This window comes from Klebsiella sp. X1-16S-Nf21 (genome assembly GCF_002837615.1).
Classification (GTDB): domain Bacteria; phylum Pseudomonadota; class Gammaproteobacteria; order Enterobacterales; family Enterobacteriaceae; genus Klebsiella; species Klebsiella variicola.
The window spans coordinates 116,636-171,963 of sequence record NZ_PJDK01000001.1 but is presented as its reverse complement, the minus strand read 5'-3'; the positions used below and the strand labels follow the sequence as shown (position 1 = coordinate 171,963).

Sequence of the window (55,328 nt, the reverse complement as noted above, 5' to 3'; positions counted from 1 at the left end):
ACCACTATCGAACGCTGGGTCGGCGTGGAAACGGAAGGAAAATATACCCAGGGGATGACGGTGGTCGATTACTACCATCTGACCGGCAATCGGCCCAATACTACCCTGATGCTGGATGTCGACCGTGAAGCCTTTGTCGATCTGCTCGCCCAGCGGTTAGCTTTTTACGCCTGACACGCCTCCCATGCCCCTTTTCCCTCACGGGAAAAGGGGCAGAGTAAGTTGGATCCGCCGGACTAGTCGTCCGCCGCGACGCGGATCACCACTTTACCGAAGTTCTCACCTTTCAACAGGCCGATCAGCGCCTGCGGCGCCTGCTCCAGACCGTCGATCAGCTGTTCGCGATATTTAATTTTCCCCTCTTGCACCCAGCGCCCCATCTGCTGCTGGAATTCCGCGATCCGATGCCCGTAATCCTGGCCGATAATAAAGCCCTGCATCCGGATGCGCTTCTTGAGGATGGTCGCCATCAGCAGCGGCAGACGATCCGGTCCGTCTGGCAAACCGGTGGCGTTATAGCCGCTTACCAGCCCGCAGACCGGTACCCGCGCTGCGGTATTCAGCAGCGGCAGCACCGCGTCAAAAACCTTGCCGCCGACGTTTTCGTAGTAAACGTCAATGCCCTGCGGGCAGGCCTGGGCCAGCTGTTCGGCAAAATCATCCGCACGATGGTCAAGGCAGACATCAAAGCCTAACGTCTCAACCGCATACCGACACTTCTCCGCGCCTCCAGCGATGCCGACGGTGCGGCAGCCCTTAATTTTGCCGATCTGTCCGACCGTGGCGCCAACCGGCCCGGTCGCCGCAGCGACCACCAGCGTTTCGCCCGCCTTCGGCTGGCCGATGTCCAGCAATCCCATGTAGGCGGTGAAGCCCGGCATCCCCAGAACTCCCAGCGACCATGACGGGTGTTGCGGGTCGTCACCCAGCTTCACCAGTCCGTTGCCGTCGGAGAGTTCATAATCCTGCCAGCCGCTGTAGCCCAGCACCCAGTCGCCGGGTTGATAATCGGCATGATTTGAGGTGACTACGCGACTCACGGTCCCTCCCACCATCACCGCGCCAATGGCCACCGGTGGCGAATAAGAAGGCGCGTCGCTCATGCGCCCGCGCATATAGGGATCGAGCGATAAAAAAACGGTACGCAGCAGAACCTGCCCCGGCCCCGGCGTCGGCACCTCGCTCTCTTCCAGGCGGAAATTCTCTGCCGTCGGTTCACCATGGGGGCGGGAAGCCAGTACCCAGCGGCGATGGCGTTGCGGTTGATCTGTCATAGCAAACTCCTCTTGTTAGCAGACAGTACTGAGGCTAGCTGCTTTATGCGCAACGTGCTTTACCATTAAGAGCCGGATGGCGATTGATTAAGGCGAACCACCAGATAGACGCAGGTCTCCGCGGATTCATTGATAAAGCGACAATCGTTGGGCGGGCCAAGCTCCAGACAATCCCCCTTCTGCATCTCATGACGGGTAGTCCCTTCGACAAACACCAGCTCGCCCTGCTGCAGCCAGATCAGCTGGCGGGCGAGCGCATAGGAAGAGGCCGGCATGGGCACATCGCTGCCGGGCGGCAGCTCAATCTGCACCAGATCTATCGGCAGATCGCTGCGCGGCGAGACGTGGCGGCGGAGATAGTGGCTTTGCGGGTCGTGCCACACCGGCTGGCTGGCAAAGCGCAGCAGCTTACCCTCCTGCATTTCCGCCCGGGCGATCAGCGTCGACATACTGATGCCGAAGGCGCCGGAAAGACGGCCCAGCATCGAGGCCGTCGGGCTGCTTTCGCCGCGCTCGATTTTATGGATCATCGCCCGCGAGGCGCCAGCCCGTTCGGCGAGGTCGTTCAGCGACCAACCGCGGGACTCACGCTCGATGCGGATGCGCGCACTGATGCGCTGATTGAGGTTGTCTTCTATAGTATTCATAACGTAATACTATAGTGTGCACCCACCCATTACACAACTGCTCGTCGGGCCGCGTGCTTACCGGGTCATCCGTAAAAATTATGCGGAAAACGGATGACAGCGCGATGTTCATTATTGTAATAATATCGTACTACTATAGTGTACAAAAAACTGAGGTTTGCTATGTCCATCCGCCCTGCCATTAAAGACGACTGTGCAGCGATCGCCGAAATCTATAACCACGCCGTCGTGCATACCGCCGCCATCTGGAATGATAAAACCGTGGATACCGACAACCGTATCGCGTGGTTTGAAGCCCGCCAGCTGGCCGGCTTTCCGGTGCTGGTGAACGAGGAAAACGGCGTCATCACCGGCTATTCCTCGTTTGGCGACTGGCGCGCGTTTGACGGTTTCCGCCACACCGTGGAGCATTCGGTGTACGTTCACCCCGATCATCAGGGGAAAGGGCTGGGTCGCAAACTGCTGGTTGCGCTGATCGCCGAAGCGCGTCGGCTGAATAAACATGTGATGGTCGCCGGTATTGAATCGCAGAACCACGCTTCGCTGCATCTGCATGAAACGCTGGGCTTTATCACCACCGGGCAGATGCCGCAGGTAGGAACCAAATTTGGTCGCTGGCTGGATCTCACCTTTATGCAGCTGCAGCTGGATGAGCGTCAGGCCCCGGACGGCAAGGCATGAATGCGTCGCTCACCCTCGCCTGTCTGGTTGCCGCCGGCGTTGGTCTCGTGGTGCAGAATACCCTGATGGTGCGCATCACCCAGTCGGCGTCGACGATCCTTATCGCCATGCTGCTCAATTCGCTGGTGGGGATCGTTATTTTCGTGACGATGTTACTGCTGCGCCAGGGCGTCGCCGGCTTTCAGGAGCTGGCCCTGAGCGTGAAGTGGTGGACGCTGATCCCCGGCCTGCTGGGGTCCTTTTTCGTCTTCGCCAGCATCAGCGGCTATCAGACCGTGGGCGCGGCCACCACCATTGCGGTACTGGTCGCCAGCCAGCTGGTTGGCGGGTTGATCATGGATTTAGTTCGCGCCCACGGCGTGCCGGTACGGGCGCTGATCGGGCCGGTATGCGGCGCGGTGATGCTGGTGGTGGGCGCCTGGCTGGTGGCCAGGCGCCAGTTCTGAGCGCATCTTCAGAGGATCGCGCCGCCTTTCGTCAACTGCTCGCGGCGCGCGTCCTGCTCTTCCTGATGCTGTCGCCCATGGTGGGCGATGGCGGTGCGCAGGCGCTGCTGCTGGGTATAGCGTTCCTCACGACTGAGTTGTGGATCATCGCTCAGGGCGATCAGCAGCTCATTCATATGAGTGATAACGCCCTCGGCAAGGGTGTCATCGACTTTGACGATAACCTCATCCAGATGTGCCATCCGGTTCTCCTTTCGCTTAATTCAGCTTCGCTTAATTCAGCTTCGCTTTGGAAAAATCGCTCCCCATCATGCTCACGCGGTAGCCGCTGACGTTGCTACGGGTGGCATAGAAGGTCTTGCCGGTCGCCAGGGTGATCCACGGCGCCTGCTGGTAGAAGATCTCTTGCGCCTGTTCATAGAGTTTGGCACGCGCCTGCGGATCGCTCACCAGCAGCGCTTTCTTCACCAGCGCGTCATAGGACTTATCGCACCAGCGAGCGGCGTTGGAGCCGGTCTGGATATTATCACAGCTGAGCAGCGTGCCGGCAAAGTTGTCCGGGTCGCCGTTGTCCGACATCCAGCCATACAGGGCGCTGTCGTGCTCCCCTTTGCGCATACCGGCAAGGTATTCGCCCCATTCGTAGCTGACAATCTTCGCTTTGACGCCCACTTTAGCCCAGTCGTTTTGGATCATTTCGGCGATCCGCTTCGAGTTCGGGTTGTACGGACGCTGGACCGGCATCGACCACAGGGTCACTTCCGCTCCTTGCTCCAGACCCGCCTGCTTGAGCAGCGCTTTGGCTTTCTGCGGATCGTAGTCATAGTCCGGGAGATCTTTCTTATACCCGAGCATCGTCGACGGGATCGGTGATTTCGCCACGCTGCCGGAATCGAGGAATACCGCCTTGACGATCGCCTGCTTGTCGGTGGCATAGTTTAATGCCTGGCGCACCAGCACATTATCAAACGGTTTTTTCTCCGTGTTGAACGCCAGATAGCCGACGTTCAGCGCCTCAACCGCATGCAGCGCCAGATCTTTATTGCCCTTAATCACCGGGAACTGAACCGGCGAAGGCGCAGGAATAATCTGGCACTCGTTGGTCTGCAGTTTCGCCAGACGGGTCTCGACGTTCGGCGTAATGGAGAAGATCAGGTGCTTAGTCGGCACCTCGCCTTCCCAGTAGTGGGGGTTGGCGATATAGCGGATTTGGGAATCCACTTTATACTGCTGCAGGGCATACGGCCCGGTACCGACAGGCCAGTTATCAACATTCTCCGGCGTCCCTTTCTTCAGCATCGCCTCGCCATACTCCGCCGACAGAATAGAGGCGAAGTCCATGCCCCAGTCGGCAAGAAACGCCGCGTTCGGCTCGTTAAGCACGAACTGGACGTGATAGTCATCGACCTTTTTCACCGACTTAATCAACTTATCGAGGCCCACGTCGTGGAAGTACTCATAGTTCCCCTGCGACACTTTGTGATAGGGATGCTGAGGATCCATCTGGCGCAGCACGGAAAACAGGACGTCGTCGGCGTTAAAATCGCGGGTTGGTTTGAAGAATTTGTTGCTGTTGAACTTCACCCCCTGACGCAGAGTAAAGGTCCAGGTTTTGCCATCCTCAGAGACGTGCCACTCGGTGGCCAGCGACGGGATCGGCGTGTTCTTCACCGGGTCAAAGGTGACCAGGCGGTTATACAGCACCTGCGAGCTGGCGACGAACGACGGGCCGGAGCTGGCGATTTGCGGATTAAAGGACTCCGGAGAGGCTTCTGAGCAGTAGACCAGTGTGTCATTGCCTGCGGCCCAGGCGGCGCCGGCCGGCAGCAGTGCGCTCAGCAGCAGCGCCAGCGTGGTTTTCCCTGTAGACATGGTTATAAGTCCTGATTATTGATTATAAGAACCGTAATATCAGCACAGGCGCCCGCCCCCGGCAAATAATCAATGGCTATCACCTTATGCAAATCACGCTGAAATCGCTGGTTTAATCGGCGTAGCGCTGTTTTTTACGCCAGCAAGTGTCGGGATGTTGTGAGCCACACATAATTCCTGCAAAAAAATGTGCGATAACCGCCCTGCTCACGCTCACTGTCAGTAGTGCCCGGTACACTGGGGGAACCGCAGAACAAGAGGTTTCCACCATGACAATCACCTGCAATCTGTACATTGACGGCCAGTGGCACGATGCCGAAGGCCGCCGCACCTTTACCCGACGCCACCCGGCCCACGACGACGTCGCCTCGGTGGCTGCGGCCGCCAGTCTCGCCGACGGCAAACGCTGCGTCGAAGCCGCGGCCAAAGCCTTCCCGCTGTGGCGTGATACCTCTCCGGCGGAACGACGCCGTTTACTGCTCGACGCGGCGGAACATATGCTGTTGCGGGAGGCTAAATTTATCGCCGCCATGGCGGCGGAGACCGGCGCGACCGCGCACTGGGCCGGCTTTAACGTTCATCTGGCGGCCGATATCCTGCGCGAAGCGGCGGCGCTGACCACCCAAATTGAAGGGCAAATTATTCCTTCCAACGTGCCGGGCAACCTGGCGATGGGCGTCCGCCAGGGGGCGGGGGTGGTACTGGGCATGGCGCCGTGGAACGCACCGCTGATTCTGGCTACCCGGGCGCTGGCAACGCCGCTGGCCTGCGGCAACGCAGTGATCCTCAAGGGCGCGGAGCTGTCGCCGGCCACTCAGGGACTGATTATCGACGCCCTTGACGCGGCGGGCTTCCCACCGGGGGTGGTGAACTATCTTACCTGTGCGCCTGAAGATGCGCCGGCGCTGGTGGAATCGCTGATCGCCCACCCGGCGGTGCGGCGCGTTAACTTTACCGGCTCCACGCCGGTGGGGCGGATTATCGCCCGCACCTGCGGGCAATATCTTAAACCGGCGGTGCTCGAGCTCGGCGGTAAAGCGCCGCTGCTGGTGCTGGACGATGCTGATATCGAGCAAGCGGCGGCGGGCGCGGTTTTTGGCGCCTTCGCCAACGCCGGCCAGATCTGCATGTCCACCGAGCGCATTATTGTCGACAACGCCGTAGCGGAGGTGTTTATCCCGCTGCTGGCCAGGCGCGCCGCCGCCCTGCCCGCCAGCCTGACGGGGCCGGTGGTTGATATGAACACCATCACCCGCTGCAACGCCTTAATCGACGATGCGTTAGCCAAAGGCGCTCGCCTGCTAACCGGTGGTAAAGCCAGCGATACCCACATGGCGCCGACCTTGCTGGACGGCGTGACCCGCGAGATGCGGCTGTGGAACGAAGAGTCCTTCGGCCCGGTAAAAGCGATTATTCGGGTTAAGAATGAAGAAGAGGCGCTGACGGTGGCCAACGACAGTGAATACGGTCTTTCCGCTGCGGTCTACAGCCGCGACAGCGCCAGAGCGTGGAACGTGGCGCAACGTCTGCAAACGGGCATTTGCCATATCAATGGCCCAACGGTGCATGATGAAGCGCAAATGCCGTTTGGCGGCTGCAAAGCCTCGGGCTATGGCCGCTTTGGGGGTCGGGCCGGCATCGCGGAATTCACCGAGCTGCGCTGGATAACACTCCAGACCCAGCCCCGCGAACTCCCTTTCTGAGCCGGTATTCTTTTAACCCTGGCTGGCAATGATCTGCGCCAGCCCTTGCGGATTCTCCCACGCCATCGAGTGCCCCCCGCGGGGCACAATCCCGACCGGGATCCCTTGCGCCTCAGCCAGGTCAATATCGGCATAAGGCAGGGAGAGCTCACCGACGATGAGCCTTTTTTGACAGTGCAGCTGGCAGAGCTGAGTAAACCAGGGGGTATCGCTGCCACGCATCAGGCTGCTGGCGGCCCGCCAGACGGCCCAGGGCGCGCTGTTTTGCAAACAGCCAGCCCATGGCGAGCGCTCCTCAGCCAGCATTCTGGCATAGCCTTCGGCAATAAAGGCCGCCTCTGTCTGCGCCGCAATGCGCCTGCTGTACTCACCGCCGCCGGCAAACAGATTGGGTTCAGAGACCAGCAGCGTGGTCACGCGCTCGCCCAACAGCCTCGCCGCTTCGATGGCGATGCTTCCTCCCATGCTATGACCGAACAGCGCGAAGCGCTGCAGGCGCAGATGGTTAAGTAGCTGCTCCACGACTTGCGCCTGAATATGTATGTTGTAACTAAAGTCGTGCGGTTTATCGCTGTAGCCGAAGCCTGGCAGATCGATGAGTATTTTACGCCGTCCGTTCAGCGCAGGATCGCTGGCGACGCGGGGATAATCGTAGGATGACGCGCAGCCGAGACCGTGGATAAACACCACCGGGAGGCCATCTCCCGGAAGATCGAGCCAACGCAGCGTGGCGCCTGCGACGGAAGAAAAGAAACCGTTCACCTGTATGCCTCCATGATAAAATTACTGGTTTTTTATACAGTAACCTTACCCTTTCCGCCACCCTTTTCTGCCGTCCGGCATCTGGGGTTAAAACAGCGAGACGAGCAGCGCCATCGGGAAGCTGAACGGCCAGGTGGCGCCGATCAACAGGGCCGCCAGCAGGCGGATCACCCGGCTCTCTTTGGTCAAAAACCAGCTAATCACAGCGCATATCACGCCCATAATGGCGTAAAACACCAGCATTTTTTGATATAACGTCATTCTTACTCTTCCTTCCCTGAGGGGCGTTCCATGGTGGGATGATTATCTGCCATGACGTCGTGATTCAGAGATACCTGTATAACAAATTCTGAAACGGGCTGAATATTGAGAATAAAGCCTGATTCGTCTTAATCCGATAGCGCAACCGCAGGCGCCGTACTATACCTTTATGGACTTACTCATTAAGGTGGCGTTATGGATGTCTCCAGCAAAACCGTCATTCTGATTAATGTCTGCGCCGCGTGCGTACTTATCAGCCTGCTGTCCGTGAGATTTGGCTGGTTTTAATGATTTTACTCAGCAACGAAACCTAAAAAAGCAGCCCCCAGGGGCTGCTTTTTTACGCGCGAACACGGGCGATATTATAAAGGTTATAAGCGACAGGTGCTGCCTGGCCTGCCGCAATAACCTTATTAAGCTCCGGGTTATAGTGCGGCAGAAAATTCATCTGTTCGCTATCCCATTCGGCGGCAGCGCAGACGGCCTGCCCCACTCCCGCGTTCTCACAGCCCTGAATGCGTTTTGCCGGGGCGTTACCATAGCTCAGCGTCACAGCGCCGATAGCCAGCAGAATAAAAGCCAAAATTTTCACAACGACATCAACGTTAAAACCTAATATGCGCTAAATGATCGCATGAGCAGCGACGGAAAGTCAAACCCGGGAGCACCCGCAACCCGCCTGCAGCCCGCATTTTGGCCGGACTCACGGAATATTTAATATTCAGAACAAATATCATGCAATAACAGCAAATATTAAATCCTTATTTATAGTCGTGAAATAATTTCGGTTCAGGGCAATTCCATTGGTCTGATAAAGATAATATGTCCCCGTTCTCAGGGGGAAAAGATTGTCGCCGCATTCACCAAAAATGCGATATTCCGCGCAGGGCCTCCATCTTAATACGATAAAAGGCCGCTACAAGCCGTTGTTACATAACCCCTTCATTGTGGATCTCGCGGTTAATCGCCAAAAATAGCGCTAAATGACAACAAATATCATTTGCCTTCCATTCAGATAATACTTACATTCATAACTATTAGTAATGTTTTGGCGCCAGGGCGCTTTTTATATTTCGAGGTGGATATGTCCGGAATCATCACGCTGGTCATCGCGCTGATCCTGCTGGTCGCGGCGGTGTATAATCTTATTTCCTATATTCGTGACCGTCGTAGCGCCAGTTTACCGAGCAAAAAAACCAAGCGCTGAATGGCGGCCAGACGATGCGTTTCCTGATGGTCATTCGGTCTTCATCCCGCGATGCGGCGGGCATAAAAAAGCCCCTGCCAACAGGCAGAGGCCAGTATACGGTCGCGAACCGCGACGCTGTCGCCTCACCCGCCGGGCGCGACGCGCCCAGGGTGACTGGCGGACCCCATCCGGCGCTTATCTCCGGCACTCACATTGGCTTAGCTCTTGAAGGGGCATCAGAATAATCTCATATCCCCCTCGCAGAGTTTTGACAATTTTTGCCATTGTGACTATTAGCGAACTAACACAACCGTCGCGCAATCATCGCCAGCCACTAAAGGGTCAATGCTTTAGCCATGCTTAACCATGACATGGCGGACCACCGTGTAATCCTCAAGGCCATACATCGACATGTCCTTTCCGTAGCCCGACAGTTTCTGGCCGCCGTGCGGCATTTCGCTCACCAGCATAAAGTGGGTGTTGACCCAGGTGCAGCCATACTGCAGCCTGGCACTAAGCCGGTGGGCACGGCCTACATCTTTCGTCCATACTGAGGACGCCAGACCATACTGGGAATCATTCGCCCAGCTCAGGGCCTGCGCTTCATCGCTGAAAGGCGTCACACTGACCACCGGGCCAAACACTTCGCGCTGCACAATGGCGTCTTCCTGCCGGGCGCCGGCAAGCAGCGTCGGCTGGAAGTAATAGCCCGCGCCGTCAGCCCGGCGACCGCCGGTGACCACCTTAATATGCGGTAGTGCCTTTGCGGCTTCCACTGCGGCACTAACCCTTTCAAGATGCGCCAGCGAGCTCAGCGGTCCCAGCTCGGTAGAGGCATCCTCTGGCGCACCCATTTTCAGGCTGGCCACCGCCGCCCCAAGTTTCTCCACCAGTTGGTCGTAAATACCCTGCTGAGCGTAGATCCGGCAGGCAGCCGTGCAGTCCTGGCCGGCGTTATAAAAGCCGAAGGTTCGTACCCCGTCGACTACCGCATCGATATCCGCGTCGTCAAAAACAATGACCGGCGCCTTGCCGCCCAGCTCCATGTGGGTGCGTTTGATCGACGAGGCGGTATGGCTGATGATATGGGCGCCGGTGGCAATCGACCCGGTCAGCGACACCATTCGCACTTTGGCATGCGAGGTCAGCGGGTCGCCTACCGTTTTGCCGCGGCCAAACAGCACGTTGATCACCCCTTCGGGGAAGATATCTTTTGCCAGCTCCGCCAGCTTCAGCGCCGTCAGGGGGGTGATCTCCGAGGGTTTTATCACCACACAATTGCCTGCCGCCAGCGCCGGTGCCAGCTTCCAGGCCGCCATCATCAGGGGATAGTTCCACGGAGCAATAGAAGCCACCACGCCCACCGGGTCGCGGCGGATCATTGAGGTATGCCCTTCGAGATACTCTCCGGCGGCCATTCCCGGCAGGCAGCGGGCGGCGCCGGCGAAGAAGCGGAAGACGTCCGCAATGGCCGGCATCTCATCGTTAATCACGCAGTGCAACGGCTTGCCGCAGTTCAGCGACTCCAGCTGCGCCAGGGTCTCCGCCTGCGCCGCGATGGCGTCCGCCAGCTTCAGCAAACATTCCGAGCGCGTTTTCGGCGTTGTCTGGCTCCAGGCATCGAACGCCCGATCCGCCGCCTCAACGGCGGCATCGACCTGGGCCGCTGTCGCTTCGGCAATCTCCAGGATCACATCGCCGGTCGCAGGGTTGTATACCGGCACCTTTTCGCCTTCACCTGCCACTAACTTACCGTTTATCAAAAGGTTGTGTTGCATAGCATTATCCTGTTTCATGGTTTTATTTCCCGTTTCCGGCGTCGTTATCGCCGTCGCGGGTGAGCCACCAGGCCCCTAAGATTGGTATCGTCGTTACCAGCATCACCAACAGCGCGACAACGTTGGTGACGGGCACATCGCGCGGCCGCCCCAGCTGATTCAGTAACCACAGCGGCAATGTTCGCTCATGCCCCGCGGTAAAAGTGGTGACGATAATTTCATCAAACGACAGGGCGAAGGCCAGCATTCCCCCCGCCAGCAGCGCCGATCCCAGATTGGGCAACACCACGTAGCGAAAGGTCTGCCAGCCGGTCGCGCCCAGGTCCATCGAGGCTTCCACCAGGTTCCACGAGGTCCGACGAAAGCGGGCAATGACGTTGTTAAAGACCACCACCACACAAAAGGTCGCGTGCCCCACCACAATGGTCAGTAGCCCCGGCTCGAGACCGACGGCTTTAAACGCCGTCAGCAGCGCCAGGCCGGTAATGATCCCCGGCAGGGCGATCGGTAACAGCAGCAGTAGCGATACCGCATTCTTACCAAAAAAAGTGCTGCGCCACAGGGCACCTGCAGCCAGCGTGCCAAGTACTAAGGCAATGGCCGTCGACAGGGCGGCAATTTTAAGTGACAACGTCACGGATTCGAGAATATCGCTACGCCCTGCTGCCTCGCTAAACCAGCGTAGCGTCAGCCCCTGCGGCGGAAAGCTGAAGGCCGCATCCTCCGTATTAAAAGCATAGATGGCAATGATCAGCAGCGGGAAGTGGAGGAACACCACGCCGCCCCAGGTCGCCAGTTGCAGATACCAGGGTGCGCGTTCAGAGTGCATCGAAGGCTCCCAGACGTTTCACGAACGCCAGATAAAGGGCAATCAGCACGATCGGCACGAGGGTGAACGCCGCCGCCATCGGCATATTGCCTATCGCCCCCTGCTGCGAGTAGACCATGTTGCCGATAAAGTACCCCGGCGGCCCGACCAGCTGCGGCACGATAAAGTCGCCCAGCGTCAGCGAGAAGGTGAAAATCGATCCGGCGGCAATACCAGGGATAGCCAGCGGCAGAACCACATAGCGGAAGGTCTGTCGTGGCCCGGCGCCAAGATCGGCCGACGCCTGCAGCAAGGAGCCCGGAATGCGCTCCAGCGCCGCCTGCACCGGCAGGATCATAAACGGCAGCCAGATGTAGACGAACACCAGAAAGCGTCCCAGCCCGGAGGTGGACAAGGTGTTGCCGCCGATCGCCGGGACGGTCAGAAGCGCATTCAGCGCCCCTTCCAGTCCAAGATGGCTCAGAAACCACTGCGCCACACCATCTTTGGCCAGCAGCAGTACCCACGCGTAGGCTTTGACGATATAGCTGGCCCACATCGGCAGCATCACCGCGATATAAAAGAAAGCCTTCATTTTGCCGCTGGTATAGCGAGCCATGTACCAGGCCATCGGCAGCGCCAGCATGGCGCTGGCGAGCGTCACACTCAGGGCCATTACCAGGGTACGGACAATAATGTCGTAATTGGCGGGATTGAACAGCGCCCGCAGGTTGGCCAGCGTAAAGTCGCTGGTCACCGACATGGTGAAGTCGTCAAAGGTATAAATACTCTGCCACAGCAGGGTCAGGAGCGATCCCAGATAGACGATACCAAACCACATCAGCGGCCCGAGCAGCAGTAAAAACAGGCCCAATGCTGGCCGACGCCAGAAGATCCCGGATACGCGCCCGGCCTGCGCAGGAATCATCGCCATGGTCATCTCAGCCTCCGCTTTCCAGCGGGGTCATCGCCGACCGCGACCATGACGCCAGCACCGTTTGCCCCATTCGCGGGGCGCTGGCTGCCGCCGCGCCATCGATATTCGCCTGGCTGACCAGCAGCTTGTCCCCCTCCGCCAGCCTGAGCTCAATCCGCGTCGCCGCCCCCTGATACTGTACCGCCTGCACTACGCCCTGAACCTGAACCTCGCCGCCGCCCTGCAGGCGAACATGCTCCGGACGCAGCGACCAGCTACCCGGCATGCCGCACAATCGCCGGGCCGCCTCGGCTTCAAAAACGTTGGCGGTGCCGACAAAGCCAGCGACAAACGCGGTCTTCGGATGCAGATAGAGATCCTGCGGCGCATCCACCTGTTCGATGCGCCCATTGTTAAACACCGCCACGCGGTCTGACATCGACAACGCTTCGCTCTGGTCGTGGGTCACGAAGATAAAAGTTATCCCCAGCGACTGCTGCAGCTTTTTCAGCTCCACCTGCATCTGCTCGCGCAGCTTCAAATCCAGCGCACCCAGCGGCTCATCGAGCAGCAGCACCCGCGGCTGGTTCACCAGCGCCCGGGCAATAGCGACCCGCTGCCGCTGGCCGCCGGAGAGCTGAGAAGGCTTACGATGATGAGCAAAGCCAAGGGCCACCTTTTCCAGCGCTTCCTGGGCGCGGGCATGGCGCGCTTTCTTCGCCATGCCTTTGACCATCAGGCCGTAGGCGACGTTGTCGAGGATCGACATATGGGGAAACAGCGCATAGTCCTGGAACACCGTATTCACATCCCGCTGCCAGGGCGGCAGTTCGCTGGCCGGCTGACCGAAAATACGAATGGTGCCGCCGGAGAGCTGCTCGAAACCGGCAATCAGCCGCAGGCAGGTGGTCTTGCCCGAGCCGGATGGCCCCAGCATCGAGAAAAATTCCCCATCGCGAATGCCTATGCTAACCCCATCTACGGCCCGCACATCGCCGTACAGGCGCGATACATTCTGAAACTCGACCGCGTACGTCATTGTCTGCCTCCCGTCCTTAGCGGCCGCCCATTATCGCAATATAGTCCTGAGTCCATCTGCTGTAGGGTACGTATTTCCCGCCTTCGGCAACCGGCGTTTTCCAGAAATGGATCCGGGTAAACTGGTCATAGCCGTTGGTTTCACAGCCTTTGTCACCGAGCAGCGCGCTGGCTTTACACCCCTCTGGCACCACCGGGAGCGAGCCGAACCACGCCGCCACATCGCCCTGCACCTTCGGCGTGAGCGACCAGTTCATCCATTTGTAGGCGCAGACCGGATGCTTCGCTTCGCTGTGCAACATGGTGGTATCCGCCCAGCCGGTCACCCCCTCCTTCGGAAACACGGTGGCGATGGGCTGGCCTTCAGCCTTCAGGCCGTTGGCCTGATAGGGCCACGAGCTGGAGGCGGCCACCCCTTCATTTTTGAAGTCGTTCATCTGCACGGTGGCGTCATGCCAGTAGCGATGGATCAGCGGCTGCTGGTCGCGCAGTACTTTCAGCACCGCGTTATACTGGGTTTCGGTCAGTTGATAGGGATCTTCGATCCCCAGCTGCGGCTGGGTGGCTTTGACAAACAGCGCGGCGTCAGCGATATAGATCGGGCCATCATAGGCCTGCACGCGTCCCTGATTGGTTTTGCCGTCCGGCAGGTTCTGTTTAACGAAGACCACGCTCCAGCTGTCCGGCGGCGTCGGGAATACGCGGGTGTTGTACATCAGCAGGTTCGGCCCCCACTGATACGGCGTGCCGTAGGCTTTACCGCCGACGTTAAACCATGCCCCTTGCGCAATGCGTGGGTCGAGGGTGCGCCAGCCGGCAATCAGCGCGGTGTTAATCGGCTGAACGCGTTTGCCCATGATCAGACGCAGCGAGGCATCGCCCGACGCGGTCACCAGATCGTAGCCCCCCTTGGCCATCAGGCTGACCATCTCGTCAGAGGTAGCGGCGGTTTTGACATTAACCTGACACCCGGTCTCTTTTTCAAACTGGGTGACCCAGTCGTACTGCTTGTCAGTCTGGCCGCGTTCGATATACCCCGGCCAGGCAATAATATCGAGCCGCCCTTCCGGTTTATCCAGCGAGGCGAGTGGCTCCGCCGCCTGCACGGTCAAACAGGCCATACTCAGCACATAAAGGCTGCAACGGGCAAATTTTTTGCTCATCAGGTGTTACTCCTGTCACAAGGTAATTAGCGGCAGCCGTGCCGTAAAAATATCTCCTGAAATAAGGGTAGTCAGCGGATTAACGCCCCCTGGGGAATTTATTCAGGTTGTGACCCGGGACGCATTACGCAAAAATCGCCAACACAAGCAGGACTTTATGGATTATAGACAACGAGTTAGAGAAAAAGGAGGGGTATGCGTATTTCCTATGATGAGCGCCGGTAAAATAATGACCGGCCTCAATAAAAACTCACCCGCGTTTATTTTTGTCGAGAGTTTATGGCGACGGAAAATAGCCTGAGTCGTCAGGTAAGCTGCTCACGAATAAGTTCACCCAACCGCCTCACCCCCTGCTCTTCGCGTTCCCCCCAGCCCCAGGCGGTATTAAAACGGAAAAATGAGGTCCAGCTGGCGGAGGTGGAGAACATTTTTCCTGGGGCAATGCTGATGTGCGAGGCCAGCGCCCGGGCGCTTAGCTCACTGGCGTCGGCCCCTTCCGGCAGTTCAATCCACAGAAAGTAGCCGCTGTCGCTGTGGTGGACGATAACCTCCGGCGGCAGATGGCGCAGCAGCGCCTGCCAGGCCAGCTGTTTACGCTCCGCCAGCTGGCGGCGCAAACGGCGCAGGTGGGCGTCATAGCGCTTGGTGGACAGATAATCCACCAGGGCTAGCTGCATCGGCGAGCTGGTGGAGAGCGTACTCATCAGCTGCAGTTGCTGGATCCGCCGCGCCTGTTTGCCGGCCGCCACCCAGCCGATACGAAACCCGGGCACCAGACATTTTGAAAACGAGCTGCAGTGCAGCGTCATATCCTGATGGTCCCAGTATTTCGCTGGTAACGGTTTCTCGCGACCAAAGTAAAGCTCGCTGTAGACATCATCTTCTATCAGCATCACGTTATAGCGCGCCAGCAGCGCCACCAGCGCCGCTTTTTTTTCGGGGCTAAGGGTGAAGCCGAGCGGGTTCTGCCCGTTGGTCATTAACCAGCAGGCCTTGACCGGGTAATTTTGCAGGGCCGCTTCCAGCGCCGTCAGGTCAATGCCCTCTTTGACGTCGGTCGCCACCGACAGCGCCTTCAGGCGCAGCCTCTCCAGCGCCTGCAGGGCGCCGTAGAAACAGGGGTTTTCCACCACCACCCAGTCGCCCGGCTCGGTCACTGCCTGCAGACTGAGGTTAAGCGCCTCCAGCGCCCCGGCGGTAATCACGATCTCGTCCGGCGAGATGTTCATCCCCTGCAGGGCATAGCGTCGGGCAATGGCGTGCCGCAACTCCGCATTGCCCGGCGGCAGGTTCTCAATGACGCTCATGGCGGTGGCGGTTTTGCTCACCTGCGCCAGCGAGCGGTTAAGCTGCTGCAGCGGGAAGAGACGCGGGTCCGGAAAGGCCGAGGCAAAGGGCAGCATCGACGCCTGGCGGCTGGCCTGTAGCACCTCAAAGATATAGGTATTGATATCGACAGCTTCATCGCGGGTCACCTGGGCAGGCGGCGCCGGCTGTCTAAGCTTCACCGGCTGAGGGGCGACATAATAACCCGACTGCGGACGGGCGACGATGCGCCCCTGGCTTTCCAGCAGCTGATAGGCATGGCTGACGGTCATAAAGCTCATGCCGCTGCTGATCACCTGCTCGCGCAGCGACGGCAGCCGATCGCCAGGCAACCAGACGCCAAGCGCGATCTGTTCGGTCAGCTGTTGCGCCAGCTGTTGATACTTTTTCATTGCGGCCGTCCCCGTACGATAACCTCCCATTATCATATATCAGTTATAAAAAAATCATAGTTTGCTGTAACTGTTATATCTGCAGCGGCAGTCGCGTCCCGTCATAGCACGGGATAGGTTTAAAATATCACCACCCAGAATAGTGAGATTAACGCAAACCAGAAGATAATCATCACGCCGAGCGTAATGCACAAACTCTGTAATCCTTTTTCAGACATGGGCATTCCTTTTTATTTATTCCCGAGCGCATACAGTACAAATTACCCACGGAGTCGACAATTTATTATTATTTAATTTACGATTAACCCGCTCAGCGTTTTTACTTATTCTCATACTAATGCGTGAGAATAAATGACGCTAAAACTCGTTGTGCATTATCGCAAGAATTAATACAGCACCGTGTGATATTCGGGATATATTATTCCGGCCAGAAACAGTGCCGTGCCGGCGGCCGAGTCCGCCGATCAACCGCACCCGGGATAACGGCCAAATCTCCGCTGGTCTGTTGGTTAAGCGACCCACCCCATCGGTATTTATTCGTACCGGCCGATGATCTGGACGCGAGGTGAAAAATCATAACAGAGGCCAACTGTTATGATAAAAAATGGCGCGACTGCCTCTGCCCCCCAGCCACCACCCTGCCTAAAATTGCGCTGAATCAATTTTGTAGTGGAGTCCTGCATGTTCGGTCTTGATGCATTCCATCTTGCGCGAATTCAATTCGCCTTTACGGTCTCATTTCATATTATCTTTCCCGCCATTACTATTGGGCTGGCCAGCTACCTGGCGGTACTCGAAGGTCTGTGGCTAAAAAGCAAAAATCCCACCTGGCGCTCGCTGTACCACTTCTGGTCGAAAATCTTCGCCGTCAACTTCGGCATGGGGGTGGTTTCCGGGCTGGTGATGGCCTATCAGTTCGGCACCAACTGGAGCGGTTTCTCTCAGTTCGCGGGGAGCATTACCGGCCCCCTGCTGACCTATGAAGTCCTGACAGCGTTCTTTCTGGAAGCGGGCTTTCTCGGGGTGATGCTCTTCGGCTGGAACCGGGTAGGGCCGGGGCTGCATTTTTTCGCCACCTGCATGGTGGCGCTGGGCACCATCATCTCGACCTTCTGGATCCTCGCCTCCAACAGCTGGATGCAGACCCCGCAGGGGTTTGAGATCGTTGACGGCCAGGTGGTGCCCGTCGACTGGCTGGCAGTGATCTTTAACCCGTCGTTCCCCTACCGCTTACTGCATATGACAGTGGCGGCGTTTCTCAGTAGCGCGCTGTTTGTCGGCGCCTCGGCGGCCTGGCATCTGCTGCGCGGCAATCAGTCGCCGGCGATCCGTAAGATGTTCTCGATGGCGCTCTGGATGACGCTGCTGGTTGCCCCCGTCCAGGCGCTGATCGGCGATATGCATGGTCTGAATACCCTGAAACACCAGCCGGCGAAAATAGCCGCCATTGAGGGCCACTGGGAAAACCCGCCGGGCGAGGCAACGCCGTTGCTGCTGTTTGGCTGGCCTGATATGGCGCAGGAGCGCACCCGCTACGGGCTTGAGATCCCGGCCCTGGGCAGCCTGATCCTCACCCACAGCCTTGATAAACAGGTGCCGGCCTTGAAGGAGTTCGCTCCTGAGGATCGCCCGAACGCTACCGTGGTGTTCTGGTCGTTTCGCCTGATGGCCGGTCTTGGCATGCTAATGCTCCTGCTCGGCGTACTGGCCCTGTGGCTGCGTCGCGGCGGCCGACTGTACCATTCCCGGCCATTTCTGCGCTTTGCGCTATGGATGGGCCCTTCAGGACTGATTGCTATTCTCGCCGGCTGGGTGACCACCGAAGTGGGCCGTCAGCCATGGGTGGTGTATGGCGTTCAGCGCACTGCTGACGCCGTTTCCGCCCACGGTGACCTGCATATGTCGGTCAGTTTATTGACCTTTATCGTGGTCTACAGCGCCGTCTTCGGCGTCGGCTACAGCTATATGCTGCGCCTGATCCGCAAGGGGCCGCAGGAGGTGCAGCCCGCGACAACCGGTACGCCAGCCCGCCCGCTGTCCGCCGCCACTGAAGGTTATCTGCAGAAGGAGTCCCGCTAATGGGTATCGAATTATCGGTGATTTGGTTCGTGATTATCGTCTTTGCCACGCTGATGTACATTGTCATGGATGGCTTTGATCTGGGCATCGGGATGCTGTTCGGCACAGTACGGGGCAGCACCGAGCGCGACGTAATGGTCAACAGCGTCGCCCCGGTGTGGGATGGCAATGAGACCTGGCTGGTACTGGGCGGCGCTGGTCTGTTTGGCGCTTTTCCCCTCGCCTACGCGGTGATAATCGACGCCCTGTCGATCCCCCTGACCCTGATGCTGATCGGCCTGATTTTTCGCGGCGTCGCCTTTGAGTTTCGCTTCCAGGCCACGCCGTCGCACCGGCCATTCTGGGACCGTGCCTTTTTTGGCGGTTCCCTGCTGGCGACCTTCAGCCAGGGCGTGGTGGTCGGGGCGGTGATCAACGGTTTCCCGGTCAGCGGCCGTAGCTTCAGCGGCGGCATGTTTGACTGGCTGACCCCGTTCAGCCTGTTTTGCGGACTCGGGCTGTGCGTGGCCTATGCGCTGCTCGGCGCCACCTGGCTGGTGATGAAAAGCGAAGGCGCGCTGCAGCAGCGGATGCGAAGCGCATCGCGGCAGCTGCTGGTTGCCCTGCTGGCGGTGTTTGCCGTCATCAGCCTGTGGACTCCGCTGGCGCACCCGGCAATTGCCGCCCGCTGGTTCAGCCTGCCGAATCTCTATTTCCTGCTGCCGGTGCCGCTGCTGGTGATCCTCATCAGCGGCTGGCTGTGGCGTACGCTGCATCAGCGCGACCGCCATGTTTCGCCCTTCACGCTGACGCTGGGCCTGGTCTTTCTCGGCTTTAGCGGACTGGGGATCAGCATCTGGCCGCATATTATCCCGCCGGCCATCACGCTGTGGCAGGCTGCCGCTCCCCCGCAAAGCCAGGGCTTTATGCTGGTGGGCGCACTGCTGATTATTCCGGTCATTCTTGGCTACACCTGCTGGAGCTATTACGTGTTCCGCGGCAAAGTTCAGCCCGGGGAGGGATATCACTGATGCATACTGCCTGGCCTAAACGTCTGCTGTGGCTGATCGCGCTCTGGGGAGGCAGCGTACTGACGCTGGCCGCCATCAGCCTGCTGTTTCGCCTGCTGATGACCGCCGCAGGGCTAAAAGTCTGAGTGGGATGCAGAGAAGTCCGAAAAGGGATTTCTCCATCTTATCTTCACTTTTGCCTGATGAAATACGGCGATACATCAGAAGAAAGGATATTGCTATGAAGAAGTTAGCTTTACTGTCCGCCGTGATGACGCTGGGAATATCGTCATGGGCGTTCGCTGCCGACAACCCGCCACCGCCGCCAGAAAAAGGCGCGCAGCATCAGGGTAAACCGCTGGCGAAAAACGGCCAACACGATGGTAAGCAAGCGCAACACAACGGCAAGCAGCCACAACGAGATGGCAAACAGCCGCAGCGTGACGGCAAGCAGCCGCAGCATGGTGGCAAGCAGCCGCAGCGTGATGGCAAGCAGCCGCAGCATGACGGCAAGCAGCCGCAGCATGACGGCAAGCAGCCGCCAAAAGGCGGCGAGCACAGCGGGAAACCGCTGCCGCCAAAAGCATAACCCCTCAGGCCTGGCCTTCTGCGCCAGGCTTTTTTTCACCTTCTTTCAGCTGACATTGACAAACTCTTGCCCTTCTTTGAGAAGCCGAGAAAAAAACCTGCACAACGCCTGGCATAGTAAGCCCACCCCATTGATTCGCAGAGTAAAGGTATGTTGAGGAGAAGCATGAGCGCGCTGCTGTTGCTGTGCGCGCTGTTTTCAGGACATCTGCTGGCCCACCGCCAGGGGCACGATTACTTTCCGGTGCAGAGCCTCGAACAGCAGCTGCTGCACGAGGCGGACAGCGACGAGCTTCGCAGCCAGTGCGAGGAGGCCGCCGCCGATCTGAACGAGCATCACCGCTGGCAGGATGCCCGCAAACCGCGGGCGCCGCATTGCCCGTAGCGTCGCGCTGGATCAGGCTCCTTTGCGCTTCGGCAGGGTCTTCATCAGCTCATCCGGGCTGACGGAGGCGACGATGCTCCCGGGAAGCGGCATTTTGAGGATGTGGTTTTTAATCTTCCCGACGACATGCATTTCGCACGGGCGACAGTCAAACTTCAGGGTCAGCACTTCATCGCCGTGGATCAGCTGCATCGGCGTGGCTTTCCAGCTCTTGATGGAGCCTTTCGCCTGTTTCGGACAAAGATTAAACGCAAACCGCAGGCAGTGTTTGGTGATCATCACCGGCACATCGCCCTTCTCTTCGTGCGCTTCATAGGCGGCGTCAATCAGCTGCACGCCATAGCGCTGGTAAAAGGCCCGCGCCTTATGGTTATAGACGTTGGCGAGGAAGGAGAGATGGGTCTCCGGATAGACCGGCGGCGGTACGGAGACCGGCTTGCGGGTGCCGCGTTGCCAGGCGTTGAGGCGCGCTTCGTCCAGCATTTCAGCCGTTTCACGACGCAGCTGGTTGAGCAGGCTGTTGGGGACAAACAGCGGCGGCAGGTTGACCTGCACGTCGCGTGGGTAGTAAATGGTCTGCCCCAGTTTTGTGACGCCGTCACGCAAATTGGCCAGCGCTTTTTCTGCCTGATTGGCTTCGGCGAACGCTCCGTCGAGAGTATGGGTCACGCTGACGCCATCTTCACAGGTCATGGTCAGAACCAGCTGTTCCTGCCAGCCGCTCAGCGTAACGTCCACGGCGATGCGGCGTTCGCTGGAAGTCTTCAGAAGCGCCTGCTGCCAGTTGTGATCGAGGTTACGGTTGAGCGCCTGGTGCGGACGCGCTTTGTGCAGATCCGCCGGCATCTCGTTCGGCCACACCCGATAGCGATTTTCGCCGGTTTTCTCCACCGTATTGGCACGGAAGCCCACCACTTCACGCTTGATCATCACGTTAAGGCCATCGCCGTTGGTTAACGGTTCGCTCACTTCGACATCAAGATGGTCTTTCCCCACCTTCAAGACTTCGCCCACCGGCAGCCCGATAAATTTCGGCGAATCAAACGCGCCGATATCGCCTTTGCGGGCATTGACGAAGTAGTCGGTACTGCCGCGATGGAAGGTTTTATCGGTAGAGGGAATGAAGAAGTGCTCGGTGCGCCCTGCCGAGGCGCGCGCCAGATCGCCGCGGTCTTCGATAATGGCATCCAGCATTTGACGGTAGTGCGCAGTGATGTTTTTCACATAACTCATGTCTTTGTAACGGCCTTCAATTTTGAAGGAACGTACCCCGGCGTCGATCAGCGCCGCCAGGTTGGCGGTCTGATCGTTGTCCTTCATCGACAGGAGATGTTTTTCATAGGCCACCACCCGCCCCTGATCGTCTTTCAGGGTATACGGCAGGCGGCAAGCCTGCGAGCAGTCGCCCCGGTTGGCGCTACGTCCGGTCTGGGCGTGCGAAATGTTGCACTACCCGGAATAGGCCACGCACAGCGCGCCATGAATAAAGAATTCAATGGTGGCGTCGGTATGGTCATAAATAGCTTTGATCTGACTGAGATTCAGTTCACGCGCCAGCACGATCTGGCTGAAGCCAGCGTCGGAGAGAAATTTCGCTTTTTCCACGCTGCGGATATCACACTGGGTGCTGGCGTGCAGCTCAATCGGCGGCAGATCCAGCTCCATGATCCCCATATCCTGCACAATCAGCGCGTCAACGCCCGCCTCATAAAGATCGGTAATCAGCCGCTGCGCCGGCTCCAGCTCATCATCATGCAGAATGGTGTTCAGCGTGACAAAGATTTTGGCGCCATAGCGATGGGCAAAAGGCACCAGACCGGCGATGTCGCTCAGGCTGTTGCTGGCATTGTGACGAGCGCCAAAGTCAGGCCCACCGATATAAACGGCGTCGGCGCCGTGGAGGATCGCTTCGCGAGCGATACCGGCGTCGCGGGCAGGACTAAGAAGTTCAAGACGATGATTGTGCAGGCGCATACGCGTGTTGTTATCCAGTATAAGGGGGTCGAAATGGCGGCTATTGTAGTCAGAACCGGGCACAGACGAAAACCTTTTCCACCGTCGCGCGACGACGAATTTTCATTTTTCAGCAAAGTATTGACGGAAAAGATAGTTCCTTCACATCCTCGCGCAGCGTACTGTCATCTCGTATTCCGGATTTTCCTCGTCACGTTGTGAGTGGTTATCATCAGTCATCTTGTCTGGCCGCGGGTTCGCCCGCGGTTTTTTCTTTTGGATAATGGATAAGAGAATGGAAATGGGCCGCCTGAACGCCGCGGTTACGATACGCATGCGCCTCATCGCCGGCGAAGCGCCGTCCCTCCCCTGGCTGCAGTAAATGCCACTCCCCCTGTAAACAGAGATCCAGGGCGCCGCTAATCACCACCACATGTTCAATCACCCCTTTCTCATGCGGCGTCGATTCGCTCAACGCGCCGGGGGCAAGGGTTATCGAAAAATGGTCAAAGCGCAGCTCCGGATCCCACGGGAAGACCGGGGTCACCACCATCGCCTGCTGCTGCGGATCAAAAGCGGAAGGCGCTGCGCTGGCGTCCGGAACGATAAACGCCGAAAACGGCACGTTCAGCCCGGTGGCAATCTTCCACAGCGTCGCCACCGTCGGGCTCGATTCATTACGCTCAATCTGCCCCAGCATGGCTTTCGACACCCCCGTCTCTTCTGCCAGACGCGAGAGACTCCAGCCACGCTGCTGGCGCAGGGTTTTGAGCGTTGCCGCCAGATGTTGCGCAATATTCATCCTACCTCCTGACTTGTACAGGCAAGAGTATATCCCCATTTGCCTGATTCTACAGGGCGTTTCTCGGCATATCACCGTGAGAACAGGTGTCTTACGCTCTCCACATCCGCACCTTGTGCGCTATAACGCACAGTGATAGAGTATTCGTATGTTATAACGCACAAGAGAATCCTATGCGCTCGTTTACCCTTCCTCTTCCTACTCTGTTGGCGGGTTTCGTCGCTGTACTGGTGGGCTACGCCAGTTCAGCCGCCATTATCTGGCAGGCTGCTGCGTCTGCTGGCGCTACCCCCGGGCAGATCGCCGGCTGGATGACGGCCCTTGGCCTCGCCATGGGTATCAGCACCCTTGCGCTGAGCGGCTGGCGTAAAGTTCCTGTGCTCACCGCCTGGTCAACGCCGGGCGCCGCGCTGCTGGTCAGCGGTCTACAGGGAGTCACCCTCGCCGAGGCCGTGGGGGTGTTTATCTTTGCCAACGCGCTGATCGTCCTTTGCGGCGTGACGGGCCTGTTTGCCCGGCTGATGAAGATCATTCCCCATTCACTGGCCGCCGCGATGCTGGCCGGGATCCTGCTGCGTTTCGGTTTGCAGGCCTTCGCCGGCTTACAGGACCATCTGCTGCTGTGCGGCGGCATGCTCGCCGCCTGGCTTCTCTGTAAAGCGCTGTGGCCCCGCTTCGCGGTAGTCGCCGCGCTGGTGGTGGGGGCGCTGATCGCGGCGGCCTCCGGGGACGTCGCCAGGACGGCCGTACCGCTGGCCTTCGCGGCACCAGAGTGGATCGCGCCGCAGTTTACCCCGGCGCTGCTGCTCAGTGTCGGCCTGCCGTTTTTCCTCGTCACCATGGCCTCGCAGAACGCCCCCGGGTTCGCCACGCTGCAGGCATCCGGCTACACCGTACCGGTATCGGCACTGCTCGTCGCCTGTGGAGGTCTGGCGTTGTTGCTGGCGCCGTTTGGGGTCTACTCCATCTGCATCGCGGCGATCACCGCTGCGATTTGCCAGAGTCCGGAGGCGCACCCGGATCCGCAACAGCGCTGGCTGGCGGCCATGGCCGCAGGCGGTTTTTATCTGCTGGCGGGTCTGTTCGGCGGGTCGATCACCGCCCTGATGTCGGCTTTACCCGCGGCGTGGATCCAGATGCTGGCCGGCCTGGCGCTGCTTGGCACCATCGGCGGCAGCCTGTTTCAGGCGGTACATCAGGCCAGTGAACGCGATGCGGCAGTACTGACCTTCCTGGTCACCGCCAGCGGCGTGACGCTGGCGGGAATTGGGTCGGCTTTCTGGGGCGTGGTGCTTGGTGGGGTAAGCTATGGCGTGTTATCCGCGCTGCGCCGCCCTTAGCTGGGACGGCGTCAGGCCGGTGGCCGCTTTCACCCGATGGCTGAAATGGCTGGCGGAGCTGAAGCCGCAGACCAGCGCAATCTCCGTTAACGGCAGCGCGCTGTGGCAGAGCAGATTTTGCGCCCTGGCCATTCGCTGCTGCATCACATATTGATGCGGGGCCATATTCAACGACTGGCGGAACATGCGGGCAAAATGGAACTCACTGAGTCCCGCCTGCTGCGCCAGGTCGGCCAGGGTCAGCGGCTGATCGAGGTGGGCATCGATCCAGGCCAGCACGTGACGCTTCACGCCCGGCGCCAGCCCTCCGGTGACCGTCGGCAAACGCCACTGCACGGTGGAGTAGTGCTGGATCAGATGGGTGAGCAGTAAGCTGCTGGCGGCGCTGAGGGTCAACTGGTTCGCCGGCTGTCGCCAGTCATTGGCCAGTAAAAACTGGCGGTACACCGCGGTGATTTTATCATCGCTGGCGAAGGTTTTTTCCTGCAGGGTGAAGTTTGCCGGGCTACGATCCCACACCTCTTCGCCGACGCGGCGCAGGTGCTCATCGGTACAGTAGAGATGCACAAAAGACAGATCGCCGCGGATATCCCAGACGCTCTCATCGCCTTTCGGCATCAGACAAAAGCGATCCGGGCCGCCGCCATTTTTCCAGCCGTGCGGCGTCTTTTGATAGCTTTCATAGCCATCGGCGACGTACAGGCTCAACGTATGGTGATCGCTGCGCACCGTCACGGTATCGCAATTGTTGTACCAGGCGGCCAGTTGAATTCCGGAATTCAGCTCCACCGTGCCCCGCAGCACCGCGTTCTGTCGCCGTAATGTTTCAAACGTCCCGTAACCCATTGCCTTCACGCATCTGCCCGTAAAAGCTCTAGTCTAGGGAGACTCCGGCGCGGTTTCCAGTCCTCACCGCAGGCGAATGACAAATAAGCGCAAGAATTTGCAAGCCGACAACAAGCGGGTGAAAGCTGCCGGTTGCGACAGGCGGCATACTCCTCCCTTCAACAAGCAGAGGAGAGTCAGGGTGAACGCATTACTTTATGCACTCGTTGTCGTGATCTGGGGGACAACGTGGATTGCGATTTTTTTACAACAAGGGCCGGTGGCGGCGCCGGTATCCATTTTTTGGCGCTTTGCCGTGGCCAGCATCACGATGCTGACGATTCTGCTTGTCACGCGACGGCTACGGCCGCTGGGCGCGAAAGATCACTTTTGCTGCCTGCTGCAGGGCTGCTGCGTCTTCTGCTTTAATTTCTGGTGTTTTTATACCGCCGCGGCCTGGATCAACACCGGTCTGGAATCGGTGATCTTTTCCATGGCCGTACTGTTTAACGCCATTAACAGCTTTCTTTTTTTTCGCCAGCAGCCGCCGGGCCGCTTCTGGGCCGCCGCCGCGCTGGGCCTCGCCGGTATCGTCACCCTGTTCTGGGATGACCTGCTGGCCAACGGGTTGAACGCCTCGCTGCTGTGGGGGATCGGTCTGAGCGCCCTGGGCACCTACGGCTTTTCACTGGGCAATATGTTCAGCATTCGCCACCAGCGGCGAGGGCTGGAAACCCTCACCACCAACAGTTGGGCGATGCTCTACGGGACGCTGGTGATGGGCGCGATCGCCCTGCTACGTGGCGATAATTTTATGCCGGAGTGGACCGTCAGCTACCTCGGCGCCCTGCTTTACCTGGCGCTGTTCGGCTCGGTCATTGCCTTTGGGGCCTATTTCACTCTGGTGGGGCGCATTGGCGCCAGCAAAGCCGCCTACAGTACGCTGCTGTTTCCGCTGGTCGCATTATCCATTTCCACCGTCTATGAAGGGTATATCTGGCACAGCAACGCCGTGATCGGGCTGGCGCTGATCCTGTTGGGTAACCTGGTAATGTTTGCCAAACCGGAACAGCTGCTGCTGCGCCGAAGGCTGGCCTGAGGAGACAGAAGAGAAACAGCGCCGTCGTCAGACGGCGCTGGCACGATTAACGCTGAGAGGGATCGAATTTGACGGCGTCGACCGCCATATCATCGATCACCTGCTTCAGAGTATCGACGGTCAGTGGCGTATTCTCATTCGCCAGGGTTTTGCCTTCCCCTTTACGAACGACCTTGATGACCGGCTTATTGGTGCTGGCGTCAATGACCTCCGCCTCAAAGTACAGATCGGTGTCCATGGTACGATGGCCGGTGGCGGCCTGGGTGCCGGCGACAATCATAGCGACCGGGATCACTTCATAGAACTGCAGCCCCTCTTTGCTGGAATCCACCCCGGTGATCGCCCCGCGGAAGATGAGGCTGCGCTTGCCGGCGGTAGTGGCCAGCGGTTTACGCTCGGAAATAGCCTGTTTCAGCTCTTTGTTGGTGTAGTTAAGAATATCCTGCAGCGCCTTTTCCCCTACCTGGGTGGTCGGCTTCGGTACCGGATAGTAGGTCACCGGGTGATAAACGATATTGTCATAGTTGGCTGGATTGAAGTTCGGATCGATCCAGCGCAGCTCCGGCTTGCCGGAGGCAGAGGTCGTTTCTTTCAAACTGGAATAATCTTTTAAGAAGCCCGAATACTGATTCGGTTGCGCCACTTTCGCCGCACAGCCGGTCAACGCCAATATTCCCGCCAGAGCGGCGACTTTCAGTAAAACGCGAGTACGCATAGAGAGATCCCTGTAAATGCAGTTTTTTTCGGCAGACGTTATAGCAAATAGGACCCACTAGTTTTGTGACAAAAAAAGGGCTTCGTCAAGGAAGATTTATAAATATTGATAGGATGAACATTACGTTATTAAATAATCACTTAAAAAGCGTATTGCGCGGTTTTCCAGGCTCATTTTCGCCGCAACGGATCTCTGTCTTGCCCACGCTTTGGCGGGGAATGCGGCGCGGGCCATGCTCAGCTTCCCACGCCGCCGCGTATCAGGCAGGCTTGCGCGCCAACAGGGTGGCGAAGCGCAATTTGATGCGATTGCCGTTGGCGTCGGTGCGATGCAGCTCGCCGACGTCCTCATTGTATTTCAGCAGCTCCCAGCCCTGGTAATAATCACTAAGCTCATCGGGTTTAAAGGCAAACGGGAAGCCGACGGTGCAGGGATAATCTTCGGTATCCATTGCCGCCACAATCAGGTTATAGCCGCCGGCGGCGGTGCAGCGCTGCATATTGGCGATCAGGCCCGGGATGGTGTCAGGCTCCAGGAACATCATCACCACGGTGGAGAGGATCAGGTCATACTCCCCATCAAAGGTCAGCCTATTGAGGTCGGTTACCGCGGTGCGGAGATTTTCCAGCGCCTCGGCAGCGCGAATACTTTCCAGATTATTGATGCTCACCGGATTTTTATCCCACGCCGTCACCGTGAATCCGTTCGCCGCCAGATAAAGGCTGTTACGCCCGTTGCCACAGCCCAGATCCAGCGCCCGCCCCGGCGGCACCACTGTCGCAGCATGCAGCACCTCGGAATGGGTGCGTGTCAGGCCATATTTTTCACTAAAATAATCCGCGTCACGCGTTGTCATGATCCTTCCTTCTTATTCAGGAGTGTTTCCCGGTCGACCTGTACCAGCAGTTTCCCGCTCACCAACAGCAAAATTGTGCGCAGTAACAGCAGGCCGACAACCAGATTGCTAAAAATAAACAGCGGCATTGCCAGATGGTGAAAAAAGCCGTCCGCCCTGGCCTGGCCGAGATGCAGGCCGGTAGTGGCCAGCGCGGAAATACCGAACGAGAAGCTCCAGAAGGAAGCATTGAACGGCTGGCGAAGATACCAGGGCATCAGGCGCAGCATGAACAGTAGCTGCAGCAGGCCGTAACCAAACAGCAGCTTCGCGAAGGTATCCGCTTCCCCACCGTTGACGCTGAGCCAGGCGCTGCAGGCCACCAGCGCAGGCGCCAGTTGGATCCCCAGCGAGGTGCGCAGCGGCGTCGGCAGCTCGCCCGCGCTGCGCAGACGCTGGAGGATCGCCGGCTCGAGGCTCAACCAGGAAAAGACCCCGGCGCCGAGGAACACCAGCCCGGCGTCGGTAAATCCCAGCGCGCCGCAGGCCATCGCGCTAATGAAATTATTGGCCACCGTGGGCAGATAGAGCCCCGGCGTGGTGGCCTCGTGAGGATGCGTCCCCCGCCACAAGCCGCCACTTTGCCAGGCGGCATAGGCAAGCTGCAGCGCCACCCCCGGCACAAACAATCCCAGCGCCAGCGGTCGCCACCAGGGCACCAGCCCGATCGCCACCAGCAGCGTGGTGGCCGGAAACAGGCTGACAAAGCTGCTGCTGACCGGATGACGCATCTCCCGTAGCACGCTCGCCGGAAAGCGAATTGCCCGGCTGATAAACGCCATGCTGAGCAGAGTCCACATCGCGATCGCCAGCATCACCAGACCATCGCCGATGCTGCGGCTAACCGGCCAGAGCGTGCTGGCGTAGCGCCAGGCGAAGCCCATTCCGATGGTGCCGAGCACCATACCAAAATAGCCTGCCGGCAGGTTCAGCGCCTGCCGCGGCGTTTGCTTGCTCTTCATTTTGTTGATGATATCAATTTAATTTGAAGTTGCATTTTAAAGGAACCTTATCCCGCGCGCTACGGCGATCTTTGCTATGTTTATGTTAACCATAAGTAATGAGGATCGGGAATGCGTAAATACCGTCTCAGCGAACAGACCCGGCAGTATTGTTACCAGGAAGAGGCTGGCAAACAGAGCGTCACCCTGCGCCAGATAGTGGCGCTTATCGATTTCGCTGACGTCAAAGCAGGCAGCGAAGGCGGTTGGGTGGACGCGGAAAGCGCTCTCAGCCAACAGGGAGAGTGCTGGATCTACGATGCCAACAGCGTGGTTTTCGCCGGGGCAAGTATCCGCGACGACGCTCGCTTAACCGGGCCCTGCGTGGTCAGCCACGAGGCCGCCATCGGCGGACGGGCATGCATTCATGCCTCGCACATTAGCCATCACGCGCAGATAAGTGACAACGTCACGGTTAATCATAGTCTGGTGCGCGGTTACTGTCGCCTCGCCGACGAGGCGCGTCTCCTGCCGCACTGCCAGGTGATTGCCGCCCGCGGTCTGACCGCCGATCGCGACAAAGTCCTGCAGATTTATCAGCGAGCCACCGTTAGCGCCTCGCGTATTCTTCATCAGGCGCAAATCTACGGCGATGCCTTTGTCGAGCACGCTTTTGTCGAACATCGGGCAGAAGTGTTCGACCAGGCAAGACTGGAGGGGAACGAAGAAAACGACGTCTGGGTGTGCGATAACGCCCGGGTTTATGGTCATGCGCGACTGATCGCCGGTCGCGGAGAGGATGCCATTCCCACCGTGCGCTACAGTTCGCAGGTAGCGGAGAATGCGGTGATTGAAGGCAACTGCCTGTTAAAGCACCGGGCGATGGTCGGGGGCGAGGCGCAGCTGCGCGGTGGTCCGATTCTGCTCGACGACGATGTGCTGATCCAGGGGCGGACAGTCATCATCGGCGATGTGATCGTTGAGCACCAGGTCTCCATCAATGACGAGGTGCAGATTGCCGCACAGGAGGGAGAGGCCATTCATCTGCGCGGCCCGAAAACGCTTGACGGCCAGCAGCACATCACCCGCACGCCGCTGTTAGGCGCCCTCTAGCGCCTCGTCGCGGTCAATAATGCGCGCGTAAATATTCTGATCGTCATAGCTGCCGTTCAGATACTCGGCCTGCCTGAGGCAACCTTCAAGAACGAACCCATTGCGCAACGCCACCTGGTTACTGCGGGTATTGGCCACCCGGCATTTGATCACAAACCGGCGCACCAGCCCGCTGCGGGCATAATGGTGGATAAAGGCCTGCAGGGAGCGGGAAAGCAGCCCCTGCCCCTGGTGATCTTCATCGATCCAGTAGCCGATATAGGCCGTTTTGTTCTGCGGCTCGATCTGGTTGAACGACAGGACGCCCACGAGTCGATGGTCGAGAAACAGCAAAAACATTTTGGCGTAATCCCGCTGATGCAGAATCACGTTACCCTGCACATGGCGGCGGGTCTCCTCTTCGCTGTTCACTTCGGCGGGCCAGTTGAGCGATTGCTGCAGCCAGTGGCGGTTTTTCACCACCAGCTGGTGCAGATCGCTGACGTAGCGCTCATCAATCGCGATAAGCGTCAGTGCGTCGGTCACCGGGATCGTCTCAGGTACTGCGGGAATGTCTGTAGTCATGGGGCTCTCTACTGGCCCGCAGGGGTTGCCTGCGGGCCGCGGCTGTCACGGGATTATTTCATGATCCGGTCGTCAACGTAGTTACGTTTATCCGGCGCCGGCGGGAAGTACTGATAGAGCCAGGTTTCGCTGATGGCTTCGCCCTGACAGCGCAGGAACAGGCGCATCTCCACCGGGTCGGTCGAGTCGGAGGTCGGATACCAGTCGAAGAGGATCCGGTAGCCATCGAACGGCTCGACGTAGAGGATCTCAATCTGCTTCGCTTCCCCGCTGGAGAGGGTGATCACCGGTTCAATACCGCGCGGCGCGGCGGCCTTCAGATCGCCGCCGACAAAGTCGATGGCAAAACGACGCGCCCACTTATCCGGATAGTGCTCGCCCGGCGCCCAGCCTTCCGGGAAGCCCCCCATCCCGGTGCGGGTGGCGAGCACACGCGCCAGCGGGGTGCTCACCGGCGGCTGCGCGCTCCAGTAGAGACGGTAGCGGAAGTCCAGTTCGTCGCCCGCCTTCACCGCTTTTTCCGGCTGCCAGAAGCAGACGATATTATCCAGCGTTTCGCCGGTGGTCGGGATCTCCATCAGGCTGACCGCCCCTTTCCCCCACTGGTTACGCGGCTCAACCCACAGGCTGGGGCGCTTGTTATACCAGCCCATCACGTCCTGGTAATGGGAGAAATCGCGGTCCAGCTGCAGCAGACCGAAGCCGCGCGGGTTCTTGTCCTGGAAGGCGTTGAACTGCAGCTTCTGCGGGTTATTCAGCGGCCGGCAGACCCATTCGCCGTTCCCCAGCCACATCGACAGCCGATCGGAGTCGTGGATCTGCGGGTGGATGGTATCGCACATCCGGCGCTCGTTGTTGCCGCAGCTGAACATACTGGTCATCGGCGCGATACCCAGCTGTTTGATGTCCTTGCGGGCATAAAGGTGGTTTTCCACGTCCATGATGACCTGGGTATCCTGGCAATGGATGGTGAACTTGTAGGCCCCGGTGATGCTCGGGCTATCCAGCAGCGCATAAACGGTAAAGACCGTGGCGTCCCCTTTAACCGTTTCGAACCAGAAGGAGGTGAAATCAGGGAACTCTTCCGGGGTATCGGTAAAGGTGTCTACCGCCAGCCCACGAGCCGACAAGCCGTACTGGTAGGTGCTGTCTACCGCGCGGAAATAACTGGCGCCAAGGAACGCCACGATATCGCGGCGCGCCAGCTCCGGCGCTTTAAACACCCGGAATCCGGCGAAGCCGAGGTCGGACTGCCCTTCCAGCTGGCGGGTGTCGACCCCGGCGTCATTGTACTTAAACAGCTCAGGGCGGAAATGGATCTCGCGCGCCTGCTGAGTGGCGGCGTCAAGAGAGAACATCCGCACGCGGCGACGGAACCCCATCCCGACGTGGAAAAACTGGATGTCCAGTTTGCGTTCTTCGATGTTGTTCCATAGCGAGTGGTTGGCGTCATACTGGATGCTGTTATAAGCCTGCGGAGTCAGATTGGCCAGCGTCGGCGGCAGATCGCGCGGGGCGCCGCCCCATGGCTGGCGCGCCAGATCGTGGGCCATCGCCTGCAGCACGGTGTAATCGAAACGACGCGTTTGCCCGTCGGCAATACCCGCGTCTTCGGCAAAAGCGGCCTGACTGAATAAGGAAGCGACTCCTGACGTCCCGCATACGGCGGCAACAGCCATGGAAGATTTAAGAAAACGTCTGCGGTTCATGCCTGAGAAAGCGTCCTTCTGCACGGGTGAATTGATTCGCAACGCGTCATCACGCTGCGTGATAAATTCCGCCCACTCTAGACAAAAACGATTAATAATCCAATTGTTGCCCGCAGAAAAAAGGTAAAAAAGCCCTGTCTACCGGAACAACCCGTTTTTTTACTTTTCCTTCGACGTGCGGCCGGGGAAAGAACAGACTGCCGGCCGCTTTTTCGCCTGACCATTGAGCGGATAGCTCTTCCTCGCTTCGGTATATTCATCACACCTATGCCCCGCCGCCCTGCGTTTTTTTTAGGCACGATTGGCGCAAATTCCCGCCACATCCGGTGCTAACTTTTCACCGGTAACCGCTATATTTCTTCATGTTAGCGGCCAACACGGGAGAGCCGTTCGGGCTGTCCCGCCACGCTCTCCAGGGAATTCATTCAGGAGTCATGCCATGCAAGTGAAAGCAGCCGTCACGCTGGGCTACCAGCAATCTTTCGTCATCAAGGATGTCGACGTCTCCCTTCCGGGGAAGGATGAGATATTAGTGAAAATTGTCGCCACCGGGGTCTGTCATACCGACGCGGTGATGCGCGATAACCCGGGAGTGGTGCCTATGCCTGCCATCCTCGGCCATGAAGGCGCCGGGATCGTCGCCAGCGTCGGGGAGGCGGTCAGCGGTATCAGAGTCGGAGACCACGTGGTGCTCAGCTATGCCGCCTGCCACCATTGCGAAAATTGTTTAAGCAACCACCCTTCAGCTTGCGAAGATTTTAATACGCTTAATTTTGGCGGCCGACGCGAGGATGGCACCACCCCCTATCGGCTGGGCGATCAGGATCTGTCCCTGTTCTTTGGCCAGTCGTCCTTCAGCCAGTATGTGGTCACCCGCGCCAGCAACGCCGTGGTGGTCGACCCCGAGGTCGATCTCACCCTGCTCGGCCCGCTGGGCTGCGGCATCCAGACCGGCAGCGGGACGGTGCTCAACCGCCTGAAACCGGTGATTGGGGAATCCATTGTGGTGTTTGGCTGCGGCGCCGTGGGGCTCAGCGCCATCATGGCGGCGAAATTAACCGGCTGTTCGCAGATCATCGCTGTCGATATTCATGCCAGTCGCCTCGCCCTCGCGGGCGAACTGGGCGCCACCCATCAGATCAATGGCAAGGAACAGGATGCCGTCGCCCTGATCAAACAGATCACCGGCAAAGGCGCTCACTACGCGGTAGAAACCACTGGCGTATCGGCCATCGTGCTGCAGGCCGTGCACGCGGTGAAACCATTAGGTACGGTGGCCATCGTCGGCTTTACCGGGGATATCACTTTTAACGTGCAGAACGATCTGATGGCGGAGGGCAAGTCGCTGGTCGGGGTGATTGAGGGTGATGCCGTCCCGGCGCTGTTTATTCCACTGCTGGTGCAGCAGTATAAGCAGGGGAAATTCCCTATCGATAAGCTTATCGTTCGCTACCCGCTGGCCGATATCAACCAGGCTTTCGCCGATTCGGCGTCTGGCAAGGTGATAAAGCCCGTGGTTGTGATGTGAGTGAATGCCGCCACCAACCGGTGGCGGCAGTTGCTCAGCCGCACCTCAGCGCATTTACTCCAGCGTCACGTGATGCTTCATCACCCGGCGAAACAGCGCCAGCCGGGCGCGCATAAAGCGATTTTCCACTTTAAAGCCGGCACGCTTATGCAGGCCAATGCGCAACAGACGATCCCGTCCGCGCAGGCACGCTGGCCAGCGTACCGCGCCGGCAAGCGCCTGGTCGCCGCTGGCGACGCGGGCAAACTGGGCCCAATAGTCAGCCACCTGAGCGGCGAAGGCCAGATCCGCTTCGCTGGCATACTGACACACCGGGTCGGTCAACCGCAGGTTATCAAACACGTAGGGCACCTCGTTGCCATGCCAGGCGCCGTGCGGATAGGTGTCATGCTCCGCCTCCGCAACATAATCAAACCAGTAGCGCCAGCACGGCTGCCCCACGCGCTGCTGCGCCTGCATCACCACATAGCCGAGGGTGGTGAAGGCCATGTCGCGGCACACTTCCCGCCCCAGCGCCTCATCGCCCTTCACGCCGGGATAAAGGAGTTTGATCAGCCCCAGTCCCAGGCGGCGCTCACGGCGCAGCTTCTGGATCTGCCCGGCGATATCGACGCCAAACACGGCCATCACGCTGGCTTCATCGCTGTTGGAGCCGATCATCACCGGCATTGGATGCTGGCGCCCGGCAAAAAAGGTCTCCAGCATCGGTTGCGGCAGCACCGCGTCGCCGACGATGGGGGCCGGCCCTGTGTTCAGCGGCGCGGTGAGCGACCAGAAGGCCTCCGCCGGGATCGCCCGCAATTCCTCAGCGCTGGCTTGCGGTAAGGCAAAGTGTTCCGCCAGCAAGCGGCCTTTCTCCAGCGCCTTCTCTCGCGGCAGGTCGGGTAACGTATACCCGCTCTGAATAATCGCTTTATGGAACAACCCTTTCGCTTTCGGCGAGGCCATCAGCGACAGCACGCTGCGCGCCCCGGCGGATTCGCCAAACAGCGTGACGTTGGCGGCATCCCCGCCGAAGGCGTGGATATTCTCCTGAACCCACTGCAGGGCGGCAATCTGATCGAGCAGCGCGAAATTATAGAGACGTTCGCCCGCCTCTTCTTCCAGCGCCGGATGGGCGAAAAAGCCGAGATGGCCCAGCCGGTAGTTGACCGTCACCACCACCACATCGCGGCTGGCTAACGCTTTGCCATCGTAAGGCGGCAGGCTGCCGGCGCCGATGGTAAACCCGCCGCCGTGCAGCCAGACCATCACCGGCAGCGGCTGCGCCGCAGCAGCAGGTGCCCAGATATTGAGATATAAGCAGTCTTCGCTGAAAGCGCCGGGATCGCCGCCGCCGAGCTCACGGCAGTAGTCAATGTCCTGCCAGCTGGCGGCGGAAAAGGAGTCGGCCTGGCGGACGCCCTGCCAGCGGGCAGGAGGCTGCGGCGCGCGCCAGCGCAGCGGGCCCACAGGCGGCGCGGCATACGGAATGCCGCGCCAGATATGGATCCCCTGCTCTGCGCTCCCGGATACGGTTCCCTGGCGGGTTTTCGCCAACGGTTTCGACGGATGTTGCATAACCTGCTCCCTGTAAGGCTGATGCCAGCAGGGTACTGATTTTACAGCAGACCGCAACGTCGTTTGCTGCGCTCCTCCGCCTGTCGGTACAGGGCAAACTCATCCTCCACCGGGCAGCCCAGCGCCGTCTCAAAGGCTTCGCGGCTGGCATTCCCGTGGCTGCGCGCCTGCGTTTCGTTGCCCAGATTAGACTGAAAAATGCCCGCCGCGCTGACCGGTAAAAAATCTTCATAAATAATCGGCTGGGCGACCACCCACCCGCGCTCAATCAGCGGCTGCGGATCGTCCCCCGGGCGAAACGCCTGGCGATGCGCCTCGCCGGCGGGCGTCAGGCGGTAGCGAAACCAGGCCAACCCCTGCTGACGGAGCAGAAATTCGCTGTCGGGGAATTCGCGGAATACCTCCTGCAGATGCAGCTGATGGCTGAGATTGTCCTTTCCTGTCCCTGCCGCCTGCAGCAGTCGGTCGTACAGTGCGCGTCCTTTTGGCGTTAGCGCAATGCCGCGTTGCTCAATTTCGCCAAAGCGGGCGCTGTGGGTGCCTTTATGCTCACCGGCGAACATCACCGGCTCCTCAAGCGCCTTAAAGCTGGTCTGCCGCAGGAGGATCGGGACCTCCCGGCGCGGTGGCCCTTCAATCAGCGCTTTGGGTTCAATACCACACTCGGGCATCAGGGCCTGGGCGCGGTCAATATCCAGCGTCCGCGGCGTGAGGTGATTGATATGGCATCCCGGAAAGCAGACCACATCGGCAATCAGGCGGTGCTCGCGATGCAGAGCATGGTAGGTCTCCTCATCGACGGTGGCATGCCGGTGCCAGCGGAAGGTCTCCAGCGCCTCCTGCACAAACTCGCGCGCGTCGGCAGAGGTGAATTCGCCCTCAGCTTCATACTGCGCAATCAGCGCCAGACAGCGGGGGGTAAAGATTTTGCGCCGGGCAAGGATGGCCTCGGCCCGCTCGCGCAGGGCGCGATTTTCAATCAGCTCCAGGCGCAGCAGCGAGGTGAAAACCCGAAACGGATTGCGCGCCAGCGCGGCATCGTCGATGGGACGAAAGGCCGTGGAATGGACCGGCACGCCGGCCTGCGAGAGATCGTAATAGCTGACGGGATACATCCCCATGATGGCAAACATGCGACGCAGCGTCGCCAGTTCCTCCGCTGTGCCCACGCGGATTGCGCCGTGGCGCTCCACGTTTAAGCGCGCCAGCTCGTCGGCATTGGCCAGTTGTTCATGCAGCTGCGGATTATTTTCCAGTACCGCCAGATTGACGTCAGCCACCAGCTCCAGCAGCGTCCCGTATTGCGGAACTTCCTGCTGGTACATAGCCGACATGGCCTGCGAAAACTGCTCCCGAATCTCATCAGCCGTGATGGTGTTCGCCATGATGTGTTACCTCCAGTGAATACTTCCTGGAGTGTAGGAAAGCTGCCTCCTGGCGGGGGGAAGAATTTACAAACTGTGATGGCGATAACCTGCTTCCGCTAGCAGTCATTGCACAAAACATAACCCAAGGTTATGAAAAACACCCGGTAATTTCACTTTAAATTAACAATACATTTACACACACTGTTTCTGGCGACATTACAACAACATGCCCCTCTACCGTCTACACGGAGTACCCGATGAACGACAAATGGTCCCCGCGCGAGGTTATCCATCGCGATTACAGTAGCCACCCGCCCGCTTACGCGCCGGGCTATAAAACCAGCGTCCTGCGCTCACCGAAGAATGCCCTGATCTCCCTGCAGAACTCATTGTCAGAGATCACCGGGCCGGTCTTTAGCCGTGACGATCTGGGCCCTCTGGATAACGATCTTATCCTTAATTACGCCAAAGAAGGCCTGCCGATTGGCGAGCGGATCATTGTGCACGGTTACGTACGCGATGGTTTTGGCCGACCGATGAAAAACACCCTGGTGGAAGTCTGGCAGGCCAATGCCGGCGGCCGCTACCGACATAAAAAAGATCAGTATCTGGCCCCGATTGACCCGAACTTCGGCGGCTGCGGCCGGGTGCTGACCGATGAAAACGGCTATTACTGTTTTCGCACTATCAAGCCCGGCCCCTACCCGTGGCGTAACCAGGCCAGCGACTGGCGTCCGGCGCATATTCATTTCTCGCTCTCGGGTGAAGCCTGGGCGCAGCGCCTGATCACTCAGATGTATTTCGAAGGCGATCCGCTGATCAAACAGTGCCCGATCGTCCGAACCATTAATAATGACGACGCCGTGCGCACGCTGATCGCCGAGCTGGACATGCACGCCGCCGTACCGCTGGATTGTCTGGCCTACCGCTTTGACCTTGTTCTGCGCGGCCATCGCGCCACGCTGTTTGAAAATCGCACTCAGGGGGCCGCCCGATGAAAGAGTATCTGCCTGAAACCGCCTCGCAGACGGCGGGACCCTATGTTCATATCGGTCTGGCGCCTGACGCCGCGGGCTTTCATATTTTTGAGAAAAACTTTGGCCCGGTCCTCACCACCGCGGATACCACCGGGGAGCGGATCACCATTGAAGGCCGGGTTATCGACGGCTCCGGAACACCGGTCCGTGATGTGCTGCTGGAGATCTGGCAGGCCAACGCCGCAGGACGCTATAACCATCCTGATGACCGTCAGCAACAGAAAGCCGTCGACCCGGGCTTCCGCGGCTGGGGGCGTACCTGCTCAGATTTCACCTCCGGCGTCTGGCGCTTTGACACCATTAAGCCGGGCCCGGTTGTCGGCCGCGATGGCCGCCTGATGGCGCCGCACGTCAACCTGTGGGTGGTCGCCCGGGGGATCAACATTGGCCTGAACACGCGGATGTATTTCGCCGATGAACATGAGGCCAACGCCAGCGACCCGGTGCTGAATCTGATCGAGTGGGAAGTGAGACGCAAAACCTTAATCGCCGAACGCGAGGTTCGTGGTTCGGAAGTGATCTATCGCTTCGATATTTATCTGCAGGGCGAAAACGAAACCGTCTTTTTCGATATCTAGCGGCCACGCCGATAAACGCCTTCCCCCCGTCCAGCGGGGTAAGGCGTTTTAAACCGTGGGGAAAGATCTTGTAATGTAATCAGGTCAAATGTTAATAATATTTTGCTATCTGGTTATCAAATTTAAACAAGGCCGCTTGTCTCTTTCACCGCTGTGTTTTTAACATCATCTACTATGGAAAAAAATGGTCTCTTCAGTCAGCGCATTCGCTTGCGCCATCTACACACCTTCGTGGCCGTCGCTCAACAGGGAACGCTGGGGCGCGCGGCTGAAACTTTAAATCTGAGCCAGCCGGCACTCTCGAAAACGCTTAACGAGCTTGAACAGCTAACCGGTACCCGGCTGTTCGAGCGGGGCCGCCTGGGGGCGCAACTCACCCTGGTCGGCGAACAGTTTTTGACTCATGCCGTTAAGGTACTTGATGCCCTTAACTCAGCGGGTCAGGCGCTGAACCGTAAAGAGGGGCTGAATAACGACATTGTGCGTATCGGCGCGCTGCCTACCGCCGCGCTGGGGATCCTGCCAACGGTGATCGGCCAGTTCCATAAGCAGCAAAAAGACATCACTCTGCAGGTCGCCACCATGAACAACACCATGCTGCTGGCGGGGTTAAAATCCGGGGAGATCGATATCGGTATCGGACGCATGTCCGACCCGGATCTGATGAGTGGACTCAACTATGAACTGCTGTTCCTCGAATCCCTGAAACTGGTGGTTCGCCCGGGACACCCCCTGCTTCAGGAGACCGTGACCCTGAGCCGGGTGATGGAGTGGCCCGTCGTCGTTTCGCCGAAGGGCACCGTACCGCGGCAAAACGCCGAAACGCTGCTCCAGAGCCAGGGCTGTAAAATGCCCGCGGGCTGTATCGAGACCCTCTCGGCTTCGCTGTCACGCCAGCTGACGGTCGATTTTGACTATGTGTGGTTCGTACCTTCCGGGGCGGTGAAAGACGATCTTCGCCGGGGTGTGCTGAGCGCCCTGCCGATTGCCACCCAGGGCGCCGGAGAGCCCATCGGCATTCTAACCCGCGTCGATGCGACGCTCACGCCAGGTACGCAAACCTTGCTCAGCGCCATCCGCAAGTCAATGCCTGCCTGACCCCGCTTTCTCCCCGGTAGCCCTGCCGGGGAGCCTACGTACGTCGATGTGGTGCGACGGACGGCGCAACACATTTAGCAAAATAATCATTTAGTGCGAAATCATTCATTAACAATTGCGTAAATTTCTTTAACAGATCTATCATATCGCGATTTCACCAAATGGTTCATTTGAAATCACATCAAGCAATAAACCTGCGTTTATGAAGGTACAAACCTCTTCATTCAAAAATAAAACAGAAAACACCTGTTTCATTTGGTTCATGATGAAGTGGCGGGAGTGGTTAAGGAGATTACATGGCAACTGGCAACGCGCCGCGCGGATTCCCCCGGATCCTGCAGTGGCTTCTCGCCGGACTGATGCTCATCATCGGTCTGGCTATGGGTATTCTTGGGGCAAAACTGGCCCTCGTCGGCGGTACACTGTACTTCGCGCTGATGGGCGTGGTCATGGTCATCGCGGCGGTGTTGATTTTCCGCAACCGCCGCGGCGGTATTCTGTTATACGCCGTGGCGTTTATCGCCTCGGTGATCTGGGCGATTAGTGACGCTGGCTGGAGCTACTGGCCGCTCTTCTCGCGCCTGTTTGCGCTCGGCGTCCTGGCCTTCCTTGCCGCCCTGGTCTGGCCTTTCTTCGCCACCCCACCGGCGAAAAAAGGCCCGGCATATGGCGTCGCCGCCGTTCTCGCCGTGGCGCTGGCGGTGAGCTTTGGCTGGATGTTCAAATCCGAACCACTGGTTAGCGCCACTGAAGCGGTGCCAGTGAAGCCCGTCGCGCCGGGCGAACAGCAGAAAAACTGGGCGCACTGGGGTAATACCACCCACGGCGACCGTTTCGCCGCGCTGGACCAAATCAACAAACAGAACGTCAACCAGCTGCAGGTGGCCTGGGTGGCGCATACTGGCGATATCCCGCAGAGCAATGGCTCCGGGGCGGAAGATCAAAACACCCCGCTGCAGATTGGCGATACTCTCTACGTCTGCACCCCTTACAGCAAAGTGCTGGCGCTGGATGTGGACAGCGGAAAAGAGAAATGGCGCTATGACTCCAAATCCTCTTCGCCCAACTGGCAGCGCTGCCGCGGCTTAGGCTATTACGAAGATAGCCAGGCGCAAACCGCGCCAGCGTCAGGCACGCAGCCTGCCGCCTGTTCCCGTCGTCTGTTCCTGCCGACGATCGACGCCCGCCTGATCGCCATTGATGCCGATACCGGCAAACTGTGCGAAAGCTTCGGCGATGGCGGTATTGTCGACCTCAGCGTCGGCATGGGTGAAGTGAAAGCGGGCTACTATCAGCAGACCTCCACCCCGCTGGTAGCGGGCAATGTGGTAGTGGTGGGCGGCCGCGTCGCGGATAACTACTCCACCGGCGAACCGCCGGGCGTGGTCCGCGCGTTTGACGTCCACACCGGCAAACTGGCGTGGGCGTGGGATCCCGGCAATCCAGCGCTGACCGGTGTTCCGCCGGAAGGCCAGACCTATACGCGCGGTACGCCAAACGTCTGGTCGGCGATGTCCTACGACGCGAAGCTGAATCTGATCTATCTGCCAACCGGCAACGCCACGCCAGATTTCTTTGGCGGCGAGCGTACCGCGCTGGACGATAAATACAGCTCCTCTATCGTGGCTGTGGATGCCACCACCGGCCAGGTGCGCTGGCACTTCCAGACCACGCACCACGATCTGTGGGACTTTGACCTGCCGTCTCAGCCGCTGCTGTACGATCTGCCTGACGGCAAGGGTGGTACCACTCCGGTGCTGGTGCAAACCAGCAAGCAGGGCATGATCTTTATGCTCAACCGCGAGACCGGCGAGCCGGTGGCCAAAGTGGAAGAGCGTCCGGTACCGGCGGGCAACGTCAAAGGTGAACGCTACTCTCCGACGCAACCTTACTCGGTAGGGATGCCGATGATCGGCAACCAGACGTTGACCGAATCCGATATGTGGGGGGCGACACCGATCGACCTGCTGCTGTGCCGTATTCAGTTCAAAGAGATGCGCCATCAGGGCGTCTTTACCCCGCCAGGTGAAGACCGTTCCCTGCAGTTCCCGGGCTCGCTCGGCGGCATGAACTGGGGCAGCGTTTCGGTGGATCCGAACAACAGCCTGATGTTCGTCAACGATATGCGTCTGGGTCTCGCCAACTATATGGTGCCGCGCGCGAAGGTGGCGAAAGACGCCAGCGGGATCGAGATGGGCATCGTGCCGATGGAAGGTACGCCGTTTGGCGCCATGCGCGAACGTTTCCTGTCGCCGCTGGGCATTCCGTGCCAGAAACCGCCGTTCGGCACCATGTCCGCGGTGGATCTGAAAACCGGGAAACTGGTGTGGCAGGTACCGGTTGGCACCGTAGAAGATACCGGGCCGCTGGGGATCCGGATGCACATGCCCATTCCAATCGGCATGCCGACCCTTGGCGCGTCGCTGTCGACGCAGTCCGGACTGCTGTTCTTCGCCGGTACCCAGGATTTCTACCTGCGCGCCTTTGATACCGCGAACGGGAAAGAGATCTGGAAATCGCGTCTGCCGGTCGGTAGCCAGTCCGGCCCGATGACCTACGTCTCACCGAAAACCGGTAAGCAGTACATTATTATCAATGCTGGCGGCGCCCGTCAGTCACCGGATCGCGGCGATTACATCATCGCCTACGCGCTCCCGGATCATCACTGATCGACCTAAGCAAAAGGGCCCATCCGGGCCCTTTTTTTATCGGTGACGATACGCCATCAGCGTTAGCGATTACTGGTCGCCAAAGTGGATCACGGTGCGAATCGATTTGCCTTCATGCATCAGATCAAAGGCCTCGTTAATCTGCTCCAGCGGCAGGCGATGGGTAATAAACGGGTCGAGGCGAATTTTACCAGCCATGGCGTCCTCCACCATTCCCGGCAGCTGACTGCGCCCTTTCACGCCGCCGAAGGCGGAACCGCGCCACACGCGGCCGGTCACCAGCTGGAACGGACGGGTCTTGATCTCCTGGCCCGCACCGGCTACACCGATGATCACGCTCTCACCCCAGCCTTTATGGCAGCACTCCAGCGCGGCGCGCATCACGTTGACATTGCCGATGCACTCGAAGCTGAAATCCACCCCGCCGTCGGTCAGTTCGACAATCACATCCTGAATCGGCTTATCGTAGTCGTTCGGGTTGATAAAGTCGGTTGCGCCCATCTCTTTTGCCAGGGTGAACTTATCCGGGTTGGTATCGACCGCCAGAATCCGTCCGGCCTGCGCCTGCACCGCGCCCTGGATCACCGCGAGACCAATGCCGCCCAGACCAAAGACCGCGACGCTATCCCCGGGCTTGACCTTCGCCGTGTTGTGCACTGCGCCGATACCGGTGGTGACACCGCAGCCCAGCAGGCACACTTTATCCAGCGGCGCCTGCGGATTGACTTTCGCCAGCGAGATCTCGGCGCAAACCGTATATTCGCTGAAGGTGCTGGTGCCCATATAGTGATAAATCGGTTCGCCGTTATAGGAGAAACGGGTGGTGCCGTCCGGCATCAACCCTTTGCCCTGGGTGGCGCGCACCGCCTGACAGAGATTGGTTTTACCCGACTTACAGAACTTGCACTCGCCGCATTCGGCGGTATACAGCGGGATCACGTGGTCGCCCGGCTTAAGGCTGGTGACGCCCTCGCCCACTTCCACGACAATCCCGCCGCCTTCATGGCCCAGTACCGCCGGGAAAACACCCTCTGGATCGTCGCCGGAGAGGGTGAAGGCATCGGTGTGGCACACGCCGGTGTGGGTGATTTTCACCAGAACTTCGCCTTTCTTCGGCGGCGCGACGTCAATCTCAACGATTTTTAACGGCTGGCCAGGACCAAAGGCAACTGCTGCGCGTGATTTCATAACTGTCTCTTCCTCGTCGTGATGTTATTTTAAATAGGATCGTAGCAGATGACCGACCTCTGCCATTCTCGCGGCCCGCTGGTCCGGGGTGGTCTCGCCGCTAACCAGCTCGTCCTGCAGGTGGATCTCCACCATTTCGCCCATCAGGCCATTTGCCGCACCGCGAATCGAGGCAATCTGCTGCAGGATTGTCATGCAGGGTTCGCCGGACTCCAGCGCGCGCTCGAGGGCCTCGACCTGGCCGCGGATGCGGCGTACGCGACTGAGCGCCCGTTTTTTATCTTCAGGTGAATGTGGCACGATTACGCCTCCGTATCATATAGGGGGGTATACTATATTTTATTACCCATAAAGGCAAAAAAAACCCCGTCGCGGGACGGGGTCAGGCAAAAAGGGTAACGATCATTTAGCGCTTACGAGGCATCATCCGCAGCAGGGTATTATCTTTCCACCAGTAATGATGGACCAGCGCGGCAAGGGCATGCAGGCCAATGACGAAGTACCCGGCGTTGGCTAACCATTCATGGATCGCCTTCAGGGTATCCACCCGCTCAAAATCGCTCTGTGGGGCATACGGCATGGTCAGGCCAAAGGCGTACCAGGGATTTCCGCGCCAGTACATCATCACCATCCCGATCAGCGGCAAGGCAATAAATAGCAGATAGATAACCAGATGGCCGAGATGAGCAAAACCGGTCATCATCGGCGACGGTTTCGGCACGATCGGCGGCGCTGGCGACTTCAGCCGCACCAGCAAACGCGCCACCATCAGCGCGCAGATGGTGATCCCGCAGGAGACATGAATCATATTAATCAGCGGCCGGTCACTACGGGGAAAAAATCCACGTAGCTCCATTGCCGCATAAGCCACCACCACCAGCAAAAAGACCAACCAGTGAATACCGATCTGCAGGCCCGAATATTTATCGCGCATGGAATTTCCTTAATGGAAAGAGTGATATCGCCAACATAGCGGCCTTCTCTTAAATTTTCATTAACCTTTACGTTGAATTAACAATTGATTACCGCATTGCGCCGATCCGCTCCCGACCCGGGAAGGCGCAGCATGCCTCGACGTGCTGAAGCGAACAGGCAACCGGCAGTCGGTACGCTATTACAAAATTAAACAGTTTTGTCACCTTCCCCTGTCCTGTCCTTCTCTATAGTAGAGAGCATCTGTCGAGCTACGTTGCGCATGGAGATGAGAATGAAGAAAATCGGCTTAACGCTATTGTTGCTGGCGTCGCTGGCTGTCCCGGCTTTCGCTGCGGACTGCCAGCCTAACGGCATTGGCGGATCATTTTGCATAAACGATGATGGCACCACCACCGACACGGTACCGAATGAAGTGAATGGTATGGATACTTACTCAAACAATGGCGGGTATACCAGCTCCCTGCCCGATCAGTCGGGGGCCGATGAAGCGCTGGAAGGCTCGACGATGTCGACGCAACAGGATACGGTCGCCAGCAGCGGCCAGGGCGATAGCGCACTGGCTGGCCGCGACTGGCATGCACCGTCCAATCTCAATGATGGCGCCGCCACCTCCAGCATGAGTCTGCTGGATAAACCCTGAGATCGGATGCTAAGCGAGGCTCCAGCCTGCGGCGCCGATAGCGACGGCGAACAGCAGGCAGGCCAGCGCCGTTTTGCGTAACAGCATGGTATAGAATGAAATCGCAACGCCAATAAAGACCACAATCAGAATCGGCCACATGCTTAATAGCAGCAGCAGAAAACCCTCAATATTGTTATGGATTACGCTCTCCACATCCGCATCCTTGCCTCATCGTCGATAAAGTAAGCAGAATTTAATATGTAACATGAATACATTCAAATAAAATATAAATGCAAATGATTATGCACAGCATTCTGCGGCGGACGGAGGCTCGCCTGTCTCGGCGTCCTGGGGGTGCCATCAGGAGCCGCCACGAAAAGAGACGTCAGGATGGTTCCAGGACCACTTAGTGGTACGCTCGTACTCTTGCTGGGATCGCGCTCCCCTTCAGACCTTCATTCGCCGCTGATATCCGACACTACGCGCCGGCGATGGCAGTCGCCTGGTTGCAGTTTATCCCCCTGAGCGGAACGCACATCCAGATACTGAAGCGGCTGACCGTGTTCGTTATCCAGCAGGACAGAATAGGTTTCCCCCTGATCAAACATATAACGCTCTCCCCATTGCCGCATCGCCACAACAATGGGAAACACAGATCTCCCCTTTTCAGTCAGGACGTATTCCTTGTAGGCGCTGCCATCCGATGCCGGTAAAATCGCGAAAATACCGATATCGACCAGGTGCTTCAGCCGCGAGGCAAGGATATTTTTGGCCAGCCCTAGATTCTTTTGAAACTCGCTGAAGCGCCGCACATCGTCAAATGCCTCGCGAATAATCATCAGGCACCAGCGTTCTCCAATTGATTCCAGCGTTCTTGCCACCGGACATTCACTGGTTCTGAGTGATTCCTGTTTCGCCATCTGCGTGCTCTCCGTCTATCAGTCTGCTGTTGCCAGCTTAATCTCCCCTCGTAGCAGTTGCAAAAGAAAACCACTATGGCTAGTTTTATAAGCATACTAGTTTTAAAAAGCAACCAGAATGCAGGCCTCTTATGAAATGCAAGGCAAGTTTGTGTACCGAGCACGAGATCCCGACCGCGTCCGCCCCTGTCACGATGCTGACCGCGGGGATAACGGCGCTGTTTTCATTGACCTGCGCGCTGGCGGTAGCCAACGTTTATTCAGCTCAGCCTTTACTCGACTCGATGGCGGTCAGCCTGAAGGTGTCGCCCGGTATGATTGGCAGCGTCGTCACGGCAACGCAGGCGGGCTATGCCATTGGTTTGCTGTTCCTGGTTCCGCTCGGGGACGGGTTGAACCGTAAATACGTGGTGTTGACTCAGCTGTTGCTGTCAGTAGCGGCGTTAGTCGTGGCAGGGTTATCCCCTAATATCGCGATCCTGCTGGGTGCCATGCTGATCGTCGGGCTGATGGCCGTGGTGGTGCAGTTGATGGTGGCGTGGGTGGCGATACTGGCGACGCCGCAGAAACGAGGCCAGGCGGTAGGTACCCTGACCAGCGGCATTGTTTCAGGCATTCTGTTATCTCGTTTTATATCAGGGGCGATCGCTGATATCGCCGGCTGGCGAGCCGTTTATCTCACGGCTGCCTGTCTGATGTTGTTGATTGCCGGCGTCGTCTGGAAAGTCATGCCTTCGCCCCCGCCGCAGCCGCAAAAGCCCACTTATCTATCCTTACTGAAGTCAGTTTTTCAGCTGTATCTCACTGAACCGCAACTGAGAAAGCGCGGGATCCTGGCGCTGCTGATCTTCGCCGCTTTCAGCATGCTGTGGACGACCATGGTCATGCCGCTCACCGCTCTTTCCCTGTCGCACACCCAGACAGGGATGTTTGGCTTAGCCGGCATCGCTGGCGTGCTGGCCGCCTCAAGGGCGGGCAGATGGGCTGACCAGGGATGGGCGCAGCGCACGACCGGCCTGGCGCTGGCGCTGCTGGCGCTCTCCTGGCTGCCTATCGCCTGTGCCGAAACCTCTCTGCTCTGGCTGATAGCGGGCGTTATCGCACTGGACTTTGCGGTGCAGGCCGTTCATGTCACCAACCAGAGTCTGATTATTGCCGCCAGGCCTGCAGCGGCAAGCCGCCTGGTTGGGGCTTACATGTGTTTTTATTCGCTGGGCAGCGCGGCAGGCGCTATCGTCGCCACCCAGCTCTATTCTCACTGGGGATGGCAGGCGGTTTGCCTTGCCGGCGCCGCGGTCAGCGCCTGTGCTTTTCTGGTCTGGTCAGGATCGCGTCAATCATGAACGTCGTGCTCGCTGTAAAATGGCGCAGCGAAAAAGAGCGGAAAAGTGACCAGAGAAGCCCCAGCTGTTTGTATCGAATGGATTTTTTCAATGCTTTTAAACAGTTATGTACATGTTGTATAATGACGTGCACTTTAACTAAAAAAAGAGTGCGACCATGATTGATTCTTCATTGCCATTAACCGACATTCACCGCCACCTTGACGGTAACATCCGGGCCCAAACCATCCTCGATCTTGGCCGCGAGTTTAATATCGCCCTTCCCGCTTCCACCCTCGACACGCTGCGTCCCCACGTCCAGGTCACCAGCCTTGAGCCCGATCTGGTCAGTTTTCTTGCCAAGCTCGACTGGGGGGTAAAAGTCCTTGCCTCACTGGAAGCCTGCCGTCGCGTGGCATACGAGAACGTCGAAGACGCCGCGCGCAATGGCCTGCACTACGTTGAGCTGCGCTTCTCTCCCCGCTATATGGCGATGACCCACCAGCTTCCTGTCGACGGCGTAGTAGAGGCAGTGATCGCGGGCGTACGTGAAGGCAGCCGCGATTTTCAGGTCGACGCCCGCCTGATCGGCATTCTGAGCCGCACCTTCGGTGAAGCGGCCTGTCAGGAAGAGCTGGCGGCGCTGCTCGCTCACCGCGAGGGCATCACCGCGCTGGATCTGGCCGGTGATGAGCTGGGCTTCCCGGGCACGCTGTTCCTCAACCATTTTAATCAGGCCCGCGACGCTGGCTGGCATATTACCGTCCACGCTGGCGAAGCGGCCGGACCGGAAAGTATCTGGCAGGCCATCCGCGAGCTGGGCGCGGAGCGCATCGGACATGGGGTCAAAGCAGTAGAGGATCCGGCCCTGATGGACTACCTGGCCGAACATCAGATCGGCATTGAATCGTGCCTGACCTCGAATGTGCAAACCAGCACCGTGGCTTCGCTGGCCCAGCATCCACTGAAGCAGTTCCTTGAGCACGGCGTGCTGGCGAGCCTCAACACTGACGATCCGGCGGTGCAGGGCGTCGATATCATTCATGAGTACACCGTGGCGGCGCCGGCGGCGGGCCTGAGCCGGGAGCAGATCCGTCAGGCGCAGATCAACGGTCTGACCCAGGCGTTTCTGAGCGAACAGGAAAAAGCCGCTCTCATTCAGCGGGTGGCGAAAGGTTGATCACCGGCCCGGCGGCAGCGCTGCCGGGCTCCCCCTCACACCAGGCTGAGCGTGGCGCGATGTCTGGCCGACTCGATACCCAGCTCAATCAACGTCATGATCTGAATCGCCTCGCTGGCCGGGACCGGGTTTTCTCCCTCCCCGTTAAGCGCGTCGCGAATGGCGGCATAGTAGGCGGGATAGTTGCCCGGCAGGGTCAGCCATGTCTCCTCGCTTCGTTCGTCGCCTTCGGCGCGGGTCAGAGTACCGTCGCGCATATCATACCCCCAGTCCTCCTGCGGCAGTCGTTCACCGTTTTTTAGCCGTTCCTCCTGAGGATCAAGGCCGAACTTAATATAGCTGGCCCGCGAGCCGTGGACGATAAAGCGCGCGCTCTCCGCCGCAGCGAGCAATGTGCCATGCAGCACCACCCGCCGCTGGGGATAGGCCAGCACGGCATGAAAATAGTCGGTGGATTGCGCGCCGGGGCGAAGTTGAGCGAGATCGACTGTGATACTCACCGGCAGGCCAAAGAGCACCACCGCTTGATCGAGCAGATGTGGCCCCAGATCGTACCAAATGCCACTTCCGGGACCACCCTGCTCACGCCAGCGCTGACGCACCTGGGGGCGGAAGCGATCGAAATGCGACTCAAAGTAACACACTTCCCCCAGCTGACCTTCGTTAATTAACGCCTTGACGGTTAAGAAGTCACTGTCCCAGCGGCGGTTATGAAACACCGACAGCACCCGGCCGCAATGCTTCGCCAGACTCTCCAGCTCGCGTGCTTGTGACAGTGTCACGGTAAAGGGTTTATCCACCACCACATGTTTGCCCGCTTCCAGCGCCGCTTTCGCCAGCGGAAAGTGGGTATCGTTCGGGGTGGCGATGACCACCAGCTCAATATCAGGATCGTTGAGCAAGTCCTTTGCCGCACTCACCACCCTGACCCCCGGCCAGTCGGCATGGACTTTGCCAGCCTCGCTGCTGGAGACCCTCGTCAGCGCCATGCCCGGCGTGCCGCCGATCAGCGGCGCGTGAAACGTTTTGCTGGCGTAACCGTAGCCTATCAGCCCTACCCGGATCGCGTCACTCATGTTACCGCCTCACTTATTCAGCTAATGTCAATATCGCATAGATGAGAATAATCTTACAAACAATGAGCAAAATTTATCATTTGATTCACAGCTGTTTTCCCGCATGCGTGCAAAATCAGACAGATACCCCTTGTGATCTGCTCACCATGGAGTAACATTTCCCACTGTGTTCAAAGGATACTGAAGTGTTATGACGACTGTTTTTACCCGTATTGTAGAACTTATTGGCTGGATTGTTTTTGGGATTTCCGCACTGCTTTTGGTTATCGCCCACCATATTGATAACTACCAGTCGCCACCGCCAGCGGATGTGGTGCAGACAAAGTAGCGCCGCCGTGAAACAGTGACCCGCCTCGCAACTGTGCAACCGGTTTCAGAAACCGGTTGCACAGCTATCCTTGCTTTGATTACACTCCCTCTATCATCAGACTGGGAGCTTTTTCATGGCCGCTTTTCCGCACAATTTTTTATGGGGCGCCGCTACCGCAGCGTATCAGGTTGAAGGTGGGCACGACGCAGACGGTAAAGGACCGTCAATCTGGGACATCTACTCTCACCTGCCGGGTACCACCTTTGAAGGCACCACCGGCGATGTCGCAGTCGACCACTATCACCGTTTTCGCGAAGACGTTGCGTTAATGGCCGAAATGGGCCTGCAAAGTTATCGATTCTCCATCTCCTGGCCCCGGCTGCTGCCCGCCGGGCGCGGCGAAGTGAATGAAGCCGGCGTACAGTTTTACAGCGATCTGATCGACGAACTGCTGGCGCACAATATTGAGCCGATGATCACCCTCTATCACTGGGACCTGCCGCAGGCCCTGCAGGATGAGGGTGGCTGGGAAGCACGCACTACCGCCGAGGCCTTCGCCGAGTACGCCCGCCTGTGCTATGCGCGCTTTGGTTCACGGGTGAAGCTGTGGGCGACCTTTAACGAAACCATCGTGTTCATTGGCCACGGCTACATTAATGGTCTGCATCCCCCGGCGGTGCGCGATCCGGCGCGTGCCATTCAGGCGTGTCATCACGTGTTTATCGCCCATGCGCTGGCGGTCAAGGCATTCCGCGAGATGAACGTGGCGGGCGAGATTGGCTTCGTCAATGTGCTACAGCCGCATACTCCGCTCACCGACAGTGAGGCGGACAAAAAAGCCACCGAACTGGCTGACGCCATCCACACCCACTGGCTTTACGACCCGGTACTGAAAGGCACCTATCCTGCCGCCCTGCTGGCGCAGACCCAGGCGCTGTGGGGGGTACCGCGCTTTGCCCCGGACGATGACACACTACTGCGCGAGAATCGCTGTGACTTTATCGGGCTGAATTACTATCGCCGGGAAACGGTGTCCGCCCAGCAGCCCAACATCCCCACCGGTGGCGAACCTGGCGTGGAGGGGTTGTTCTATTTCGTGCGTAATCCGCAGAGCACCTATACCGAATGGGGATGGGAAATCTGGCCGCAGGGGCTGACGGACGGCATTATGATGATCAAGGAACGCTATGGCGATATCCCGATCTATATCACCGAAAATGGCCTGGGAGCGAAAGACCCGATAATTGCCGGAGAAGTGGTCGACGATCCGCGAATCGACTACCTGAGCAGCCATATTGGCGCCCTGGAAAAGGCACTGGCGCTGGGGGCGGATGTGCGCGGCTATTATCCCTGGTCGTTTATCGATCTGCTGAGCTGGCTCAACGGATATCAAAAGCAGTACGGCTTTGTCTATGTCGATCACCAGCAAAATCTGGCACGCAAACGAAAGAAGAGTTTTTATTGGTACAAATCTGTTATTGCCAGTCACGGCGAACAGCGTTAATCTTCTCTTGCGGGCGCCATTCGGCGCCCGGTCTGGTTTTAGAATATTCTTAAACTTCTCCCTGCTCTTCAAGGTCGGCTCTCGCCCCTTGTCATGGGTTTATATAACCTGAATCATTCCACCCGGCCCCATTCAGAAGGCGCCGTTGGTTGAGAGTAGGTTTAGTGAATGCTGATAATATTCAACATAATTATTCCGATTATAAAATGGATACGAAAATGACCGTTCTGGACTATTTATTAAAATTCCGCAAAATCAGTTCGCTCGAAAGTCTTGAAAAACTATTTGATCACCTTAACTACTCCCTGACCGACACCGAAGAGATCGTGAATATGTATCGTGCGGCCGACCACCGCCGGGCAGAGCTGGTCTCCGGTGGTAAATTGTTCGATGTGGGCCAGGTGCCTAAATCCGTTTGGCGATTCGTGCAGTAAGGCTGTCATCCTTCACGCCAGTTGCTTATACTTCCCGGCCTGATTTTCATTACTGGCGTTGAATAGGGGAGTAACATGACGTCTCAATCTGCAGAACGCATTGGCGGATGGCTGCTGGCACCGCTGGCCTGGTTGCTGGTGGCGCTGCTGAGCGCCTCCTTATCGCTGCTGTTTTTTGCTAATGCTCTCATGTCGACGCAGACGTATGCCCTGCTCCGCGCCATGAGCACCGGACATCTGGCGCTGTGGCTCGCTTCGCTGCTGTTTGCCGTCGCCATGTGGTATTACACGCTCTGGCTGACCATCGCGTTCTTTAAGCGGCGCTCGCTGGTCCCTAAGCACTATATTATCTGGCTGCTCATCACCCTGCTGCTGGCGATAAAGGCATTTGCCTTCTCTCCCGTCTCGGATGTCCTTGCTTTGCGCCAGCTGCTGTTTCCACTCTTGGCTGCCGCGCTCCTGGCGCCCTATTTTCGCCGTTCCCAGCGGGTAAAACGGACCTTTGTTCATCCGTAATAACCCCACACTTAACCTGTTGTCGCCGGTATCGTTTTATTCGATAATAAGCGGCTTTTTTTCGTTTCAGGTCGCATGATGGCTGATTATTTACTGCTCTTTATTGGTACAGTCCTGGTCAATAACTTCGTTCTGGTGAAGTTTCTTGGTCTGTGCCCGTTTATGGGGGTTTCCAAAAAGCTGGAAACCGCAATGGGGATGGGGCTTGCCACCACCTTCGTGATGACGCTGGCCTCTATTTGCGCCTGGCTGATTGATACCTGGATCCTTATCCCCTTAAATCTGGTCTATTTACGCACGCTGGCCTTTATTCTGGTCATCGCCGTGGTGGTTCAGTTCACTGAAATGGTCGTGCGTAAAACCAGCCCGGCGCTCTATCGCCTGCTGGGTATCTTTCTGCCGCTGATCACCACCAACTGTGCCGTACTCGGGGTGGCGCTGCTGAATATTAATCTGGGGCACAATTTCCTGCAGTCCGCGCTGTACGGCTTTGCCGCCGCCGTCGGTTTCTCGCTGGTGATGGTGCTGTTCGCGGCGATCCGCGAACGCCTGGTGGTGGCCGATGTGCCCGCGCCGTTTCGCGGTAATGCCATCGCATTGATTACCGCCGGTTTAATGTCTCTGGCTTTTATGGGCTTTAGTGGTTTGGTGAAGTTGTAATGAGCGCAGTCTGGATAGCCGTGATCGCCATCAGCCTGTTAGGGCTGATTTTCGGCTTAATACTGGGGTATGCCTCCCGCCGTTTTGCGGTGCAGGACGACCCGGTGGTGGAAAAAATTGATGAACTGTTGCCGCAGAGCCAGTGCGGGCAGTGCGGCTACCCCGGCTGTCGTCCCTATGCGGAAGCTGTTGGTGCCCAGGGTGAAAAAATTAACCGCTGTGCGCCGGGTGGCGAAGCCGTAATGTTAAAAATCGCCGCCTTACTGAACGTCGACCCGCAGCCGGTCGATGGCGATGAACAGGAGGCGGAGCCAGTTCGTATGCTCGCGGTAATCGACGAGCCGAACTGCATTGGCTGCACCAAATGCATCCAGGCGTGTCCGGTGGATGCGATTGTCGGGGCAACCCGCGCCATGCATACCGTGATGAACGACCTGTGCACCGGTTGTAATCTGTGCGTTGCCCCCTGCCCGACCCAGTGCATTTCGCTCGTTCCGGTGGCGACCACCCCGGAAACCTGGAAATGGGATCTCCATGCGATCCCGGTGCGCAATATTCCTGTGGAACAACATGTTTAAGTTATTTTCCGCTTTCCGAAAAGATAAAGTCTGGGATTTTAACGGCGGTATTCATCCGCCCGAAATGAAAACCCAGTCTAACGGTACCCCACTGCGCCAGGTGTCCCTGCCGCAGCGCCTTATCATTCCGCTCAAGCAGCATATTGGCGCCGAAGGCGAACTGTGCGTCAAGGTGGGCGATCGGGTGCTGCGCGGCCAGCCGTTGACCCGCGGATGGGGAAGAATGCTGCCCGTACACGCCCCGACCTCCGGTACCGTTACCGCCATCGCCCCGCACACCACCGCTCATCCTTCGGGGCTGGCGGAGATGAGCGTGATCATTGACGCCGACGGCGAAGACCGCTGGATTGAGCGCGATGGCTGGAGTGATTATCAGGTCCGTACGCGCGAAGCGCTTATCGAACGCATTCATCAGTTTGGCGTCGCGGGCCTCGGCGGCGCCGGTTTCCCCACCGGCAGCAAACTGCGCGGCGGCGGCGATAAAATTAAGACGCTGATTATTAACGCCGCCGAATGCGAACCCTATATCACGGCGGACGACCGCCTGATGCAGGACTGCGCCGCGCAGATTGTCGACGGGATCCGCATCCTCGCGCATATTCTGCAGCCTGACGAAGTGCTGATCGGCATTGAAGACAATAAACCGCAGGCCATTTCGATGCTGCGGGCAGTGCTCTGCGACGCCCATGGCATCTCGCTGCGCGTGATCCCCACTAAATACCCCTCCGGTGGGGCCAAGCAGCTTACCCAAATTCTCACCGGCAAGCAGGTACCGCACGGCGGTCGTTCGTCGGATATTGGCGTGCTGATGCAGAACGTGGGGACGGCCTATGCGATAAAACGCGCGGTGATTGACGGCGAGCCGTTAACGGAGCGCGTGGTCACCCTGACCGGCGAGGCGGTCTCGCGGCCGGGCAACGTCTGGGCGCGCCTTGGTACCCCGGTACGCCATCTGCTTAACGACGCCGGCTTCTGCGCCAGCGCCGAGCCAATGGTGATCATGGGCGGCCCGCTGATGGGCTTTACCCTGCCGGGGCTGGATGTCCCGGTGGTGAAGATCACCAACTGCCTGCTGGCGCCTTCCGCCAGTGAGATGGGCGAGCCGCAGGAAGAGAAAGGCTGCATTCGCTGCAGCGCCTGCGCCGACGCCTGTCCGGCCGATCTGCTGCCGCAGCAGCTGTACTGGTTCAGCAAAGGCCAGCAGCACGATAAAGCCACCGCGCACAATCTGGCGGACTGCATAGAATGCGGCGCCTGCGCGTGGGTTTGCCCAAGCAATATTCCGCTGGTGCAGTACTTCCGTCAGGAGAAAGCGGAGATCAGCGCGATTCGCCAGGAAGAGCAGCGCGCCGCAGAAGCTAAAGCGCGATTCGAAGCCCGACAGGCGCGCCTGGAGCGTGAAAAAGCCGCCCGCGCCGAACGGCATAAAAAAGCTGCCGTTCAGCCTGCCGCCAAAGATCAGGATGCGATTAACGCCGCCCTCGCCCGGGTACGCGACAAACAGCGTGATGCCGCGCAACCGATCGTGATTCAGTCTGGCGCCAAACCGGATAACAGCGAGGCGATCGCTGCACGCGAAGCGCGGAAGGCCGAAGCCCGGGCACGCAAGGCACAGCAGCAGGCCTCGTCGGTGGAAGCCCCGGTCGCCGAGCCGGTCGACCCGCGTAAAGCCGCGGTGGAAGCCGCTATCGCCCGCGCCAAAGCGCGTAAAGCCGAACAGCAGGTCGCGCCGGTGGAAGCCCCGGTAGCCGAGCCAGTCGACCCGCGTAAAGCCGCGGTGGAAGCCGCTATCGCCCGCGCCAAAGCGCGTAAAGCCGAACAGCAGGTCGCGCCGGTGGAAGCCCCGGTAGCCGAGCCGGTCGACCCGCGTAAAGCCGCGGTGGAAGCCGCTATCGCCCGCGCCAAAGCGCGTAAAGCCGAACAGCAGGTCGCGCCGGTGGAAGCCCCGGTAGCCGAGCCGGTCGACCCGCGTAAAGCCGCGGTGGAAGCCGC

The 55,328-nt window shown here is 58.6% G+C and carries 58 protein-coding genes and 1 pseudogene (1 of these 59 cut by a window edge); 30 read left to right on the top strand and 29 right to left on the bottom strand.

Going from position 1 to position 55,328, the window contains the following annotated elements; translation table 11 throughout:
- On the top strand, positions 1-174 hold the 3' portion of the coding sequence (gene rihA, locus CW267_RS00930) for a pyrimidine-specific ribonucleoside hydrolase RihA (RefSeq protein ID WP_100780984.1). The gene continues 762 nt to the left of window position 1, outside the view; the window shows 174 of its 936 coding nt (coding positions 763-936); its start codon lies off the left edge, out of view; its stop codon occupies positions 172-174.
- A 62-nt stretch (positions 175-236) separates the two neighbouring features.
- Here rihA and CW267_RS00925 read toward each other — a convergent pair whose 3' ends face one another.
- Together CW267_RS00925 and CW267_RS00920 are read right to left on the bottom strand one after the other, a co-directional pair.
- Positions 237-1,274, bottom strand: a complete 1,038-nt coding sequence (locus CW267_RS00925) for an NADP-dependent oxidoreductase (RefSeq protein ID WP_100780983.1) — start codon at positions 1,272-1,274, stop codon at positions 237-239.
- Between the two features lie 65 nt (positions 1,275-1,339).
- A complete protein-coding gene (locus tag CW267_RS00920; RefSeq protein ID WP_008804693.1) occupies positions 1,340-1,921 on the bottom strand; it encodes a helix-turn-helix domain-containing protein in 582 nt (193 codons plus the stop codon).
- 162 nt (positions 1,922-2,083) lie between these two features.
- Here CW267_RS00920 and CW267_RS00915 point away from each other — a divergent pair, with 162 nt between their 5' ends.
- Together CW267_RS00915 and CW267_RS00910 are read left to right on the top strand one after the other, a co-directional pair.
- Positions 2,084-2,602, top strand: a complete 519-nt coding sequence (locus CW267_RS00915) for a GNAT family N-acetyltransferase (RefSeq protein ID WP_008804692.1) — start codon at positions 2,084-2,086, stop codon at positions 2,600-2,602.
- Complete coding sequence (locus tag CW267_RS00910; protein WP_008804691.1) at positions 2,599-3,048, top strand: DMT family transporter; 450 nt, start codon at positions 2,599-2,601, stop codon at positions 3,046-3,048. The genes CW267_RS00915 and CW267_RS00910 overlap by 4 nt, the downstream gene beginning before the upstream one ends.
- 8 nt (positions 3,049-3,056) lie before the next feature.
- Here CW267_RS00910 and CW267_RS00905 read toward each other — a convergent pair whose 3' ends face one another.
- Together CW267_RS00905 and CW267_RS00900 are read right to left on the bottom strand one after the other, a co-directional pair.
- Positions 3,057-3,290 (bottom strand): YdcY family protein, encoded by a 234-nt coding sequence (locus CW267_RS00905; RefSeq protein WP_008804690.1) that lies wholly within the window; start codon positions 3,288-3,290, stop codon positions 3,057-3,059.
- A gap of 31 nt (positions 3,291-3,321) precedes the next feature.
- Positions 3,322-4,920 carry an ABC transporter substrate-binding protein gene (locus CW267_RS00900; RefSeq protein ID WP_022064846.1) on the bottom strand — a complete coding sequence of 533 codons (1,599 nt, stop codon included), beginning with the start codon at positions 4,918-4,920 and terminating at the stop codon, positions 3,322-3,324.
- Positions 4,921-5,189: 269 nt separating this feature from the next.
- On the opposite strand from CW267_RS00900, the gene CW267_RS00895 reads away from it, so the two are divergent.
- Positions 5,190-6,623, top strand: coding sequence for an aldehyde dehydrogenase (locus CW267_RS00895; protein WP_023297722.1), 1,434 nt, complete (start codon positions 5,190-5,192; stop codon positions 6,621-6,623).
- Between the two features lie 12 nt (positions 6,624-6,635).
- On the opposite strand, the gene CW267_RS00890 is transcribed toward CW267_RS00895, so the two are convergent.
- Positions 6,636-7,385: an alpha/beta fold hydrolase gene (locus tag CW267_RS00890; protein ID WP_023297723.1), complete on the bottom strand. Its 750-nt coding sequence runs from the start codon at positions 7,383-7,385 to the stop codon at positions 6,636-6,638.
- 87 nt (positions 7,386-7,472) lie between these two features.
- The gene (locus CW267_RS00885) at positions 7,473-7,646 is read right to left on the bottom strand and encodes a GhoT/OrtT family toxin (protein WP_008804686.1); all 174 of its coding nucleotides are present in this window, start codon (positions 7,644-7,646) and stop codon (positions 7,473-7,475) included.
- Between the two features lie 195 nt (positions 7,647-7,841).
- Here CW267_RS00885 and yncL point away from each other — a divergent pair, with 195 nt between their 5' ends.
- Entirely contained in the window at positions 7,842-7,934 is a 93-nt protein-coding gene (gene yncL / locus CW267_RS00880; protein ID WP_012968073.1) for a stress response membrane protein YncL, read from the top strand.
- 52 nt (positions 7,935-7,986) lie between these two features.
- Here yncL and CW267_RS00875 read toward each other — a convergent pair whose 3' ends face one another.
- Positions 7,987-8,238, bottom strand: a complete 252-nt coding sequence (locus CW267_RS00875; RefSeq protein WP_008804685.1) for a hypothetical protein — start codon at positions 8,236-8,238, stop codon at positions 7,987-7,989.
- A 492-nt stretch (positions 8,239-8,730) separates the two neighbouring features.
- Here CW267_RS00875 and CW267_RS30250 point away from each other — a divergent pair, with 492 nt between their 5' ends.
- Complete coding sequence (locus CW267_RS30250) at positions 8,731-8,853, top strand: small membrane protein (RefSeq protein WP_004175940.1); 123 nt, start codon at positions 8,731-8,733, stop codon at positions 8,851-8,853.
- A 332-nt stretch (positions 8,854-9,185) separates the two neighbouring features.
- Here CW267_RS30250 and patD read toward each other — a convergent pair whose 3' ends face one another.
- From patD to CW267_RS00845, 6 genes are all read right to left on the bottom strand, one after another.
- The gene (patD, locus tag CW267_RS00870) at positions 9,186-10,613 is read right to left on the bottom strand and encodes an aminobutyraldehyde dehydrogenase (protein ID WP_012541560.1); all 1,428 of its coding nucleotides are present in this window, start codon (positions 10,611-10,613) and stop codon (positions 9,186-9,188) included.
- Between the two features lie 22 nt (positions 10,614-10,635).
- On the bottom strand, positions 10,636-11,442 hold the full coding sequence (locus tag CW267_RS00865; RefSeq protein ID WP_082227972.1) for an ABC transporter permease: 807 nt from the start codon (positions 11,440-11,442) through the stop codon (positions 10,636-10,638).
- On the bottom strand, positions 11,432-12,361 hold the full coding sequence (locus tag CW267_RS00860) for an ABC transporter permease (protein WP_100780982.1): 930 nt from the start codon (positions 12,359-12,361) through the stop codon (positions 11,432-11,434). Before CW267_RS00860 ends, CW267_RS00865 begins: the two co-directional genes overlap by 11 nt.
- Before the next feature lies 1 nt (position 12,362).
- Positions 12,363-13,376: an ABC transporter ATP-binding protein gene (locus CW267_RS00855; RefSeq protein ID WP_008804681.1), complete on the bottom strand. Its 1,014-nt coding sequence runs from the start codon at positions 13,374-13,376 to the stop codon at positions 12,363-12,365.
- A gap of 16 nt (positions 13,377-13,392) precedes the next feature.
- Positions 13,393-14,538 carry a putative ABC transporter substrate-binding protein YdcS gene (gene ydcS / locus CW267_RS00850; protein WP_080930297.1) on the bottom strand — a complete coding sequence of 382 codons (1,146 nt, stop codon included), beginning with the start codon at positions 14,536-14,538 and terminating at the stop codon, positions 13,393-13,395.
- 305 nt (positions 14,539-14,843) lie between these two features.
- Positions 14,844-16,256, bottom strand: a complete 1,413-nt coding sequence (locus tag CW267_RS00845; RefSeq protein ID WP_022065566.1) for a PLP-dependent aminotransferase family protein — start codon at positions 16,254-16,256, stop codon at positions 14,844-14,846.
- A 681-nt stretch (positions 16,257-16,937) separates the two neighbouring features.
- Between CW267_RS00845 and CW267_RS00840 the strand changes: the two genes are divergently transcribed.
- From CW267_RS00840 to CW267_RS00820, 5 genes are all read left to right on the top strand, one after another.
- Complete coding sequence (locus CW267_RS00840; protein ID WP_008804678.1) at positions 16,938-18,335, top strand: cytochrome ubiquinol oxidase subunit I; 1,398 nt, start codon at positions 16,938-16,940, stop codon at positions 18,333-18,335.
- Entirely contained in the window at positions 18,335-19,345 is a 1,011-nt protein-coding gene (cydB, locus tag CW267_RS00835) for a cytochrome d ubiquinol oxidase subunit II (protein WP_012968067.1), read from the top strand. Before CW267_RS00840 ends, cydB begins: the two co-directional genes overlap by 1 nt.
- A complete protein-coding gene (locus CW267_RS00830; RefSeq protein WP_002907461.1) occupies positions 19,345-19,470 on the top strand; it encodes a DUF2474 domain-containing protein in 126 nt (41 codons plus the stop codon). Before cydB ends, CW267_RS00830 begins: the two co-directional genes overlap by 1 nt.
- A gap of 95 nt (positions 19,471-19,565) precedes the next feature.
- The gene (locus CW267_RS00825) at positions 19,566-19,913 is read left to right on the top strand and encodes a hypothetical protein (RefSeq protein ID WP_100780981.1); all 348 of its coding nucleotides are present in this window, start codon (positions 19,566-19,568) and stop codon (positions 19,911-19,913) included.
- A 150-nt stretch (positions 19,914-20,063) separates the two neighbouring features.
- A complete protein-coding gene (locus CW267_RS00820; protein WP_012541554.1) occupies positions 20,064-20,297 on the top strand; it encodes a DUF2554 family protein in 234 nt (77 codons plus the stop codon).
- 12 nt (positions 20,298-20,309) lie between these two features.
- On the opposite strand, the pseudogene CW267_RS00815 reads toward CW267_RS00820, so the two are convergent.
- Positions 20,310-22,271 (bottom strand): annotated as a pseudogene (locus tag CW267_RS00815) (peptidase U32 family protein).
- A 33-nt stretch (positions 22,272-22,304) separates the two neighbouring features.
- Between CW267_RS00815 and CW267_RS00810 the strand changes: the two are divergent.
- Entirely contained in the window at positions 22,305-22,472 is a 168-nt protein-coding gene (locus CW267_RS00810) for a hypothetical protein (protein WP_012541552.1), read from the top strand.
- A gap of 10 nt (positions 22,473-22,482) precedes the next feature.
- On the opposite strand, the gene CW267_RS00805 is transcribed toward CW267_RS00810, so the two are convergent.
- Positions 22,483-23,052: a helix-turn-helix domain-containing protein gene (locus CW267_RS00805; RefSeq protein ID WP_008804673.1), complete on the bottom strand. Its 570-nt coding sequence runs from the start codon at positions 23,050-23,052 to the stop codon at positions 22,483-22,485.
- Between the two features lie 173 nt (positions 23,053-23,225).
- Between CW267_RS00805 and CW267_RS00800 the strand changes: the two genes are divergently transcribed.
- Positions 23,226-24,392, top strand: coding sequence for a benzoate/H(+) symporter BenE family transporter (locus CW267_RS00800; protein ID WP_016161181.1), 1,167 nt, complete (start codon positions 23,226-23,228; stop codon positions 24,390-24,392).
- Here CW267_RS00800 and CW267_RS00795 read toward each other — a convergent pair.
- Entirely contained in the window at positions 24,369-25,238 is an 870-nt protein-coding gene (locus tag CW267_RS00795) for a helix-turn-helix domain-containing protein (protein ID WP_016161182.1), read from the bottom strand. The two genes, CW267_RS00800 and CW267_RS00795, sit on opposite strands and share 24 nt — an antisense overlap.
- Before the next feature lie 181 nt (positions 25,239-25,419).
- Here CW267_RS00795 and CW267_RS00790 point away from each other — a divergent pair, with 181 nt between their 5' ends.
- Positions 25,420-26,316 carry a DMT family transporter gene (locus CW267_RS00790; RefSeq protein WP_012968061.1) on the top strand — a complete coding sequence of 299 codons (897 nt, stop codon included), beginning with the start codon at positions 25,420-25,422 and terminating at the stop codon, positions 26,314-26,316.
- A 46-nt stretch (positions 26,317-26,362) separates the two neighbouring features.
- On the opposite strand, the gene CW267_RS00785 is transcribed toward CW267_RS00790, so the two are convergent.
- The 3 genes from CW267_RS00785 to tehA all read right to left on the bottom strand — a co-directional run bounded on the left by CW267_RS00785 (position 26,363) and on the right by tehA (position 28,888).
- Positions 26,363-27,031, bottom strand: coding sequence for a DUF3313 domain-containing protein (locus tag CW267_RS00785; RefSeq protein ID WP_004143788.1), 669 nt, complete (start codon positions 27,029-27,031; stop codon positions 26,363-26,365).
- 259 nt (positions 27,032-27,290) lie between these two features.
- A complete protein-coding gene (gene tehB / locus CW267_RS00780) occupies positions 27,291-27,887 on the bottom strand; it encodes a tellurite resistance methyltransferase TehB (RefSeq protein WP_049009715.1) in 597 nt (198 codons plus the stop codon).
- Positions 27,884-28,888: a dicarboxylate transporter/tellurite-resistance protein TehA gene (gene tehA, locus CW267_RS00775; RefSeq protein WP_039103663.1), complete on the bottom strand. Its 1,005-nt coding sequence runs from the start codon at positions 28,886-28,888 to the stop codon at positions 27,884-27,886. Before tehA ends, tehB begins: the two co-directional genes overlap by 4 nt.
- Positions 28,889-28,999: 111 nt before the next feature.
- On the opposite strand from tehA, the gene ydcK reads away from it, so the two are divergent.
- Positions 29,000-29,980 (top strand): YdcK family protein, encoded by a 981-nt coding sequence (gene ydcK / locus CW267_RS00770; protein ID WP_039103664.1) that lies wholly within the window; start codon positions 29,000-29,002, stop codon positions 29,978-29,980.
- Here the strand turns inward: ydcK and rimL are convergent.
- Complete coding sequence (gene rimL, locus CW267_RS00765) at positions 29,966-30,544, bottom strand: 50S ribosomal protein L7/L12-serine acetyltransferase (protein WP_008804665.1); 579 nt, start codon at positions 30,542-30,544, stop codon at positions 29,966-29,968. The two genes, ydcK and rimL, sit on opposite strands and share 15 nt — an antisense overlap.
- Before the next feature lie 53 nt (positions 30,545-30,597).
- Positions 30,598-32,253, bottom strand: coding sequence for a glucan biosynthesis protein D (locus CW267_RS00760; RefSeq protein ID WP_012541545.1), 1,656 nt, complete (start codon positions 32,251-32,253; stop codon positions 30,598-30,600).
- Positions 32,254-32,692: 439 nt separating this feature from the next.
- Between CW267_RS00760 and CW267_RS00755 the strand changes: the two genes are divergently transcribed.
- On the top strand, positions 32,693-33,781 hold the full coding sequence (locus CW267_RS00755; protein ID WP_100780980.1) for an NAD(P)-dependent alcohol dehydrogenase: 1,089 nt from the start codon (positions 32,693-32,695) through the stop codon (positions 33,779-33,781).
- A 54-nt stretch (positions 33,782-33,835) separates the two neighbouring features.
- Here CW267_RS00755 and CW267_RS00750 read toward each other — a convergent pair whose 3' ends face one another.
- Positions 33,836-35,341, bottom strand: coding sequence for a carboxylesterase/lipase family protein (locus tag CW267_RS00750; RefSeq protein WP_100780979.1), 1,506 nt, complete (start codon positions 35,339-35,341; stop codon positions 33,836-33,838).
- Positions 35,342-35,382: 41 nt separating this feature from the next.
- Positions 35,383-36,726 (bottom strand): VOC family protein, encoded by a 1,344-nt coding sequence (locus tag CW267_RS00745; RefSeq protein WP_008804661.1) that lies wholly within the window; start codon positions 36,724-36,726, stop codon positions 35,383-35,385.
- A gap of 239 nt (positions 36,727-36,965) precedes the next feature.
- On the opposite strand from CW267_RS00745, the gene pcaH reads away from it, so the two are divergent.
- From pcaH to CW267_RS00725, 4 genes are all read left to right on the top strand, one after another.
- A complete protein-coding gene (gene pcaH / locus CW267_RS00740; protein ID WP_008804660.1) occupies positions 36,966-37,706 on the top strand; it encodes a protocatechuate 3,4-dioxygenase subunit beta in 741 nt (246 codons plus the stop codon).
- The gene (gene pcaG, locus CW267_RS00735; protein ID WP_023322731.1) at positions 37,703-38,323 is read left to right on the top strand and encodes a protocatechuate 3,4-dioxygenase subunit alpha; all 621 of its coding nucleotides are present in this window, start codon (positions 37,703-37,705) and stop codon (positions 38,321-38,323) included. The genes pcaH and pcaG overlap by 4 nt, the downstream gene beginning before the upstream one ends.
- A gap of 174 nt (positions 38,324-38,497) precedes the next feature.
- Positions 38,498-39,421, top strand: a complete 924-nt coding sequence (locus CW267_RS00730; RefSeq protein WP_012541541.1) for a LysR substrate-binding domain-containing protein — start codon at positions 38,498-38,500, stop codon at positions 39,419-39,421.
- A gap of 296 nt (positions 39,422-39,717) precedes the next feature.
- Positions 39,718-42,090 carry a glucose/quinate/shikimate family membrane-bound PQQ-dependent dehydrogenase gene (locus tag CW267_RS00725; RefSeq protein WP_043875190.1) on the top strand — a complete coding sequence of 791 codons (2,373 nt, stop codon included), beginning with the start codon at positions 39,718-39,720 and terminating at the stop codon, positions 42,088-42,090.
- A 69-nt stretch (positions 42,091-42,159) separates the two neighbouring features.
- On the opposite strand, the gene CW267_RS00720 is transcribed toward CW267_RS00725, so the two are convergent.
- The 3 genes from CW267_RS00720 to cybB all read right to left on the bottom strand — a co-directional run bounded on the left by CW267_RS00720 (position 42,160) and on the right by cybB (position 44,212).
- Positions 42,160-43,278, bottom strand: coding sequence for an S-(hydroxymethyl)glutathione dehydrogenase/class III alcohol dehydrogenase (locus tag CW267_RS00720; protein WP_008804656.1), 1,119 nt, complete (start codon positions 43,276-43,278; stop codon positions 42,160-42,162).
- 24 nt (positions 43,279-43,302) lie between these two features.
- Positions 43,303-43,578: a metal/formaldehyde-sensitive transcriptional repressor gene (locus CW267_RS00715; RefSeq protein WP_004101746.1), complete on the bottom strand. Its 276-nt coding sequence runs from the start codon at positions 43,576-43,578 to the stop codon at positions 43,303-43,305.
- Between the two features lie 106 nt (positions 43,579-43,684).
- The gene (gene cybB, locus CW267_RS00710) at positions 43,685-44,212 is read right to left on the bottom strand and encodes a cytochrome b561 (protein ID WP_008804655.1); all 528 of its coding nucleotides are present in this window, start codon (positions 44,210-44,212) and stop codon (positions 43,685-43,687) included.
- Positions 44,213-44,485: 273 nt separating this feature from the next.
- Between cybB and CW267_RS00705 the strand changes: the two genes are divergently transcribed.
- On the top strand, positions 44,486-44,854 hold the full coding sequence (locus CW267_RS00705) for a hypothetical protein (protein ID WP_008804654.1): 369 nt from the start codon (positions 44,486-44,488) through the stop codon (positions 44,852-44,854).
- A 9-nt stretch (positions 44,855-44,863) separates the two neighbouring features.
- Here the strand turns inward: CW267_RS00705 and CW267_RS00700 are convergent, their stop codons facing one another.
- On the bottom strand, positions 44,864-45,049 hold the full coding sequence (locus CW267_RS00700; RefSeq protein WP_008804653.1) for a hypothetical protein: 186 nt from the start codon (positions 45,047-45,049) through the stop codon (positions 44,864-44,866).
- Between the two features lie 242 nt (positions 45,050-45,291).
- A complete protein-coding gene (locus tag CW267_RS00695) occupies positions 45,292-45,756 on the bottom strand; it encodes a winged helix-turn-helix transcriptional regulator (RefSeq protein WP_012968054.1) in 465 nt (154 codons plus the stop codon).
- Between the two features lie 194 nt (positions 45,757-45,950).
- Here CW267_RS00695 and CW267_RS00690 point away from each other — a divergent pair, with 194 nt between their 5' ends.
- A complete protein-coding gene (locus CW267_RS00690) occupies positions 45,951-47,099 on the top strand; it encodes an MFS transporter (protein ID WP_008804651.1) in 1,149 nt (382 codons plus the stop codon).
- A gap of 157 nt (positions 47,100-47,256) precedes the next feature.
- Positions 47,257-48,258: an adenosine deaminase gene (gene add, locus CW267_RS00685; RefSeq protein WP_012968052.1), complete on the top strand. Its 1,002-nt coding sequence runs from the start codon at positions 47,257-47,259 to the stop codon at positions 48,256-48,258.
- A 35-nt stretch (positions 48,259-48,293) separates the two neighbouring features.
- Here add and CW267_RS00680 read toward each other — a convergent pair whose 3' ends face one another.
- On the bottom strand, positions 48,294-49,334 hold the full coding sequence (locus CW267_RS00680) for an oxidoreductase (RefSeq protein ID WP_080930289.1): 1,041 nt from the start codon (positions 49,332-49,334) through the stop codon (positions 48,294-48,296).
- A 190-nt stretch (positions 49,335-49,524) separates the two neighbouring features.
- Between CW267_RS00680 and blr the strand changes: the two genes are divergently transcribed.
- From blr to rsxC, 7 genes are all read left to right on the top strand, one after another.
- A complete protein-coding gene (gene blr / locus CW267_RS00675) occupies positions 49,525-49,662 on the top strand; it encodes a division septum protein Blr (protein ID WP_012541534.1) in 138 nt (45 codons plus the stop codon).
- A gap of 115 nt (positions 49,663-49,777) precedes the next feature.
- The gene (locus CW267_RS00670) at positions 49,778-51,148 is read left to right on the top strand and encodes a GH1 family beta-glucosidase (RefSeq protein ID WP_016161192.1); all 1,371 of its coding nucleotides are present in this window, start codon (positions 49,778-49,780) and stop codon (positions 51,146-51,148) included.
- Between the two features lie 218 nt (positions 51,149-51,366).
- Positions 51,367-51,582, top strand: coding sequence for a transcription modulator YdgT (gene ydgT / locus CW267_RS00665; protein ID WP_004202843.1), 216 nt, complete (start codon positions 51,367-51,369; stop codon positions 51,580-51,582).
- A 75-nt stretch (positions 51,583-51,657) separates the two neighbouring features.
- On the top strand, positions 51,658-52,098 hold the full coding sequence (locus CW267_RS00660) for a DUF2569 domain-containing protein (RefSeq protein WP_008804647.1): 441 nt from the start codon (positions 51,658-51,660) through the stop codon (positions 52,096-52,098).
- A 78-nt stretch (positions 52,099-52,176) separates the two neighbouring features.
- Positions 52,177-52,758 carry an electron transport complex subunit RsxA gene (gene rsxA, locus CW267_RS00655; RefSeq protein WP_002907658.1) on the top strand — a complete coding sequence of 194 codons (582 nt, stop codon included), beginning with the start codon at positions 52,177-52,179 and terminating at the stop codon, positions 52,756-52,758.
- Positions 52,758-53,336 (top strand): electron transport complex subunit RsxB, encoded by a 579-nt coding sequence (rsxB, locus tag CW267_RS00650; RefSeq protein ID WP_008804646.1) that lies wholly within the window; start codon positions 52,758-52,760, stop codon positions 53,334-53,336. The genes rsxA and rsxB overlap by 1 nt, the downstream gene beginning before the upstream one ends.
- Positions 53,329-55,328, top strand: a 2,000-nt coding sequence (gene rsxC / locus CW267_RS00645; RefSeq protein ID WP_165787416.1) for an electron transport complex subunit RsxC, incomplete at its 3' end; no start/stop codon positions are given. The genes rsxB and rsxC, both read left to right, overlap by 8 nt.

Bases quoted from the DNA above. Each gene is read 5' to 3' on its own strand.
- CW267_RS00800 (WP_016161181.1), top strand. From the start codon at position 23,226: ATGCGCTCGTTTACCCTTCCTCTTCCTACTCTGTTGGCGGGTTTCGTC.
- CW267_RS00670 (WP_016161192.1), top strand. From the start codon at position 49,778: ATGGCCGCTTTTCCGCACAATTTTTTATGGGGCGCCGCTACCGCAGCG.
- pcaG (WP_023322731.1), top strand. From the start codon at position 37,703: ATGAAAGAGTATCTGCCTGAAACCGCCTCGCAGACGGCGGGACCCTAT.
- CW267_RS30250 (WP_004175940.1), top strand. From the start codon at position 8,731: ATGTCCGGAATCATCACGCTGGTCATCGCGCTGATCCTGCTGGTCGCG.
- CW267_RS00720 (WP_008804656.1), bottom strand. From the start codon at position 43,278: ATGAAATCACGCGCAGCAGTTGCCTTTGGTCCTGGCCAGCCGTTAAAA.
- CW267_RS00730 (WP_012541541.1), top strand. From the start codon at position 38,498: ATGGAAAAAAATGGTCTCTTCAGTCAGCGCATTCGCTTGCGCCATCTA.
- rsxB (WP_008804646.1), top strand. From the start codon at position 52,758: ATGAGCGCAGTCTGGATAGCCGTGATCGCCATCAGCCTGTTAGGGCTG.
- cydB (WP_012968067.1), top strand. From the start codon at position 18,335: ATGGGTATCGAATTATCGGTGATTTGGTTCGTGATTATCGTCTTTGCC.
- CW267_RS00895 (WP_023297722.1), top strand. From the start codon at position 5,190: ATGACAATCACCTGCAATCTGTACATTGACGGCCAGTGGCACGATGCC.
- CW267_RS00820 (WP_012541554.1), top strand. From the start codon at position 20,064: ATGTTGAGGAGAAGCATGAGCGCGCTGCTGTTGCTGTGCGCGCTGTTT.
- ydgT (WP_004202843.1), top strand. From the start codon at position 51,367: ATGACCGTTCTGGACTATTTATTAAAATTCCGCAAAATCAGTTCGCTC.
- CW267_RS00885 (WP_008804686.1), bottom strand. From the start codon at position 7,646: ATGACGTTATATCAAAAAATGCTGGTGTTTTACGCCATTATGGGCGTG.
- CW267_RS00690 (WP_008804651.1), top strand. From the start codon at position 45,951: ATGCTGACCGCGGGGATAACGGCGCTGTTTTCATTGACCTGCGCGCTG.
- CW267_RS00805 (WP_008804673.1), bottom strand. From the start codon at position 23,052: ATGAATATTGCGCAACATCTGGCGGCAACGCTCAAAACCCTGCGCCAG.
- CW267_RS00840 (WP_008804678.1), top strand. From the start codon at position 16,938: ATGTTCGGTCTTGATGCATTCCATCTTGCGCGAATTCAATTCGCCTTT.
- CW267_RS00760 (WP_012541545.1), bottom strand. From the start codon at position 32,253: ATGAACCGCAGACGTTTTCTTAAATCTTCCATGGCTGTTGCCGCCGTA.
- CW267_RS00695 (WP_012968054.1), bottom strand. From the start codon at position 45,756: ATGGCGAAACAGGAATCACTCAGAACCAGTGAATGTCCGGTGGCAAGA.
- CW267_RS00900 (WP_022064846.1), bottom strand. From the start codon at position 4,920: ATGTCTACAGGGAAAACCACGCTGGCGCTGCTGCTGAGCGCACTGCTG.
- CW267_RS00825 (WP_100780981.1), top strand. From the start codon at position 19,566: ATGAAGAAGTTAGCTTTACTGTCCGCCGTGATGACGCTGGGAATATCG.
- ydcK (WP_039103664.1), top strand. From the start codon at position 29,000: ATGCGTAAATACCGTCTCAGCGAACAGACCCGGCAGTATTGTTACCAG.
- CW267_RS00755 (WP_100780980.1), top strand. From the start codon at position 32,693: ATGCAAGTGAAAGCAGCCGTCACGCTGGGCTACCAGCAATCTTTCGTC.
- CW267_RS00925 (WP_100780983.1), bottom strand. From the start codon at position 1,274: ATGACAGATCAACCGCAACGCCATCGCCGCTGGGTACTGGCTTCCCGC.
- CW267_RS00745 (WP_008804661.1), bottom strand. From the start codon at position 36,726: ATGGCGAACACCATCACGGCTGATGAGATTCGGGAGCAGTTTTCGCAG.
- patD (WP_012541560.1), bottom strand. From the start codon at position 10,613: ATGCAACACAACCTTTTGATAAACGGTAAGTTAGTGGCAGGTGAAGGC.
- tehA (WP_039103663.1), bottom strand. From the start codon at position 28,888: ATGAAGAGCAAGCAAACGCCGCGGCAGGCGCTGAACCTGCCGGCAGGC.
- CW267_RS00725 (WP_043875190.1), top strand. From the start codon at position 39,718: ATGGCAACTGGCAACGCGCCGCGCGGATTCCCCCGGATCCTGCAGTGG.
- CW267_RS00785 (WP_004143788.1), bottom strand. From the start codon at position 27,031: ATGCGTACTCGCGTTTTACTGAAAGTCGCCGCTCTGGCGGGAATATTG.
- rsxA (WP_002907658.1), top strand. From the start codon at position 52,177: ATGGCTGATTATTTACTGCTCTTTATTGGTACAGTCCTGGTCAATAAC.
- CW267_RS00795 (WP_016161182.1), bottom strand. From the start codon at position 25,238: ATGGGTTACGGGACGTTTGAAACATTACGGCGACAGAACGCGGTGCTG.
- CW267_RS00845 (WP_022065566.1), bottom strand. From the start codon at position 16,256: ATGAAAAAGTATCAACAGCTGGCGCAACAGCTGACCGAACAGATCGCG.
- CW267_RS00920 (WP_008804693.1), bottom strand. From the start codon at position 1,921: ATGAATACTATAGAAGACAACCTCAATCAGCGCATCAGTGCGCGCATC.
- CW267_RS00855 (WP_008804681.1), bottom strand. From the start codon at position 13,376: ATGACGTACGCGGTCGAGTTTCAGAATGTATCGCGCCTGTACGGCGAT.
- CW267_RS00705 (WP_008804654.1), top strand. From the start codon at position 44,486: ATGAAGAAAATCGGCTTAACGCTATTGTTGCTGGCGTCGCTGGCTGTC.
- CW267_RS00810 (WP_012541552.1), top strand. From the start codon at position 22,305: ATGGCGGCTATTGTAGTCAGAACCGGGCACAGACGAAAACCTTTTCCA.
- CW267_RS00860 (WP_100780982.1), bottom strand. From the start codon at position 12,361: ATGACCATGGCGATGATTCCTGCGCAGGCCGGGCGCGTATCCGGGATC.
- add (WP_012968052.1), top strand. From the start codon at position 47,257: ATGATTGATTCTTCATTGCCATTAACCGACATTCACCGCCACCTTGAC.
- CW267_RS00750 (WP_100780979.1), bottom strand. From the start codon at position 35,341: ATGCAACATCCGTCGAAACCGTTGGCGAAAACCCGCCAGGGAACCGTA.
- pcaH (WP_008804660.1), top strand. From the start codon at position 36,966: ATGAACGACAAATGGTCCCCGCGCGAGGTTATCCATCGCGATTACAGT.
- CW267_RS00680 (WP_080930289.1), bottom strand. From the start codon at position 49,334: ATGAGTGACGCGATCCGGGTAGGGCTGATAGGCTACGGTTACGCCAGC.
- CW267_RS00915 (WP_008804692.1), top strand. From the start codon at position 2,084: ATGTCCATCCGCCCTGCCATTAAAGACGACTGTGCAGCGATCGCCGAA.
- blr (WP_012541534.1), top strand. From the start codon at position 49,525: ATGACGACTGTTTTTACCCGTATTGTAGAACTTATTGGCTGGATTGTT.
- CW267_RS00905 (WP_008804690.1), bottom strand. From the start codon at position 3,290: ATGGCACATCTGGATGAGGTTATCGTCAAAGTCGATGACACCCTTGCC.
- CW267_RS00830 (WP_002907461.1), top strand. From the start codon at position 19,345: ATGCATACTGCCTGGCCTAAACGTCTGCTGTGGCTGATCGCGCTCTGG.
- cybB (WP_008804655.1), bottom strand. From the start codon at position 44,212: ATGCGCGATAAATATTCGGGCCTGCAGATCGGTATTCACTGGTTGGTC.
- rimL (WP_008804665.1), bottom strand. From the start codon at position 30,544: ATGACTACAGACATTCCCGCAGTACCTGAGACGATCCCGGTGACCGAC.
- CW267_RS00865 (WP_082227972.1), bottom strand. From the start codon at position 11,442: ATGCACTCTGAACGCGCACCCTGGTATCTGCAACTGGCGACCTGGGGC.
- CW267_RS00660 (WP_008804647.1), top strand. From the start codon at position 51,658: ATGACGTCTCAATCTGCAGAACGCATTGGCGGATGGCTGCTGGCACCG.
- ydcS (WP_080930297.1), bottom strand. From the start codon at position 14,538: ATGAGCAAAAAATTTGCCCGTTGCAGCCTTTATGTGCTGAGTATGGCC.
- yncL (WP_012968073.1), top strand. From the start codon at position 7,842: ATGGATGTCTCCAGCAAAACCGTCATTCTGATTAATGTCTGCGCCGCG.
- tehB (WP_049009715.1), bottom strand. From the start codon at position 27,887: ATGACAACGCGTGACGCGGATTATTTTAGTGAAAAATATGGCCTGACA.
- CW267_RS00910 (WP_008804691.1), top strand. From the start codon at position 2,599: ATGAATGCGTCGCTCACCCTCGCCTGTCTGGTTGCCGCCGGCGTTGGT.